This is a genomic window from Loktanella atrilutea (genome assembly GCF_900128995.1).
Taxonomy (GTDB): domain Bacteria; phylum Pseudomonadota; class Alphaproteobacteria; order Rhodobacterales; family Rhodobacteraceae; genus Loktanella; species Loktanella atrilutea.
Window position 1 is genome coordinate 1,009,438 of the sequence record NZ_FQUE01000001.1, and the last position, 53,681, is coordinate 1,063,118.

General features: G+C 67.2%; 47 protein-coding genes (1 of these 47 running past the window's edge). 24 read left to right on the forward strand and 23 right to left on the reverse strand.

Annotation, left to right across the window (positions count from 1 at the left end; genetic code table 11):
- The 4 genes in view from BUA54_RS04880 to BUA54_RS04895 are tightly spaced (at most 36 nt apart) and all read right to left on the reverse strand, a layout consistent with a single transcriptional unit that may run on beyond the window.
- Positions 1 to 474: the start of a dimethylsulfoniopropionate demethylase gene (locus tag BUA54_RS04880; protein ID WP_072856025.1), read on the reverse strand. 627 nt of this gene lie to the left of the window's left edge; only the first 474 of its 1,101 coding nucleotides appear in the window; its start codon is at positions 472 to 474; its stop codon lies off the left edge, out of view.
- Between the two features lie 36 nt (positions 475 to 510).
- Complete coding sequence (locus tag BUA54_RS04885; RefSeq protein ID WP_084114084.1) at positions 511 to 1,014, reverse strand: DinB family protein; 504 nt, start codon at positions 1,012 to 1,014, stop codon at positions 511 to 513.
- The gene (locus tag BUA54_RS04890) at positions 1,011 to 1,676 is read right to left on the reverse strand and encodes a DUF1326 domain-containing protein (RefSeq protein ID WP_245810558.1); all 666 of its coding nucleotides are present in this window, start codon (positions 1,674 to 1,676) and stop codon (positions 1,011 to 1,013) included. Before BUA54_RS04890 ends, BUA54_RS04885 begins: the two co-directional genes overlap by 4 nt.
- A gap of 11 nt (positions 1,677 to 1,687) precedes the next feature.
- Positions 1,688 to 2,452, reverse strand: coding sequence for a DUF2182 domain-containing protein (locus BUA54_RS04895; RefSeq protein WP_245810559.1), 765 nt, complete (start codon positions 2,450 to 2,452; stop codon positions 1,688 to 1,690).
- Positions 2,453 to 2,646: 194 nt separating this feature from the next.
- On the opposite strand from BUA54_RS04895, the gene BUA54_RS04900 reads away from it, so the two are divergent.
- Positions 2,647 to 3,690, forward strand: coding sequence for a type 2 periplasmic-binding domain-containing protein (locus BUA54_RS04900; RefSeq protein WP_072856028.1), 1,044 nt, complete (start codon positions 2,647 to 2,649; stop codon positions 3,688 to 3,690).
- A gap of 45 nt (positions 3,691 to 3,735) precedes the next feature.
- Here the strand turns inward: BUA54_RS04900 and BUA54_RS04905 are convergent, their stop codons facing one another.
- Positions 3,736 to 4,425 (reverse strand): fumarylacetoacetate hydrolase family protein, encoded by a 690-nt coding sequence (locus BUA54_RS04905; RefSeq protein ID WP_072856029.1) that lies wholly within the window; start codon positions 4,423 to 4,425, stop codon positions 3,736 to 3,738.
- A 119-nt stretch (positions 4,426 to 4,544) separates the two neighbouring features.
- Between BUA54_RS04905 and BUA54_RS04910 the strand changes: the two genes are divergently transcribed.
- The 8 genes from BUA54_RS04910 to BUA54_RS04945 all read left to right on the forward strand — a co-directional run bounded on the left by BUA54_RS04910 (position 4,545) and on the right by BUA54_RS04945 (position 14,863).
- A complete protein-coding gene (locus BUA54_RS04910; RefSeq protein WP_072856030.1) occupies positions 4,545 to 5,186 on the forward strand; it encodes a paraquat-inducible protein A in 642 nt (213 codons plus the stop codon).
- Entirely contained in the window at positions 5,153 to 5,788 is a 636-nt protein-coding gene (locus BUA54_RS04915; protein WP_072856031.1) for a paraquat-inducible protein A, read from the forward strand. Before BUA54_RS04910 ends, BUA54_RS04915 begins: the two co-directional genes overlap by 34 nt.
- Positions 5,785 to 8,226 (forward strand): PqiB family protein, encoded by a 2,442-nt coding sequence (locus BUA54_RS04920; protein ID WP_072856032.1) that lies wholly within the window; start codon positions 5,785 to 5,787, stop codon positions 8,224 to 8,226. The genes BUA54_RS04915 and BUA54_RS04920 overlap by 4 nt, the downstream gene beginning before the upstream one ends.
- A 1-nt stretch (position 8,227) precedes the next feature.
- Positions 8,228 to 8,791, forward strand: a complete 564-nt coding sequence (locus BUA54_RS04925; protein WP_072856033.1) for a PqiC family protein — start codon at positions 8,228 to 8,230, stop codon at positions 8,789 to 8,791.
- Positions 8,792 to 8,965: 174 nt separating this feature from the next.
- Positions 8,966 to 11,050 (forward strand): hydantoinase/oxoprolinase family protein, encoded by a 2,085-nt coding sequence (locus BUA54_RS04930; RefSeq protein WP_072856034.1) that lies wholly within the window; start codon positions 8,966 to 8,968, stop codon positions 11,048 to 11,050.
- Complete coding sequence (locus tag BUA54_RS04935; RefSeq protein ID WP_072856035.1) at positions 11,047 to 12,741, forward strand: hydantoinase B/oxoprolinase family protein; 1,695 nt, start codon at positions 11,047 to 11,049, stop codon at positions 12,739 to 12,741. Before BUA54_RS04930 ends, BUA54_RS04935 begins: the two co-directional genes overlap by 4 nt.
- Before the next feature lie 179 nt (positions 12,742 to 12,920).
- Complete coding sequence (locus tag BUA54_RS04940; RefSeq protein ID WP_072856036.1) at positions 12,921 to 13,682, forward strand: SDR family NAD(P)-dependent oxidoreductase; 762 nt, start codon at positions 12,921 to 12,923, stop codon at positions 13,680 to 13,682.
- On the forward strand, positions 13,679 to 14,863 hold the full coding sequence (locus BUA54_RS04945) for an acyl-CoA dehydrogenase family protein (RefSeq protein ID WP_072856037.1): 1,185 nt from the start codon (positions 13,679 to 13,681) through the stop codon (positions 14,861 to 14,863). Before BUA54_RS04940 ends, BUA54_RS04945 begins: the two co-directional genes overlap by 4 nt.
- A 59-nt stretch (positions 14,864 to 14,922) precedes the next feature.
- Here BUA54_RS04945 and BUA54_RS04950 read toward each other — a convergent pair whose 3' ends face one another.
- Together BUA54_RS04950 and BUA54_RS04955 are read right to left on the reverse strand one after the other, a co-directional pair.
- Entirely contained in the window at positions 14,923 to 15,978 is a 1,056-nt protein-coding gene (locus tag BUA54_RS04950; protein ID WP_425434950.1) for a Gfo/Idh/MocA family protein, read from the reverse strand.
- 40 nt (positions 15,979 to 16,018) lie between these two features.
- Positions 16,019 to 16,726: a GntR family transcriptional regulator gene (locus tag BUA54_RS04955; RefSeq protein WP_072856039.1), complete on the reverse strand. Its 708-nt coding sequence runs from the start codon at positions 16,724 to 16,726 to the stop codon at positions 16,019 to 16,021.
- Between the two features lie 86 nt (positions 16,727 to 16,812).
- Between BUA54_RS04955 and BUA54_RS04960 the strand changes: the two genes are divergently transcribed.
- The 3 genes from BUA54_RS04960 to BUA54_RS04970 are packed head-to-tail and all read left to right on the forward strand — an operon-like array spanning position 16,813 to position 19,374.
- Positions 16,813 to 17,973: an LLM class flavin-dependent oxidoreductase gene (locus BUA54_RS04960; RefSeq protein ID WP_072856040.1), complete on the forward strand. Its 1,161-nt coding sequence runs from the start codon at positions 16,813 to 16,815 to the stop codon at positions 17,971 to 17,973.
- A complete protein-coding gene (locus BUA54_RS04965) occupies positions 17,970 to 18,866 on the forward strand; it encodes an aldo/keto reductase (protein WP_072856041.1) in 897 nt (298 codons plus the stop codon). Before BUA54_RS04960 ends, BUA54_RS04965 begins: the two co-directional genes overlap by 4 nt.
- A gap of 1 nt (position 18,867) precedes the next feature.
- Positions 18,868 to 19,374 carry a flavin reductase family protein gene (locus BUA54_RS04970; protein ID WP_178352705.1) on the forward strand — a complete coding sequence of 169 codons (507 nt, stop codon included), beginning with the start codon at positions 18,868 to 18,870 and terminating at the stop codon, positions 19,372 to 19,374.
- A gap of 98 nt (positions 19,375 to 19,472) precedes the next feature.
- Here the strand turns inward: BUA54_RS04970 and xylB are convergent, their stop codons facing one another.
- The 4 genes from xylB to BUA54_RS04990 form a co-directional block, all read right to left on the reverse strand.
- Complete coding sequence (gene xylB, locus BUA54_RS04975; protein WP_072856042.1) at positions 19,473 to 20,909, reverse strand: xylulokinase; 1,437 nt, start codon at positions 20,907 to 20,909, stop codon at positions 19,473 to 19,475.
- Positions 20,910 to 21,689, reverse strand: a complete 780-nt coding sequence (locus BUA54_RS04980; protein ID WP_072856043.1) for an ATP-binding cassette domain-containing protein — start codon at positions 21,687 to 21,689, stop codon at positions 20,910 to 20,912.
- 10 nt (positions 21,690 to 21,699) lie between these two features.
- Positions 21,700 to 23,040: a sugar ABC transporter permease gene (locus tag BUA54_RS04985; protein WP_072856044.1), complete on the reverse strand. Its 1,341-nt coding sequence runs from the start codon at positions 23,038 to 23,040 to the stop codon at positions 21,700 to 21,702.
- Between the two features lie 149 nt (positions 23,041 to 23,189).
- The gene (locus BUA54_RS04990; protein ID WP_072856045.1) at positions 23,190 to 24,221 is read right to left on the reverse strand and encodes a substrate-binding domain-containing protein; all 1,032 of its coding nucleotides are present in this window, start codon (positions 24,219 to 24,221) and stop codon (positions 23,190 to 23,192) included.
- Positions 24,222 to 24,455: 234 nt separating this feature from the next.
- On the opposite strand from BUA54_RS04990, the gene BUA54_RS04995 reads away from it, so the two are divergent.
- Positions 24,456 to 25,700, forward strand: a complete 1,245-nt coding sequence (locus tag BUA54_RS04995; protein ID WP_072856046.1) for an ROK family protein — start codon at positions 24,456 to 24,458, stop codon at positions 25,698 to 25,700.
- Positions 25,700 to 27,181: a CRTAC1 family protein gene (locus BUA54_RS05000; RefSeq protein WP_072856047.1), complete on the forward strand. Its 1,482-nt coding sequence runs from the start codon at positions 25,700 to 25,702 to the stop codon at positions 27,179 to 27,181. The genes BUA54_RS04995 and BUA54_RS05000 overlap by 1 nt, the downstream gene beginning before the upstream one ends.
- A 159-nt stretch (positions 27,182 to 27,340) precedes the next feature.
- Here BUA54_RS05000 and BUA54_RS05005 read toward each other — a convergent pair whose 3' ends face one another.
- Positions 27,341 to 28,678, reverse strand: a complete 1,338-nt coding sequence (locus BUA54_RS05005) for a cytochrome-c peroxidase (protein WP_425434946.1) — start codon at positions 28,676 to 28,678, stop codon at positions 27,341 to 27,343.
- Positions 28,679 to 28,931: 253 nt separating this feature from the next.
- Here BUA54_RS05005 and BUA54_RS05010 point away from each other — a divergent pair, with 253 nt between their 5' ends.
- The 5 genes from BUA54_RS05010 (at position 28,932) to BUA54_RS05030 (ending at position 37,039) form a co-directional block, all read left to right on the forward strand.
- Positions 28,932 to 29,675, forward strand: coding sequence for an ImuA family protein (locus BUA54_RS05010; RefSeq protein WP_245810560.1), 744 nt, complete (start codon positions 28,932 to 28,934; stop codon positions 29,673 to 29,675).
- A gap of 44 nt (positions 29,676 to 29,719) precedes the next feature.
- Positions 29,720 to 31,672 (forward strand): Y-family DNA polymerase, encoded by a 1,953-nt coding sequence (locus BUA54_RS05015; protein WP_342742683.1) that lies wholly within the window; start codon positions 29,720 to 29,722, stop codon positions 31,670 to 31,672.
- 306 nt (positions 31,673 to 31,978) lie between these two features.
- The gene (locus BUA54_RS05020) at positions 31,979 to 35,275 is read left to right on the forward strand and encodes an error-prone DNA polymerase (RefSeq protein WP_072856048.1); all 3,297 of its coding nucleotides are present in this window, start codon (positions 31,979 to 31,981) and stop codon (positions 35,273 to 35,275) included.
- Between the two features lie 24 nt (positions 35,276 to 35,299).
- Positions 35,300 to 35,695: a carboxymuconolactone decarboxylase family protein gene (locus BUA54_RS05025; RefSeq protein ID WP_072856049.1), complete on the forward strand. Its 396-nt coding sequence runs from the start codon at positions 35,300 to 35,302 to the stop codon at positions 35,693 to 35,695.
- A 108-nt stretch (positions 35,696 to 35,803) separates the two neighbouring features.
- On the forward strand, positions 35,804 to 37,039 hold the full coding sequence (locus tag BUA54_RS05030; protein WP_072856050.1) for a multidrug effflux MFS transporter: 1,236 nt from the start codon (positions 35,804 to 35,806) through the stop codon (positions 37,037 to 37,039).
- 10 nt (positions 37,040 to 37,049) lie between these two features.
- Here BUA54_RS05030 and BUA54_RS05035 read toward each other — a convergent pair whose 3' ends face one another.
- The 7 genes from BUA54_RS05035 to BUA54_RS05065 all read right to left on the reverse strand — a co-directional run bounded on the left by BUA54_RS05035 (position 37,050) and on the right by BUA54_RS05065 (position 45,010).
- Entirely contained in the window at positions 37,050 to 37,814 is a 765-nt protein-coding gene (locus BUA54_RS05035) for a LamB/YcsF family protein (RefSeq protein ID WP_072856051.1), read from the reverse strand.
- Complete coding sequence (locus BUA54_RS05040; RefSeq protein ID WP_072856052.1) at positions 37,811 to 38,836, reverse strand: 5-oxoprolinase subunit C family protein; 1,026 nt, start codon at positions 38,834 to 38,836, stop codon at positions 37,811 to 37,813. Before BUA54_RS05040 ends, BUA54_RS05035 begins: the two co-directional genes overlap by 4 nt.
- Positions 38,833 to 39,573: a 5-oxoprolinase subunit B family protein gene (locus tag BUA54_RS05045; protein ID WP_072856053.1), complete on the reverse strand. Its 741-nt coding sequence runs from the start codon at positions 39,571 to 39,573 to the stop codon at positions 38,833 to 38,835. The genes BUA54_RS05040 and BUA54_RS05045 overlap by 4 nt, the downstream gene beginning before the upstream one ends.
- Positions 39,574 to 39,701: 128 nt before the next feature.
- Complete coding sequence (gene kynU / locus BUA54_RS05050; protein ID WP_072856054.1) at positions 39,702 to 40,895, reverse strand: kynureninase; 1,194 nt, start codon at positions 40,893 to 40,895, stop codon at positions 39,702 to 39,704.
- Positions 40,896 to 40,931: 36 nt separating this feature from the next.
- Positions 40,932 to 42,017: a cupin domain-containing protein gene (locus tag BUA54_RS05055; protein WP_072856164.1), complete on the reverse strand. Its 1,086-nt coding sequence runs from the start codon at positions 42,015 to 42,017 to the stop codon at positions 40,932 to 40,934.
- A gap of 76 nt (positions 42,018 to 42,093) precedes the next feature.
- On the reverse strand, positions 42,094 to 43,590 hold the full coding sequence (locus BUA54_RS05060) for a fumarate hydratase (RefSeq protein WP_072856055.1): 1,497 nt from the start codon (positions 43,588 to 43,590) through the stop codon (positions 42,094 to 42,096).
- 79 nt (positions 43,591 to 43,669) lie between these two features.
- A complete protein-coding gene (locus BUA54_RS05065; protein WP_072856056.1) occupies positions 43,670 to 45,010 on the reverse strand; it encodes a Y-family DNA polymerase in 1,341 nt (446 codons plus the stop codon).
- A 212-nt stretch (positions 45,011 to 45,222) separates the two neighbouring features.
- Here BUA54_RS05065 and BUA54_RS05070 point away from each other — a divergent pair, with 212 nt between their 5' ends.
- Positions 45,223 to 46,344, forward strand: a complete 1,122-nt coding sequence (locus BUA54_RS05070; protein ID WP_072856057.1) for a TRAP transporter substrate-binding protein — start codon at positions 45,223 to 45,225, stop codon at positions 46,342 to 46,344.
- A 75-nt stretch (positions 46,345 to 46,419) separates the two neighbouring features.
- Here BUA54_RS05070 and BUA54_RS05075 read toward each other — a convergent pair whose 3' ends face one another.
- Together BUA54_RS05075 and BUA54_RS05080 are read right to left on the reverse strand one after the other, a co-directional pair.
- Complete coding sequence (locus BUA54_RS05075; RefSeq protein WP_072856058.1) at positions 46,420 to 48,441, reverse strand: TRAP transporter large permease; 2,022 nt, start codon at positions 48,439 to 48,441, stop codon at positions 46,420 to 46,422.
- Positions 48,438 to 49,025, reverse strand: coding sequence for a TRAP transporter small permease subunit (locus tag BUA54_RS05080; RefSeq protein WP_072856165.1), 588 nt, complete (start codon positions 49,023 to 49,025; stop codon positions 48,438 to 48,440). Before BUA54_RS05080 ends, BUA54_RS05075 begins: the two co-directional genes overlap by 4 nt.
- 231 nt (positions 49,026 to 49,256) lie before the next feature.
- Here BUA54_RS05080 and BUA54_RS05085 point away from each other — a divergent pair, with 231 nt between their 5' ends.
- From BUA54_RS05085 to BUA54_RS21860, 3 genes are all read left to right on the forward strand, one after another.
- Entirely contained in the window at positions 49,257 to 50,450 is a 1,194-nt protein-coding gene (locus BUA54_RS05085) for a PQQ-dependent sugar dehydrogenase (protein ID WP_084114086.1), read from the forward strand.
- A 7-nt stretch (positions 50,451 to 50,457) separates the two neighbouring features.
- Positions 50,458 to 51,012, forward strand: a complete 555-nt coding sequence (locus BUA54_RS05090; RefSeq protein WP_072856059.1) for a c-type cytochrome — start codon at positions 50,458 to 50,460, stop codon at positions 51,010 to 51,012.
- A gap of 461 nt (positions 51,013 to 51,473) precedes the next feature.
- Complete coding sequence (locus BUA54_RS21860) at positions 51,474 to 51,638, forward strand: fibronectin type III-like domain-contianing protein (protein WP_084114090.1); 165 nt, start codon at positions 51,474 to 51,476, stop codon at positions 51,636 to 51,638.
- Positions 51,639 to 51,988: 350 nt separating this feature from the next.
- Here the strand turns inward: BUA54_RS21860 and BUA54_RS05100 are convergent, their stop codons facing one another.
- Both BUA54_RS05100 and BUA54_RS05105 read right to left on the reverse strand, forming a co-directional pair.
- The gene (locus BUA54_RS05100; RefSeq protein WP_245810561.1) at positions 51,989 to 52,630 is read right to left on the reverse strand and encodes an outer membrane protein; all 642 of its coding nucleotides are present in this window, start codon (positions 52,628 to 52,630) and stop codon (positions 51,989 to 51,991) included.
- Between the two features lie 199 nt (positions 52,631 to 52,829).
- Positions 52,830 to 53,270: a prepilin peptidase gene (locus BUA54_RS05105; protein ID WP_072856060.1), complete on the reverse strand. Its 441-nt coding sequence runs from the start codon at positions 53,268 to 53,270 to the stop codon at positions 52,830 to 52,832.
- 214 nt (positions 53,271 to 53,484) lie between these two features.
- Between BUA54_RS05105 and BUA54_RS05110 the strand changes: the two genes are divergently transcribed.
- A partial coding sequence (locus BUA54_RS05110; protein ID WP_143155336.1) for a DUF4331 family protein occupies positions 53,485 to 53,681 on the forward strand: 197 nt, incomplete at its 3' end.

A 53,681-nucleotide genomic window follows, 5' to 3' on the forward strand; every position in this document is an offset into this window, starting at 1 on the left:
CGCCTTCGGCCCCTGCACCGCGAGGGGATGCACATCGGGTTCGTCCACCAGCACGTCGAGGCGGAAGCCATAGACGATCCCCTTGACCCAAAGCAGCAGGTCGCTGTCGGCGATCGAGATCCACCAGCGGTCCTCTGCCAGTTTCAGCGCCACGGGATCGTTCAGCATGCCGCCCGTCTCGTCCACGATGGGCACGTAATAGCATTGCCCCGGCAGCATCCCCCGCAGGTCACGCGGTGTCAGCATCTGCATCAGGCGCCCGGCGTCCGGACCGCGGATCTCGATCTGGCGCTCGCAGGCGACATCCCAGACCTGCACCGCCCGCTTGAGGTGATGATAATCCTCCACCACCGACCGGAACACGGTCGGCAGCAGCATCCGGTTGTAGACGGTATAGCCCTTGACCCCCGCCGCCTCTACGCCGTCGGTAAAGGGTGTGCGCCGCACCCGGCGCGAGGGGGAAATGGTTGCCATGTCGGTCAGCCTGCCTGAGGGGTTGCGGGATGGGTCCTAGTCGCGTGGCATCAGGAACAGCGCCGTCGGCGGCAGCGTCTGTCCCGATTGCGACAGAACCTGACGCACCCGCGCGCGCTGATCGGTCTGCTGGTTGAACATGTGCATCACGCAGGTGGCGCGCGGCACGATGACATCGCTTTCGCTGCTAAGCGAATAGAAGGCGATATCGCCGGTCAGGTCCACGCTGGACAGGGTATCCGCCCACATGCGCAGCGCCCCGTCCGCCCGGAACCGCGCCGCCCACCATGTCGCGGGCGAAGGCGTCTCTGCCGCCGCACGTTCGAAATCCGAATGGGGCGCCTTTACCCGGAACAGCCGCGACAGCCACATCTGGTCAAGCCACAGAAGATGCGTCAGCGTCGTCAGGACGGACCCCTGCGGCAAGCCTGCGTCGCGGCGCAGCGCGTCACCGTCCATCGGTTCAAGAACTTCCCACAAGAGCCTGTTCTGCCACGCATTGTAGCGGCTCATGGTGCGGCAGTAGGCGCGGTCGATCACCCTTTCGTCCCTTTCCAGTCGATCGGGCAGATTTCGGCGGACTTGCCGCCGAAGTCCCAGACCCGGCCGTAGTCGCGGACCTTCGATTTCACCCCCGCGGCGGCGATGATGTCGGGCCCCATCCAGTATTTCGAGTTGCTGATCATCACCGGATGATCCGCGTCCAGCCCCTTCATCATCTCGATCTCGCCCTGGATCTTGCGGCCGATATAGATGCCGCGCTTCGTGCCCTCGCGCACGATCTCGACCTTTTCGCGCTCCGCTCCGATAATTTCGGACACCAGCATCGTGAACAGCCCCGTCGTACCCCCCGCCTGACCCGAGAAGATCTGCAGCAAGCCGTCATAAGCCTTGTCCGTCGCACGCTCGTCGACATAGGCCGCGACCTTCCAGTTGCCCTCTGCCATGCGGCCGGGGATGTCGACCAGCAGGCCGACGTTCAGACCGGACAAGTCCTCGCCCTCGAAATGGCCCGCATCGATGGCGATCGCCATCCACGCGTGGCAATAGCCTTCGGTCGGGGGATAGGCGCCGAGGCTGACCACGCAGGGACAGAACACGGTGCAAGAGCAGTTCAAGAACAGTTCTCCCCTGATTGCCCAGTCCGCCGGGGTCGCGGTGCGGCGCATCGGGTGGGCAGTGGCGGGCGTCGGTGCGGCCATGGCGGGATCCTTCATGCAAATGCCAGCGCGGCGGCGATCAGACCGGCGGCGATCAGCACGGCACCCGCCGGCCTGATCAGACGATGCCCGACGACGGGCAGTTTTTCAAAGACCATGAACAGCGTCGCCAGTCCCATCCACAAGAGCGACATGACGCCGCCGACGAAGCCCAGCGCCATGAACCCCCAGCAGCAGACCACGCAGTAGCCGCCCAGCCGCAGGCCCATGTCGATTCCGCCGGCGAAACCGGTCCGCCAGTGGCCCAGAAAGAAGGTCATCGGCGCGTGGCAGCGCCCGTGGCAGACCGCCTTGGTGCGGCTGAACTGAAACCCGCCGACCGCCAGCAGCAACCCTGCGGTCAGCAGGCCGGACGTCGCGGCCCCGAGGCCGTCGAGCCAGCCCATGGCCATCAACCCCACCTGCGCCAGTGCGATCAAGGCGGCAAAGCCGATCCACGCGACGCCATAGCCCAGCAGGACGCCCCACCAGCCCGCGCGGGTGCCGTCGGCGGCAGTCATCAGACGCTCGTAATCCGCCAGCGTCGGCACCATGGTCGGCAACATCATCGCGGCCATCATGATCGCCCACATCGGAAACAGCGCGCCGAAACGCGTCATCGGCATCATGTTCATGCCCACGGGCCGGCCCAGCACATCGACGCCCGCCATTCGTGCCATGGCGAACATCGTGATCCATGCCAGAAGGATCGCGCCGAAAACCAGCAGCCATGACAAGGTCCGCCCGGCCGGGCGCAGCGCTGCCGTCGTCATTGCCATGCCCCCCTTTCGCCCGTGTCACGCCTTTCATGCTGGCATACAAACCGTGTCCCTGCAAACCCCGTAACCGCCGCCGTTGCCTGCGAAAACGGCATATCGGGCTGGCCTGTGCCAGTGCGGGCAATTCGGTCTTGTTCCCTATGAAACCCCGCCCTAACGTCGTCCGGACGCGATCAAAACGGGAGTTATCGACGATGAACACCAAGACCCTTCTGGCGGGCACCGCCCTCGCCCTGATGGCCACCTCCACCCTGGCGCAGGACAGCGGCCTTCTGGTGCTGGACTACCCGGGGTTCGAGGAACCGGCCTATCACACCGCCTATCTTGAAAAGAACGGGGACGAGCCGACCTTCAGCTTCTTCGGTGACGAGGACGAGGCCTTTCAGAAGATCCGCTCGGGTTTCCGCGCCGACATCGCGCACATCTGCGCGGGCTCGGTCACGAAATGGGCAGAGAGTGGGATCCTCGAGGAATGGGATACGTCTAAGATCGACGCCTACGACGATCTGGACAGCAACCTGACCGGCACCGACGTGGCCGCCACCGACGGCGTGTACTTCATCCCGACCGATTTCGGATCGACCGCCATCGGCTACAACCCGGACGAGGTCCCGGCCGAGGATGTCGCCTCCCTCGAGGTCTTCAAGAACCCGAAGTACACGGGCCGCATGTCCCTGCCCGACAACGTCGACGACGCCTATGCGCTGGCCTACCTCGCGACCGGCGTCACCAATTGGACCGAGGCGACTGACGCACAGTTCGAAGCCGCATCGAACTGGCTGCGGGAGGTGCATCCGAACCTGCGCACCTACTGGACCGATCCGGCGGAGCTGGCGCAGCTGATGGCGTCCGGCGAGATCCTGATCAGCTGGGCCTGGAACGAGACCTTCCCGACCATGGTCGCGGAAAAGCGCCCCTTCGCCTTCCAGCGGACGGCCAAGGAAGGCTCCTCGCTCTGGCTGTGCGGTTACGTGAACCTCAAGGACGGTCAGGGGTCGGAGGACAAGGCCTACGACTATATCAACGCAATGCTGGCGCCCTCGTCCGCGATGCCGCTGCTGGAAAACGGCTTTGGCACCTCGAACAAGGCGGCCCTGACCTCCGAGATCACCGAGGACGAGCTGAAGGCCGCGGGGCTGGAGCCGATCGACGCCCCCGTGCTGGCGCAGCTGCCGATGAGCAACGAACTGCGTGAACGCCAGAACGAGACCTTCGAGCTGATCAAGGCCGGGTTCTGATCCAACGGCGGGCGCCCGTTCCCCGGGCGCCCGCCGACAGCCGTGTCAGGCCACGATCTTCGTCCTGACCGGTTCCAGACCGTCGACGCTGCCGACAAGTTCGTCGCCAACGCCCACGGCCCCCACGCCGGCCGGCGTGCCCGTCATGATCAGGTCGCCGGATCGCAGCCGGTAAAGCGTCGACAGATGCGCGATGATCTCTCTCACATCGTGGACCATGTCGGACAGCGGCGCCGACTGGCGGGTCTCGCCATTCACGTCCAGCCGGATATGCGCGCTGTCCAGCAGCGCGTCCGCGGCGGGCGTGATCGCACCGATGATCGCAGACTGCTCGAAATCCTTTCCGGTGTCCCAAGGCTTGCGCCCGTCCTTGGCCACCGCCTGCAGATCGCGCCGCGTCATGTCGAGGCCGACGGCATAGCCGAAGATCTCGACCTCGCTCGCAGGCGCGTGCGACAGGCCGACGGACGGTCCGATCGCCACCACCAGCTCGATCTCGTGGTGCAGGTCGGACGTGGCCTGCGGATAGGTCATGTCCTGCCCGGACTGCAGGATCGCATGACCGGACTTGGTGAAGTAGAAGGGCGCGGCCCGGTCCACCGTGTTGCCCATCTCTGCGGCATGGGCCTCGTAGTTGCGGCCGACGCAGAAGATGCGGCGCACGGGAAAGCGGTCCTCGGACCCTGCGATCGGCAGATCGGGTTGTGCGGGGGCGGGAAATGAATATGTCGTCATCGGGTCCTCAAGCAGGCGTGGCCAAGATCGCAACTTGCGTCTAGTATCCGTCCGGCAGTCCCCGCAGCAGCTATCCCATCCCGCACAAAGTCAAGACCACACCGCATGACAATCGCACCATGACCATCGACCCGGACGCCCTGCCCCCGCTGGACGACATGATTGCCTGTCCGCACTGCGACACGCTTTACATGGAACAGGACCTGCCGGACGGCGCGCGCGCCTATTGCCGGCGCTGCGGCGTCCTGCTGCTGACGTCGGAACCCGGTGCCATCGTGCGCATGGTCAGCTTCGCCAGCGCCGGTGTCGTGCTGATGATCGCGGCGATCTCGTTTCCGTTCCTCGACCTCGACGTGCAGGGCCAGCACAACGCGACATCCGTCCTGCACGCGATCATGGCCTTCAGTTCCGGCAAGGGCATCCCGCTCGCCATCGCGGTGGCGCTTTTCATCGTGGTGCTTCCGGTGGTCCGCCTGCTGGCGCTGATCCATGCGCTGGGGCCACTGGTCCGCGGGGCCAGGCCGCACCGCAGCGCCCGCGTGGCCTTTGCACTGACCGAACAGCTGCGGCCGTGGGCCATGGCGGAAATCTTCATGGTCGGCGTCAGCGTCGCACTGGTCAAGGTCGCGGGGCTTGCCACGGTGACCGTCGGCCCCGCCTTCTGGGCCTTCGTCGCCCTCGTCGTCATCACCGTCCTCAATGATCAGATCATGAACAGGTATTCGATTTGGAAAGCACTCGACACGGGCTTCCGGGCCTGATCACCGCCCGCGAGGCGGGACTCGTCGCCTGCACCCGCTGCGGTCAGGTGCACGCCGGCGGCGCCGTGCGGTGCAAGCGCTGCCACGGGCCGCTGGAAAGCCGAGACCGGCAGAGCCTGCAAAAGGTCTGGGCCTGGCTGATCGCGGGGATCGTCGCCTTCATTCCGGCCAATATCTATCCGATGCTGATCACCAGCACCCTGCTGGAGCATACCGAAAGCACCATCGTCGGCGGCGCGATCCAGCTGGTAGAGCACCACAACTACGGCATCGCCGCGATCGTCTTCGTCGCCTCGATCATGATTCCGATCGGCAAGTTCATCGCCATCGCCTATCTGGCGATCAGCGTTCATCGTCATCAGATCCTGAAGATGCACCAGCGCCACAGGCTCTACGATGTCGTGGAATTCATTGGCAGATGGTCGATGATCGACGTCTTCGTCGTTGCTATTTTGTCCGCTCTGGTGCAGTTGGGCGGTGTCGCCACGATCAATCCCGGCGTGGCCGCGATGAGTTTTGCCCTGTCGGTGGTTTTCACGATGCTGTCGGCGCTGGCCTTCGACCCCCGTTTGATCTGGGATGCTGACAGGACCGCTTCATGAGTGACGAGAATTCCCAGCGCCCGGCAGATCTCGACGTGCGTCAGGCGAAGCCGAGCATCTGGCGCCGCCTGTCCTTCGTCTGGATCGTGCCGATCCTCGCGCTGATCGTCTCGGTCACTGTGGCATGGCAGTCCTTCGCCAACCGCGGCGTCGAGATCGAGATCAGTTTCAACAACGCGAGCGGCGTCACGGCCGGTGAAACCGCGATCAAGTACCGCGACGTCGACGTGGGACAGGTGGAGCGTGTGGAATTCTCGCCCGACCTGCAGGAGGTGCTGGTCTACGCCCGGGTGGATAAGAACATCGCGCCCTTCCTCGACGCGGACGCCAAGTTCTGGGTCGTCCGGCCAGAGGTCGGCCTGCGCGGTGTCAGCGGCCTCGATACGGTGCTGTCCGGCGTCTACATCGAAGGCGACTGGAACCGCGACCCGCAGGTCGCCCAGACCGCCTTCGTCGGCCTTGAAACCGCGCCGATCACGCTCGCCGACCAGGACGGCAGCGCCATCGTGCTGCGCACCAACGACGGCAGCGCCCTGTCCGCCGGCGCGCCCATCCTGCATCAGGGGATCGAGGTCGGCGTGCTGGGCTCGCCGGAACTGCAGGACGACGGCCTGACCGTGCTTGTCGATGCCTTCATCAATGCGCCCTACGACAAGCTTATCACCACCAACACCCGGTTCTGGGACACCGCCGGCTTCAGCGTCTCGCTCGGCGCCGCCGGTGTGTCGCTGAACGTGGGCTCTCTGGCGTCGCTGCTGGAAGGGGGCGTCGCCTTCGACACCGTCGTGTCCGGCGGGGCGCCGATGAAGGACCTGCAGGTCTTCGACCTCTTCAGCGACGAAGAAACCGCCCGCAACAGCCTGTTCAACGACGCCGGCCGGCCCAAGCTGAACGTCGCCGTCCTGTTCGACGGGTCGGTCAGCGGCCTGTCCGTCGGATCGGAAGTCCGGTTCCAGGGCCTGCGTGTCGGTCAGGTGGCCGAACTGGGCGCCGTCGTGATCGACGATCCGGACGAGGCGCGGGTCGAGCTGCGCACCGTGTTGGCCATCGAACCCGGCCGGCTGGGCCTTGGCGAGGATGCGACACCGCAGGACGCGCTCGATCTGCTGGCGGACTTCGTGGGTCAGGGCCTGCGTGCCCGCCTCGTGACCGGCAACATCCTGTCCGGCTCTCTGGTGGTCGAACTGGTCGAGGTCGCCGACGCGCCGGAGGCGATCCTCGATGTCAGCGCCAAGCCCTTTCCGGTCATCCCCACGACGGTCAGCAACATCACCGATGTCGCCGATCAGGCGCAGGGCGTGCTGAACCGCATCAACAACCTTCCGATCGAAGAGATCATGACCTCTGCCATCGACCTGATGGACAGCGCCAACGCGCTGGTCCGGTCCGACGGCGTGATGCAGACGCCGGAACAGGTCGCCGGCCTGCTGGCGGACGCCCGCGGCCTGATCGGCTCGCCCGCCCTTCAGGCGGTCCCGGACCAGATCGCCGCCGTGGTGGAACAGGCCCGGACGATCCTGGGACAGGTCAGCGGCGTCATGACCATGGTCGGCAACGCCGATCTGGTCGGCAGCGTCACCCGCACCGTCGCCAACGTCGAGGATGGCACGCGGAACCTCGGCGAGATCTCGGCCTCGGCCCAGTCGCTGCTGGACAAGGTCAACGCCCTGCAGGTCGAGGCGCTGCTGTCGCAGGCGAGTGCGGCCATCGATTCGCTGCAGGTCCTGGCCGAGAACCCGGACCTTGCACAGGTTCCGGTGTCGCTGACCCAGCTGCTGGACGAAACCCGCGGCCTGATCGCCAACGGCGACGTGCAGGCCCTGCCGGGCGAGTTGCGCAACGTGGCCGACAGCGCCAACCAGATCCTGACCGACCTGACGGCCCAGAACGTCAGCGGCCAGTTGACCAATGCGATCGCCGCCGCGGCCTCCGCTGCGGAAAGCATCGATACCGCCTCGCAGCAACTCCCGGCGATCACCGAGCAGCTGAACACGCTGTCGGCGAACGCGGCGCAGATGGATCTGCAAAGCCTGGCGCAGGCGGCGGAGAATACGCTCGACAGCATCGACGCGCTCGTGGGCACGCCCAGCGCGCAGGCCCTCCCCGCCTCGCTGTCATCGGCGCTGGACGAGGTGCAGCTCTTCCTCAACGACATCCGCGAAGGCGGCGCGGTGGAAAATGTGAACGCGGCGCTGCTGTCGGCGAACAACGCCGCACAGGCGATCGAGGACGCGGCCCGCACCCTGCCAGAGCTGTCGCGGCAGGCGGGCGCGCTGGTGACGAACACCGGGGCGGTGCTGTCGACCTACGGCGACCGGTCGCGGTTCAACGCGGAAACCCTGTCCACACTGCGCGACATCCAAGAGGCCGCGGACGCGGTCAGCAGCCTCGCCAAGGCGATCCAGCGCAATCCCAGTTCACTGATCACAGGGCGTTAACATGACCAGAACCACACTCTCTCTCCTCGCGCTGACCGCCCTCGTCGCCTGCGGCAGCACGATCACCCGGCTCGACGCGCCGCCCGCTGCCTCGACGTTGCAGATCCCCGCCGCCGTGGATTCGGTGATGATCCGCACCGTGTCGCTGCCGACCTATGCGGCGGCCGAGGAAATCGCGCTGGAAACGGCGCCCGGCGTGATCACCTCCGACGGCGACCTCCTTGCCGCCGATGATCCCAGCCGGGCGGTCACGCTGGCGCTCACGCAATCTCTCGACGAGATCCTGAATGCAACGGTGGGCCCCGATCCCTGGCCCTTCGCCGGTCTGCCGGACGTCGCCGTCGACATCCGCATCTCCGAAATGCTGGGCAGCGCCGTGACCGGCCAGTTCCGTCTCGCGGGGCAATACTACATCGGCGGTGACGGCATCGACTATCCAAACAGCTCGCGCACCTTCGCCTATACGGTGCCGATGCCCACGCCGGACATTCCCGGGGCCGTCGTCGCACAGACCGCCGCTGTCACGCAGCTTGCAGAAGGCATCGCCCGCCGGCTCGCACGCTAGACGCCGGGGTCCCACTTCTTCTCGTCGGACATACCTCGGGGGTCGGGGGGCTGGCCCCCCGGCCGATTTTTCTAGAAAAATCGGAGAGTCATCGCACCACGCGGCGCCGCACATTCCGGTTTCCCTCGCCCCCCGCCCTTGCTAGCGTCGCGCAAGATCACGCGGGGCAAGACCATGACAGACAGGCAGATCCGGCTGGGCGCCGACATCGGCGGCACCTTCACGGACGTTGTGCTGGAGGTCGGCAGCGACCGGTTCTCGACCAAGGTGCTGACCACCTATGCCGCACCGGAAGAGGCCATCGTCACCGGCCTGCATCAGGTCTGCGCCAAGGCGGGCGTCGCGCCAGACCGCATCGACCAGATCATCCACGGCACCACGCTGGCCACCAACGCGCTGATCGAACGGCGCGGCGCGCGCACGGCGCTGATCACCACGGACGGCTTTCGCGACGTGATCGAGATGCGCTCCGAATCCCGGTTCGAGCAATATGACCTGAATCTGACCCTGCCCCTGCCCCTGTTGGCCCGCAACCATCGCCATACGCTGGTGGAGCGCATGGACGCCGACGGCGGCGTGCTGATCCCGCTCGACCGGGCCGACATCGTGGCGTTGTGTGACACGCTGCGCCAGCACGACTACCAGTCGATTGCCGTGGGGCTGCTGCATTCCTACGCCAACCCGGCCCATGAGCGCCTGATCCGCGAGGTGCTGGCCGCGGAACTGCCCGGTGTCATGGTCTCGCTCTCCTCTAACGTCAGCCCTCAGATGCGTGAATACGAGCGGTTCAACACGACCGTCGCCAACGCCTACATCCAGCCCCTCATCGCCAGCTACCTGCACCGTCTGGCCGACAGGCTGGCCGCAGAGGGGGCGGATTGTCCGGTGTTCCTGATGCACTCCGGCGGCGGGATCATGGATATCGCCACCGCTGCCGATTTTCCGGTGCGGCTGGTCGAATCCGGTCCCGCCGGCGGCGCCGTCTTCGCCGCCGATATCGCGGCGCGTCACGGTCTGGACCGTGTGCTGTCTTTTGATATGGGCGGCACCACGGCCAAGATCTGCCTGATCCGCGACCAGACCCCCAAGACCGCCCGCGTGTTCGAGGTCGCCCGCTCCTACCGCTTCAAGAAGGGCTCCGGCATGCCGATCTCGATCCCCGTGATCGACATGGTCGAGATCGGCGCGGGCGGCGGGTCGCTCGCGCATGTCGACGCCCTGAACCAGATCCGCGTCGGCCCGGAAAGTGCAGGGTCCGAACCTGGCCCCGCCTGCTACGGTCGCGGCGGCACCCGCCCCGCCGTCACCGATGCGGACCTGACGCTGGGCAAGCTCGACCCTGCCACCTTCGCGGGCGGCAGCATCCCCCTCGATTCGCAGGCCTCCGCCACCGCGCTGATGACGCATCTGGGTGATGCACTGGGCATGGATGCGCTCGAGTCCGCCTGGGGACTGGCAGAGGTCGTGGATGAGACCATGGCCAACGCCGCCCGCGTCCACGCGGTCGAAAACGGCGAGGATCTGTCCGACTACACCATGATCGCCTTCGGCGGGGCCGCCCCCCTGCACGCCGCGCGCCTGTGCGAGAAGCTGGGCATCCGCCGCTGCCTGATCCCGCCCGGTGCCGGTGTCGGGTCCGCCATCGGTTTCCTGCGCGCGCCCTTCAGTTTCGAGGCGAACCGCAGCGTGTTCATGCCGCTTGACGCCTTCGACGCCTGCACAGTGCGGGCGCTCTTCGCCGAGATGCAGGAGGAGGCGACGGCCTTCGTGCGGTCCTGCGATGCGACAGCGCCGATCACCTGCGACTACAAGGTCTTCATGCGCTACAAAGGCCAAGGCTGGGAAATCCCCGTGCCGCTTAGCCGCGAGATGGCCGAAGCCGCCGACAGGGACGCGATCCTTGCGCGGTTCGAGGCCGACTATGCCGCCCTCTTCGGCCGCACCGTGCAGGGCATGACGGCGGAAATCACCGTCTGGTCGGTAAACGCCCAGACCCCCACCGCACCCGCCAGCCCGGCCGCCCCCGTCACCGCACAACCCGCCCCCGCCCCCACCGGCACCCGCGCGCTTTTCGATGCAGCCTTGGGCCAGTCCGCCGAGGCCGCAGTTTACGCCCGCGCCACACTGACGCCGGGCACCCACCTGCCCGGCCCCGCCGCGATCACCGAGGACGAGACCACGATCATCGTTCCCGCCAGCCGCCATGCCACCGCCCTGTCGGACGGCTGCATCGCGCTCGACTCGAAGGATCCGTCATGACCCTCTCCCAGGTGCAATATCAGGTGATGTGGACACGCCTGATCTCGGTGGTGGAGGAGCAGGCGCAGGCCCTCGTTCGCACCGCCTTCTCGACCTCCGTCCGCGAAGCCGGCGATCTGTCAGCGGGAGTCTACGACGCCGAGGGCGCCATGCTGGCGCAGGCGGTCACCGGCACACCGGGCCACGTCAACGCCATGGCCGACGCGGTGCCGCATTTCATCCGCGAGATCGGGCGCGAGACGATGCGCGAGGGCGACGTCTACCTGACCAACGACCCCTGGATGGGCACCGGCCACCTGCACGACATCACGGTGGTCACGCCGACGTTCCACAAGGGCGCGCTGGTCGGCTTCTTCGCCTGCACTGCCCATGTCGTGGATATCGGCGGCCGCGGCTTCGGCGCCGACGGCAATTCCATCTACGAGGAAGGGCTGCAGCTGCCGATCATGCGCTTTGCCGACGCAGGCCGCGTCGACCAGACCCTGATCCGGCTGATCCGCGCCAACGTCCGCGAACCCGACCAGCTGATCGGCGACCTCTTCGCCCTGTCCACCTGCAACGAGATCGGCCAGCGCCGTCTGGTCGAGATGCTGACCGAATTCGCCCTGCCGGATCTGACGGAGGTGGCAGGCTTCATCCTCGGCCATTCCCGCGACGCCACGCTGGCGCGCATCGCGGCGCTGCCGCAGGCAACCGCCACCGGTCACATGCGGATCGACGGCTACGCCGCACCGGTCGACCTGCAGGTCACCGTCAGCTTCAACGGAGATCATCTGCTCTGCGACTGGACCGGCACCTCGGGCCTCGATCCCAAGGGGATCAACGTGCCCTTGGTCTATACCAAGGCCTACGCCTGCTACGCCCTGAAATGCGCCATCGCCCCCGATATCCCCAACAACGCCGCCAGCCTCGCGCCGTTCAGCATCACCGCCCCTGCGGACACGATCGTCAACGCCGTCCATCCCGCGCCCGTGGCCCTGCGCCATGTCATCGGCCATCTGGTGCCCGACACGATCTTCGCGGCCCTCGATCAGCTTCTGCCCGGCGTCGTCCCGGCGGAAGGCGCGGGCTGCCTGTGCAATTTCCAGCTGTCCCTGCGCCCCGGCGCCGCCGCCCCCGCGGGCGCGCGCCGGTCAGAGGTGCTGACCTTCAACTCCGGCGGCGCAGGCGCCCGGCCGGCCCTCGACGGATTGTCAGCCACCGCCTTCCCCTCGGGCGTCATGACGATGCCGGTCGAGGCGACGGAGCATGCGGGCCCGATCATCGTCTGGCGCAAGGAGCTGCGGCCCGACTCCGGCGGTGCCGGCCAGTTTCGCGGCGGGCTGGGTCAGGTGATGGAGGTCGGCGCCCGACCCGGCTACCGCGCCGATTTTTCCGCAATGTTCGACCGCGTCGATCATCCGCCCCGCGGACGCCATGGCGGGGCGGACGGGGCGCCCACCACGGTGGCACTGGACGACGGCACCCGCCTGCACGGCAAGGGCCGCCAGCCGGTCCCGGAGGGCGCCCGCGTCATGCTCGCCTTTCCCGGCGGCGCCGGCTATGGCGACCCCGCCGCACGCGACCCCGCCGCCGTCGCCCGCGATCTGGCACTGGGCTACATCACCGCCGACGCCGCGCGAAGGTCCTATGGACTGACACAACCCGCCATCGACGCCATCCTGCACGACGCCGCCACGCCAAAGGGCTGAGGCCCCCCTTCTTCTCGTCGAAAAATACCTCGGGGGGCGCAGCCGCAGGCGGCGGGGGGCTGGCCCCCTGACTTCGGTCCAACCAACGATCCGCCCGCAGGGAGGTCTGGACCTTGCCCGCATCCCGGTGCCAAGGTGCCGCCAAGGGCCCCGCCGGGGCCGCCAAGGGGAGAGACGACATGGACATCGCAGGACAATCCGCCATCGTGACGGGCGGCGCCTCGGGGCTGGGGGCCGCGACCGCGCGCGCGCTTGCCGCAGGCGGCGCAAGGGTCGCGATCTTCGACATGAACGCCGCGCGCGGCAAGGCCGTGGCGGAGGAGATCGGCGGCAACTTCCACGCGGTGAACGTGACCGATCCCGACAGCGTGGCACAGGCGCTGAAGGATGCAGAGGGTCTTCACGGCGCCGCCCGCATTGTCGTGAACTGCGCCGGCATCGGGCCGCCCGCCAAGGTGGTCAGCCGCGACGGCGACCCGCTGCCGCTGGCGGACTTCATGCATGTCATCAACGTGAACCTTGCCGGCAGCTTCAACGTCCTCAGCCAGGCGGCGGCAGCGATGCAGCGCCTCGACCCGGTGGGAGAAGAGCGCGGGATCATCATCAACACCGCCTCCGTCGCCGCCTACGACGGCCAGATCGGGCAGGCAGCCTATGCGGCTTCCAAGGGCGGGATCGTCGCGATGACCCTGCCGGTGGCGCGCGAGATGGCGCGCTTCGGCATCCGGGTGATGACGATTGCTCCGGGCCTCTTCCTGACGCCCCTTCTGGAAAGCCTCCCGCAAGAGGCGCAGGACAGCCTCGGGCGTCAGGTTCCCTTCCCTTCGCGCCTTGGCCATCCGGAGGAATACGCGAAACTGGCGCTGGCGATCGTGGACAACCCGATGCTGAACGGCGAGGTCATCCGCCTCGACGGCGCGATCCGCATGGCCCCGAAATGAGCGCCCTGCTGGAACGCCGCGGGATCAGCGACCGCGCGCTCGACCTGGCGGACCGGGTGGAGGCCTTCGTGCGTGACGTCGTGGCCCCCTTCGAGAAGGACCCGCGCAAGGACGCCCACGGCCCTTCCGAAGAATTGGTCGCGGACCTGCGCGCCAGGGCCCGCGCCGCCGACCTGATGACGCCGCACATTCTGAAGGACGGCGATCACCTGACCCAGCGCGAGACGGCCGCCGTGCTGATCCGCTCCGGCCTGTCGCCGCTCGGTCCGCTGGCCCTGAACACCGCCGCCCCGGACGAAGGCAACATGTTCCTGCTCGGCAAGGTCGCGAGCGACGGCCTGAAGGCCCGGTTCCTGGCGCCTTTGCTGACCGGAGAGGCCCGGTCGGCCTTCTTCATGACCGAACCGGACGGCGGCGCGGGGTCGGATCCCGCGATGATGAAGACGTCCTGCGTGCCGGACGGCAACCACTGGGTCATCAATGGGGCCAAGACCTACATCACCGGGGCCGAAGGCGCGAAGGTCGGCATCGTCATGGCGAAGTCCGAGACCGGGGCCTGCATGTTCCTCGTCGACCTGCCGCACCCGGCGATCCGCACGGTCCGCATCCTCGACACCATCGACAACTCCATGCCCGGCGGCCACGCCCAGATCGCGATCGAGGACCTGCGCCTGCCTGCCGACCAGATGCTGGGCGAACCGGGCGAAGGCTTCCGCTACGCGCAGGTGCGCCTCGCCCCTGCCCGCCTGTCGCACTGCATGCGCTGGCTGGGGGCCTGCGTGCGCGCGCAGGAAATCGCGGTGGACTACGCCAACCGCCGCCATGCCTTCGGCAAGCCACTGATCGCACACGAGGGCGTCGGCTTCATGCTGGCGCAGAACCGGATCGACCTGAAGCAGGCAGAGCTGATGACCTACTGGTGCGCCGACGTGCTGGACAGCGGGGCCTATGGCACGACCGAATCCTCGATGACAAAGGTCGCCGTGTCCGAGGCGCTGATGCGGGTCGCGGACAACTGCGTGCAGGTCATGGGGGGTCAGGGCGTCACCGCGGACACGATCGTCGAGAAGGTGTTCCGCGAGATCCGGGCGTTCCGGATCTACGACGGCCCGACCGAAGTGCACAAATGGTCGCTGGCCAACAAGATCGCGCGGGACTGGGCGAAGGGCCAGCCCAGTTAAGCCGATTTTTCTAGAAAAATCGGAGTCTCCAAATTTTCGTCGAAAATTTGGTCGGCGCCTCAGGCCAGCGTTACCGCCTGACCGGTCAGCACCGATTGTTGTGCGGCCAGACCGATCTGCACGGCGCGCGTGCCGTCCGCCACCGTGACCTCGACCCTTCCGCCGTTGCGCAGCACGCCGGCGAAACGCTGGTGCTGATAGAAGGTCGATCCGTTGTGGTCGCCCGCCTCCAGCAGCTGCGGATCGACCGGGACCTCGACCGTATAGGGCCCCTTGGGGCTGCGCGGGCTGACCGTCAGCAACGGAGTCGGCGCGGGACCGAGGGTCGCCGGCCAGAACCGGCCCGGACCCGGCACCTGCGCCTCGATCTTGCCCGCAGGTCCGATCGCGCTGATCTCCTCCTGATAGCGCGCGCCTTCGGCGAACATGCAAAGTTCCAGCATCGCCCGCGCGCCGGAGGCGAAATCGACGATCACGTAGGCATTGTCCCAGATGTCGGGGACCCGGCCGTCGTAACGCTCGGCCTTGTGATTCACGTCCTGCGCCGCACTGGCCATGACGCGCACCGCCTCGGACTGCAGGATCAGGCGCATAAGGTCGAAGAAATGGCAGCATTTTTCGACCAGTGTCCCGCCGGAGCGGGCGTTGAACCGGTTCCAGTCGCCGATCTTGGGCAGGAACGGAAAGCGGTGCTCGCGGATCGTCAGCATCCGGATGCCTCCCGTCGCCGCCGCGGCCTGCGCCAGCAAGGCGGCCACGGGCGGCATGTAGCGGTATTCCATCGCCACCCAGACCGGATGCGGATAGTCGTCGAAGAGCGCGGCGACCTCGGAGGCTTCGGCATCGGTCGTGAACAGCGGCTTTTCGCACAGGATCGGCAAGGGTCGCTGCGCCACGATCCGGCGCAATTGCGGGACGTGGCAGTCGTTCGGGCTGACGATCACCAACGCGTCCAGCAAGGGTTCCGCCAGCAGATCGTCGAGCGAGGCTGCAACCCGCGCGCCACCCGCGAGCGTCGCCGCCGACTGCGCGAGGTCGGCCACCGGGTCGAAGACCACGGCGACGCGGGCATCGGGCAGCAGGGTGATGTTGCGGATGTGTTCCCGGGCCATCATGCCGCACCCGATTACCCCGTATTGCAATGTCTTCACGTCCTCAGCCCCTGCCCATGCGCGACACGTAGCGCGCCTTCGTGTAATCGAACCACGTCCTTGAAAACTCGACCCGCGCGCCGGCGGCGTCGCGTCCAAGGCGCGAGATGTGACCCGCCGGCACGCCGGGCGCCAGACCGAAGTCTGCCGGCACCCAGACCGGCACCGGTGCGACGCCCAGACGGTCCTCGACCGTCGCGATGGTCAGGCCCAGCCGGTCACGGTAATGCTGATAGAGCGATTCCGACAGATCCTGCGCCGACAGCGTCTCGGCCCGGTCGCCGTCAAGCCAGATCTCCTCGACCGCGACGGCGGTGTCGTCCAGCCGGCGCAGGCGGCGGATCCGCCACCCGGTCGCCGCGGGGCCGAAATCCGGCGCATCCGCAGGCTTGTTCCGCCGCACCACGTCAAGCACCCGCGCCGTCGGCAGACCGCCGCCGCGGCGCAGTTCCAGCCGGAAGAACCCATAGACCGAAGTGACGCCCGCGCGGTGCCGCACGTAGTTGCCGGACCCCTGCACCCGGTGCAGCAATCCCTTGTCCGCCAGCACCGCCAGCGCCTTGCGTAATGTGCCGACCGACAGTTCCAGATCGCGTGCCATCTCGCGCTCTCCCGGCAGGCGTGCACCGTCTGCCAGATGACCGGCGGCGATTTCCCGGATCAGCCGTTCGCTGACCTGAATGTATTTCGGCAGGGCGGTGGGTGCGGGCACGGTGCGGTCCAGATTGATACACTATTGTTACACCCGGCCCCGCGTGCTACGCAAGTGCCGACGAACAGGCCCGCGGGAGGGGCGCCATGACCGATACCATCGTACCCGTCACCAGCGCCGATCTGGACGCGGCAGAGGTCTCGTGGTTCTCTGCGCTGTGCTCCGACGACTACCGGTTCCTCGGCGTCCCCGACGGCGAACTGCGGTCAAGCTGGGACCACTGCCGCGACATCGGGCTCGAGGCGGAGCGTCAGGGCTTTCGCAACATCCTCGCCCCCTCCTCCTACCAAGTGGGGCAGGACACGCTGTCCTACGTCGCCGCGATGGCCCCGCTGACCAAGGCGATCAACTTCCTCGCCGCGATCCGCTGCGGCGAGATGCAGCCGATCATGCTGGCCCGCACGGTGGCGACGCTCGACCACATGCTTCAGGGGCGGCTGACCCTGAACGTCATTTCCTCCGACTTCCCCGGAGAGAAGGCCGACAGCGCCTTCCGCTACCGCCGCAGCCACGAGGTGGTCGAGATCCTGCGCCAGGCCTGGACCCGGGACGAGATCAACTTCGCCGGCGAAGTCTATGATTTCAAGGGCGTTTCCACCGACCCCGCCAAGCCTTACCAGACCGGCGGGCCGCTGCTCTACTTCGGCGGCTACTCTCCCGATGCGCTGGAACTCTGCGGCGCGCAATGCGACGTCTACCTGATGTGGCCCGAAACGCAGGACGTCCTCGCCCAGCGGATGCAGGACGTCCACGCCCGGGCCGAGGCCCACGGCCGCACTCTCGACTACGGCCTGCGCGTCCACATGATCGTGCGCGACACGGAAGCGGAAGCGAAAGAGTATGCCGAGCACATCGCGTCAAAACTCGATGACGAATACGGCAAGCTGATCCGCGACCGGGCGCATGACAGCATCAGCCTCGGCGTTGCCCATCAGGCCCGCGCGCGGGAACTGGCGGACCAGTTCGGCTATACCGAGCCGGGCCTTTGGACCGGGATTGGCCGCGCCCGGTCTGGCTGCGGTGCAGCACTCGTGGGGTCGACTGACCAGATCATGTCGAAGATCGAGACCTATCAGAAGATGGGCATCCGGTCCTTCATCTTCTCGGGCTATCCGCATCTCGACGAATGCCGCCACTTCGGCGAAAAGGTCATGCCGCACCTGAAGACCTGTTCACTGCCGCAGGCCTATGGCCGCGTGCCGACGACCACCCCGCAGACGCCCCTTGGCGCAGGACCCCGCCGATGAACCGCATCACGATCGCCGACGACCTTTCCTTCAGCCGCATCGTCTATGGCATGTGGCGGCTGGGCGACGACGAAGACACCTCGCCCGCCCGCGTGCAGGCCAAGATCGAGGCCTGCCTCGATCAGGGCATCACAACCATGGATCAGGCCGACATCTACGGCGGCTATCGGGCGGAAGAGATCATGGGCGCCGCCCTGAAGCAGGCTCCCGCCCTGCGCGACCGGATCGAGGTCGTGACCAAATGCGACATCGTCATCGACGCCGGCCGCCATGCGGGCGCGCCGGTCAAATACTACGACACCTCCCGCGCGCATATCGAGGCCTCCGTCGACGCCTCGCTCCGCCTGATGGGGCTCGACAAAATCGACATGCTGCTGATTCACCGTCCTGATCCCTTGATGGACCATCACGAGACGGGGCGCACCCTCGACGACCTCGTGGCCTCTGGCAAGGTTCGCGCCGTTGGCGTCTCGAACTTCCGGCCTTGGGACTGGGCGCTGCTGCAATCGGCGATGGACACGACACTCGCCACCAACCAGATCGAACTGTCGCTCGCCGCGCTCGATCCCTTCACGAACGGCGATCTGGCGCATCTGCAGCAGCACGGCATCCCGGTCATGGCATGGTCGCCGCTGGGCGGCGGGCGGCTGATGGACAGTGCCGGTGGCCCTCTTCTGCACGACCTGATGACACAGATGGCCGAAGACCAAGGCGTCGACAATGCCGCCATTGCGGTCGCCTGGCTGCTGGCGCATCCTGCGCACATCCTGCCCGTCATGGGCACCAATACCCTGAGCCGGATCGCAACGCTGTCCGACGCCCTGAAAGTCGACATGAGCCGTCAGGCGTGGTATCAGCTCTATACCGCGGCCCGCGGACACGAGGTTCCCTGAGATGGACGCAGGCACGATCCAGTCGTTCGACCCTTCCGCCGACGCCGACAGCTTTCGCGGCGCGCTCGGCAGCTTCGTCACCGGCGTCACGGTCGTTACCACGGATGGCCCCGACGGGCCGGTGGCCATGGTCGCCAACAGCTTCGCCAGCGTGTCGCTCGACCCGCCGCTGGTCCTGTGGTCGCCCGCCAAGGCCAGCAAGCGGTTCGAACATTTCGCGGGCTCCCGCCGCTTCGCGGTCCACGTCCTGTCCGCCGATCAGCGCGACGTCTGCGCCGCGATCATCGGGTCGAAGACCGCAATCACGAAGGTGCCGATGCACCTGTCCCACTGCGGCATGCCGCTGATCGAGGGCGCCTTGGCGACCTTCGAATGCAATCTCGAAGCCACGCATGACGCGGGCGACCACGTCATCGTCGTCGGCCGGGTGACCAAGGCGCATCACACGGGCGGCGATCCGCTGGTGTTCCACGCCGGCCGTTACGGGCGGTTCGCCGACGCGGACTAGGACCGCGCCACCCTTCGTCTGGTTGATAATACCTCGGGGAGGCGCGAAGCGCCGGGGGCAGAGCCCCCTCCACCGGCGCCACCCGAACCGGACCCCGGTCAGGCGAGCGACATGACCGCCGGATAGGCGGCACGATACCGCTGGTGCGCGTCCTTGAAGGCGTCCTGCAGGGCGGCCACGGGCTCCACCGTGCCGGCGATGGGGGGCGTGTTGCAAACCTCCACCCCTGCCCCGGTCGCCGCCATCAGGCCCAGACGTGCCGCGCCGAATGCGCCACCGAAATCGCCGGCGACGGGCAGATCGACGGGCAGACCCAGCGATGTGGCGATGGCCTGCACCCAGTAGTCGGACCGCGAGCCGCCGCCGACGCCGATCAGGCGGTCGATGCGCGTCCCGGTGCCGGTCAGCGCGTCGAAGCTGTCGCGGAAGGCATGCGTCACCCCTTCCAGCACCGCACGGGTCATCGCGGCGCGGTCCATCGCGTGGTCGAGGTGCAGGAACTGCGCCCGCACGCGGGCATCGTTGTGCGGCGTCCGCTCTCCGCCCAGATAAGGCAGGAACAGCGCCCGGCCCGGCGCCTGCAGCGCGCCAAGACCGCCGGTCAGCGCGGCAGAGCTTTCGCCCGCGACACCGGCCCACCAGTTCAGTGCATCGGCGGCGGCAAGGATCACGCCCATCTGGTGCCATGTGTCCGGCAGCGCGTGACAGAAGGTATGCACGGCAGAGGCCGCGTCGGGCTGGTAGGCGTCCGAGGCGGCGAAAAGCACGCCGGAGGTGCCAAGCGACACGAAGGCCTGCCCCGGCTTCACGATGCCCACGCCCACGGCGCTGGCGGCGTTATCGCCACCGCCACCGGCCACGACGACATCGCCCATGCCCCAGCGCGACGTCAGCGCCTGACGGACCTTGCCGGACACGGCAGAGCCTTCGACCAGCCGCGGCATGGCGTCCCGGTCGAGCCCGGTCGCCGCCAGCAGGTCGTCGGACCAGTCACGGTTGGCCACGTCCAGCCAGGCGGTGCCGGCGGCGTCCGACATCTCGGAGACGTGTTCTCCGGTCAGCCAGAGGCGGAGGTAATCCTTCGGCAGCAGCACCTTCGCGACCTGTGCGAAGGTCTCGGGCTCGTGGTTACGGACCCAAGCCAGTTTCGGCGCGGTGAAGCCCGGAAAGACGATGTTGCCGGTCAGGCGACGGAAGTCGGGATTGTCATCGAGAACGGCGGCCTCTGACGCGGACCGCGTGTCGTTCCACAGGATGCAGGGCCGCAGCACCTGATCCGCGCTGTCCAGCAGGGTTGCGCCGTGCATGTGCCCCGACAGTCCGATGCCGCGGACGGCACCCATGTCGACCTGCCCGGCAAGGCTGTCGAGCACCGCCTCTGTCGCCGTGATCCATGATGCGGGGTCCTGTTCGGACCAGCCGTCATGGGGCCGCTGGACCGTCAGCGGGGCCGTCGCCTCTGCCAGCACGGTCTGGGTGTCGTCGATGACGATGCCCTTCACCCCGGAGGTGCCGAGGTCGAGTCCGATATACATCTAAGCTGCCTTTTGGCCGGGTTTCTTGCCGAGGATGATCATGCCGAGGATGTCGTCGTCCGTCACGTCCTCGACCTTCTCGGTGCCGACCAGTTGGCCGTTCTTCATCACCGATACGCGGTCGCACAGCTCCATCACGTCGGCGATGTCGTGAGAGATCAGGAAGATGCCAAGACCCTGCCGCTTCAGCTCCTGCACCAGCTCTGCGACCATCTGGGTTTCCTGCGGGCCGAGCGCGGCGGTCGGTTCGTCCATGATCAGGATCTTGGCGTCAAAATAGACCGCGCGGGCGATCGCGACGGACTGGCGCTGACCGCCGGACAGGGCGCTGACCGGTTCCGCGAATTTTTTGAAGTTGGGGTTCAGGCGATGCATGATCTTGCGGCATTCCGCTTCCATCTGAGCGTCGTCGACCATCCCCATCTTCGTCGTCAGTTCCCGCCCCAGAAACAGGTTCGACGCCGCATCCAGATTGTCCGCCAACGCCAGCGTCTGATAGATCGTCTCGATGTTGTAGGTCCGCGCGTCGCGGGGATTGGCGATCGTGGCCTTCTCCCCGTTGACGAAGATCTCTCCGCTGTCGGCGTGATAGGCACCAGACAGGATCTTGATCAGCGTCGACTTGCCGGCACCGTTGTGGCCCAAAAGGCCAACGACTTCACCGGGATAAAGGTCGATGCTCACGTCATCTACGGCCTGGATCCCGCCGAAGGAAATCGACATGTTGCGCATCTCGACAAGCGGGGTGCCGGTGCGGTCGATGTATGGTTTCTCGCTCATGATCGGGCCCTTACTTCGATTTGCGGCGGTAGAGGATGTCGAGGAAGACGGCCAGCACCAGCACAGAGCCGACGACGACCTGCTGCATCCCGGCGTCGAAGCCGATCAGCACCATGCCCGACTGCAGCGATTGCATGACCAGCGCGCCGAGGATCGCGCCGAAAATCGTGCCGACGCCCCCGGCCAGCGATGTGCCCCCGATGACGGCGGCGGCGATGACGTAAAGCTCGTCCAGCGTGCCCAGCGCGTTGGTGGCAGAGTTCAGGCGGGCCGAGGCGACAACCGCCGACAGACCGGCGAGGCCCCCCATGATCGCGAAGATCTTGACCGTCATCCACTTGGTGTCGATGCCCGCCAGCGCCGCGGCCTCTGGGTTGCCGCCGATGGCGAAGACGTAGCGACCGAAGCGGGTGCGGTTCATCACGAAGTTCATCGTGACGGCCACGACCATCAGGATCAGCACCGGGATCGCGAAACCGTGGCTGATGAACAGCTCCGACGGCTCTGCGGTCAGGTTGTTCGCGGCGATGTACTGCCGCACGATGCCCCGGGGCCAGGGATAGCTGTTGACCAGCAGCACGGCACCGATGGCCGCGGCGCAGCCGAGGATCGCAAGAAAGGCATCGGCCCAATAGGGGCGCTTGGCGAACTTGAATTTCGTGCGCTGGCGGCGGCCGTTCACGATCATGAAGATCACGCCGGCACAGATGATCGCGCCCACGATCCACGATCCGATGAAACCGACGGACCCGTAGGGCCCGCCGCCCAGCAGCGAAAAGGTGCTGTCCACGGGCGAGATCGTCTCTCCGCGGGCGACGAGGAAGGCGCAGCCGCGCCAGACCAGCAGGCCGCCCAGGGTGACGATGAAGGCCGGGATGCCGCCATAGGCGATCAGGAAACCCTGAAACCCGCCGATCAGCACGCCGCATAGGATGCCGAAGATCACCGTGATGACCCAGATCAGCGGATGGCCAAGGCCAAGGTACTGCGGCAGGATGTTGACCTGCATCATCCCCATCAGGATCGCGGTGAAGCCGAGGATCGACCCGACGCTCAGGTCGATGTGGCGGGTGATGATGACCAGCACCATTCCCGTCGCCATGATCCCGATCGATGCCGTCTGAACGCTGAGGTTCCACAGGTTGCGCGGTGTCAGAAAGAAGCCCTGGCCGTTCACCAGCACGCCGTACATGTGAAAGCCGCCCCAGATCAGGATCAGCGCGGCGACCATGCCGATGAGGCGGGTATCAAGCTCCGTCGCGGTCAGGAACCGCGACCAAGCGCCCTTGTTCATGGCGCGGCTGGGCGGCGGGTTCGACGGGGCCGCGGGGGCATTCGTGGTGTCGGTCATGGCAGGTCCTGCGCGACTGGGGCGAAGAGGAGGGCGGCGGTCACGAGGCTCGACGCTCTCGGATCATCCGCCATAAGAACGTACTGCAAACAGCTGCGTACAATAGGAAAAACCGGCGCAGGCTATCCCGCGCCGGTCTGTGTCATGCCTTACTTGCAGGCCGCGACGCTGTCCATCGCACCTTCGCAGGCCTGCTCCTTGGAGATATGGCCGGCGTCGATGACGAGGTTCAGGTTATCGACGGTGATCGGCGTGGGCTGCAGGAAGATCGCATCCATCTCCACACCCTTCTCGCCGCCGGCCCATTTCTGCGCCTCGGGGATCGCGTCCATCGCGGTGCCGTCGGCCAGTGCTACGGCGATTTCCGCCGCGCGCTTGCCCAGATCGCGGGAGTTCTTCCACACCGACACGGTCTGCGTGCCGCGCGCCACGCGGTTCAGCGCGGCGAGGTCGCCGTCCTGACCGCCCACCGGCACGTCAAGGCCCTGCGCGGACAGCGCCGCGATCGCACCGCCGGCCAGACCGTCGTTCTCGGCCAGGACCGCATCGATCTCGTTGTTGTTCGAGGTCAGGATCTGCTCCATGTTCTTCTGGCCGTTCTCGGGCTTCCAGCCGTCAGAGAACGCCTCGCCCGCGATCTTCACGTCGCCCGCGTCGATCATCGGCTGCAGCACTTCCATCATGCCGTCCAGCAGGAACTGCGCGTTGGGGTCACCGGGGTCGCCCTTGATGATGGCGATGTTGCCGCCATCGGGGTCCGCATCCATGACGGTCTGCGCGATGATCGTGCCGACGCCCTTGTTGTCGAAGGTCAGATAGAAGGCGCGGTCGTCCTCGATCAGGCGGTCGTAGCCGACCACCGGGATGCCTTCGGCTGCAGCCTGGTCGAGCGCCGGGGTGATCGCGTCCTTGTCCATCGCAAGGATGATCAGCGCGTCGGCGCCCTGGGCGATCAGCGCTTCGATGTCGGTTAGCTGCTTGGCGGCAGAGGCCTGCGCGTCAGAGGAAATGTAAGTCGCGCCAGCGGCTTCCAGGGCTTCCTTGATCGCGGCTTCGTCCGTCTTCCAGCGCTCTTCCTGAAAGTTCGACCAGCTGACGCCAACGGTCAGACCGTCCTGCGCGTAGGCGGCAGAACTGAAACCGACCGTCGCGATGACGGCGGCGAGGATGTGCTTGTTCATGGTGTCCTCCCAGACAGAATGTCCCGCGTGGCGGGGATTCGGAGCCTCCTGGCCCTGTGACGCTCAAAATGCCGATATTAATTCAGTTGTCAAAATAATTTACGGGCCGCCGTGGAATAATCTTGCCAAAACAGGGCGGCAGAGGCGTAATGCGCCACGATGACGTTGCCGGGAGGGCGAACGGGACCGCGAGTCGCGTTCGCAGGTGCAGCATTATCTTTGGGGGATGAAGTTATGTATGACGCAGGGTCGGCCGCAGCGGCGGGCGTGCGGGGCTGCGGCCCGCTGCAGCCGTCCCAGTCCGACCGGACGGGGGGGCTGCGCCAGCAGGTCTTCGTCCATGTCCGCGCCACGGGGCAAAGCAGCCGGGCCGACATCGCCCGCGGTCTGGGCATCAGCGCCGGCAGTGTCTCGGCCCTGACGTCGGACCTGATCCAAAGCGGCTTTCTGGAAGAGGTCGAGGACACGCCGCGCGAGGCCGGCCGCGGCCGCCCGCCTGTCGCCCTGCGCGTCGTGCGCGGCACCCGCTGCGTGATCGGCATCAAGCTGGCCGACGCGCGTCATTCCGCCGTGCTGGTCGACCTGTCCGGCCAGACCGTTGCCGACGTGACCCTGCCCACCGCGGGCGCGCGCAAGCCGGTCGCTGCGCTGGTCGAGGAGGTCGGCACCCTCGTCGATCGCCTGCTGACAGAGGCCGGACAGGACATCGCCTGCGTTGCGGGGCTGGGTCTGGGCATTTCGGGCATCGTCGAACACGACACCGGACAGGTCCCCTGGTCCCCGCTGATCGCCGGGCGCGACACGGCCCTAGCGGCGCTGCTGGCGGACCGGCTGGGCGTTCCGGTCCGGATCGACAACGATGCCAATGTGCTGACGCTGGCAGAGCTCTGGTTCGGCAGCGGGCGGGCCCGGTCGGATTTCGCGGTGGTCACGGTGGAGCATGGCGTCGGCATGGGCCTCGTGCTCGACAACCGCCTGTTTCGCGGCAGCCGCGGCATGGGGATGGAGCTTGGCCATACCAAGGTGGCGCTCGATGGCGCGCTCTGCCGCTGCGGCCAGCGCGGTTGTCTGGAGGCCTATCTCGCCGACTACGCCCTCGCGCGCGAGGCCGCGACCGCCCTCGACCGGCCGGCCCGCGACGCGGGCAATGCCGCCGTGATCGATGCCCTCTTCGCCGAAGCCAAGGCAGGCAATGCCGCCGCCGCAACCATATTTCGCCGCGCCGGCCGCTATCTCGCCTTGGGGCTTGCGAACGTTGTGCAGCTCTTCGATCCTGCCCTCATCATCCTTGCCGGGGAACGCATGCGCTACGACTACCTCTATTCCGACGCCGTCCTGCGCGAGATGCAGGCCCTGACGCTGGCCGAAGGCCGCACCACCTGCGAGATCGCGACCCATGTCTGGGGCGATCTCGTCTGGGCACAGGGTGCGGCGGCGCTGGCGCTGGCCGATGCGACCGACGCGGTGCTGGGGGCATGATGCGCCTTGCCCTGCTTCTGGCGCTGACGACGGGCCCGGCCGCGGCACAGGTCAGCTTTACCGACCGGTCCGCAGCGCTGGGCGATCATCAGTATGCCGGCGGGTGGGAGCATTTCGTCGGCGGCGGTGTCGCCGTCATGGATTGCAACGATGACGCACGGCCAGACATTTTCGCCGCCGGTGGCACGACGCCCGCCGCCCTTTGGATCAACCGTGGCGACTTCCGCTTCGACCCGGCCCCCCTGCCCGACCTGAGTGAGACGACGGGGGCCTACCCCATCGACATCGACGGCGACGGGCTGCTGGATCTCTACGTCATGCGCGTCGGTCCCGACGTGGCATTGCAGGGCGGGCCCGACTGCAGCTTCACCGATGCAACGGCGGACTGGGGCATCCCGCAAACGGACCAGTGGACCACCGCCTTCACCGCCTGGTGGGAGCCTGACAGCGACCGCCCGGTCATGGCAGTGGGCCACTACGTCGACCGCAGCAACCCAGACGGCCCCTTCTTTGCATGCGACACCAACACGATACTGCGGCCCGCCGCCACTGGCTATGCGGCAGAAATCCTGGAACCGGGCTTCTGCCCCCTGTCGATGCTCGCAGCGACCGACGCCCGTGGCCGCATGACCCTGCGCCTGTCCAACGACCGGCAATACTACGTCCGCGGCGGGTACGAGCAGATGTGGGACATCGCCGACCGCCGCTTCCTCACCGAGGCCGACGGCTGGGGCAAGGTTTCGCTCTGGGGCATGGGCATCGCCAGTGCCGACGTCACGGGGGACGGGCGTGACGACGTGATGCTGACATCGATGGGCGACCAGCTGCTGCAGCTGGCGCAGCCCGACGGTACCTACGCCCCCGCCCCCTACGGCATCGGCACCTATGCGCAGCGGCCCTATCAGGGCGACGACGGCCGCCCCTCGACCGGCTGGCATTCGGAATTCGGCGACGTCGACAACGACGGCCGTCTCGATCTGTTCATCGCCAAGGGTAACGTCGACCAGATGCCGACCAACGCCATGGCCGACCCCAACAACCTGCTGATGCAACGCACTGACGGCACGTTTCAGGAGGTCGCCCCCGCCGCCGGTCTGGCCGATCCGCACCGGGCACGGGGTGCGGCGCTGGCGGATTTCGACGGCGACGGCCGCCTCGACCTCGTGGTGGTGAACCGCCGCGCGCCCATGCTGCTCTACCGCAACGAAACGCCCGCCACCGGCCACTGGCTCGGCTTGTCGCTGACACAACCCGACGGCAACACGCAGGCGGTCGGCGCCCGCGTCACCGTCACCACGCCCGATCTGACCCAGACCCGAGAGGTGCGCATCGGCGGCGGCCATGCCGGCGGTCAGGCCCTGCCGTTGCACATCGGCCTCGGGCCTGCCACCGCCGCGGATGTCACCGTCACTTGGCCTGACGGCACGACCACCACGCAGACCCTGCAGGCTGACACAGTGACACGGCTTTCAAACGACTAAGTGCGACCCCCTCGCTTTTTTCCAAATACTCCCGCCGGAGGCGCCTTGCCGCCTGCGGCAAGGCTGTGCGAATTTTCGCCGAAAATTCGGCGCCCCCCGCAGGCCGACGTCAGGTCGCAGCAGGCCATCTTTCGAATTTTCGCCGAAAATTCGGGGCTGTCAGGGCACGGGCAACCCGCTGGGAACCGCTGTCGGCACGCCCATCCGCCCCTTGATCGCGGTGGGATCGGTCAGGCTATCGAGAAAGGCCACAAGCGCCGTCACATCCTCGTCCGACAGGGCAACCGGCGGCGTCGTCACCGCGGCGGCGATCGCCGCCACCTCGGCCGGGTCCGACATGATCGCGTCGTCGCGGACATCGAGGCGGGGCAGCACGGCCTGCGCGATGTCATAGCGCGACAGGGCCGCGACCGGATCGGCATGATCCGCCACGAAGCCCGCCAGCGTCGCGTGACTGCCCGCATGGCCGTAGGGGCCCGTCAAGGCCACGTTGCGCAAGGATGGCGTGCGGAAGGCAAACAGGTCCTCCGGTTGCCCCGTGACCTCGAACCGCCCCTCGTCACGGTTGGAGGCTTCGAACCGCGCGCCCTTGCCCGGTCCGATCTGCGGCGCGCCCATCGCATGATAGCCCTGATCGGTCAGCAACGGGCCGCTGTGGCAAGTGCCGCAGCCGGCGCGGCCGTAAAACAGGTCCATCCCCGTCGCCGCGGGCTCCGGCAGTGTCGCCTCGCCCCGCAGCACCGCATCGAAGGGCGCGGTGTCGGACCGCCATTCCAGTTCCATGAAGGCGGCGATGGCATTCGAGATGTCGGTGAACCCGATGTCGTCCGGTCCGGTCAGGTGCGGATAGACCGTCTGGAACATCCGCGCATAGACGGGAATGGCCGCCACGCGGCGCGCGATCAGGTCCCATGCCCCGCCGGGTCCGGTCAGCAACCCCTGCCGCACGGCGCGCGCGACATCGCTTTCGGCGTAATGGCCCGCCATCTCGTCGGGACTGAGAACCGGGAACATGGTCTGCGCCGACAGCAGGGAGGCGAAGCCGGTCACCATCTCGTCCTCCAGCGGGGTGCGGATGCCGCCGGGGCGGTTCGGATCGACGCTGATCCGGCCGTCGTCGAAGAGGACCGTCAGGTCGCGCAGGCCGAGGTTGAACAGCGCGGGCGCGTTGCGCGGCACCCGCTCCTCCGGCAGGTTGGCGGGATCGGCGATCCGGTCCGGCCCGAGCCCCCGCCCGCCGTCGCCCAGCCCCAGCGACAGGCCGTCGCCGGTGCCGAATTTTGGGTGATGACAGGTGGCGCAGGCCACGTCTCGCCCGCCCGACAGGATGGGATCATAGAACAGAAGCTGGCCCAGCTTTGCCGCGTCCGGGTCCACCGGCAGGAAATCCGCGTTGGTAAGGGGCTCTGGCAGGACATGCCGCTGGACCGTGGTCTCTGCCGCGGCCTGCGTGCCGGCCAGGATCCCCAGAACCCCGATGATCCGTTTCAGTGTCACGCCGGTCTCCTCCTCCCGTCGATGCCGTGCAGGTCTGCCGACCTGCCGTGTTCCGCGCAGAATGGCCGAAGCGGGGAGGCGTCGCAATGTCGTTCCATGACCGGCCTTCATACCGGTGAAGGACCATGCAACCATCCCTGCGGTCCGGGGGCTGCGGGCGCCCTTTCAGAGTTGTGAAGGCATGTTGAAGGTTTGACGAAAGCACCGTCGCGGTATAGAACAAATCAGGAACAAATGGAATCGGACACGCCCCGTGAACACGCCACTCAGCACCGCCGGAACCCTGTTTTACGACCATGCCGCCTCGCGCCGGACCGGGCGGGACGCGGATCTTGCCCCGCTCTGCGTGGCGGAACCGACCCTTTCGGAATATTTCACGGACAATGCTGCCGACGGCGCCGTGACGGCCTTCGCCTGCACCCAGCTGAAGCAGATCGCGGCCTCGGGCAAGCCGATCCTGTGGGTGCAGGACCGCGTGACGCAGCGCGAATCGGGCAAGCCCTTTCCTGCCGGCCTGCCCGCCGGGCTGCGACTGATCCTCGTGACCGTGAACCGGGCCGTCGACCTGTTATGGAGCATGGAGGAAGGCCTGCATTGCGATGCCCTCGGCGCGGTTCTGGGCGAACTCTGGGGCGATCCCCCCGCCCTCGACTTCACCGCGACCAAGCGTCTGGCCCTGCGGGCAGAGGCGCGGGCGATTCCCGCCCTGCTGATCCGGCGCGGGGGCCATCCGAACCTCAGCGCGGCGCGGCAGCGGTGGCGCATCACGTCCCTGCCCGCCCGTCTGGACCCCGATGACAACCGCGCGCCGGGCACACCGCTCTGGCAGGCGGACCTGTTCCGGGCCCGCGGGCGCCCGCCGGGACAATGGGTTGCGGGTCCGGGCAAGACCGGTGTCCTGCTGTCGCACGCTGTCCATATGAACGATGCCGGGGGTGGTGGCCTCTCCGATGGAACCCGCCACACCCCCGGCCCGACGATCCGTGCCGCCGGCTGACCGTCGCATAGGCGGCCGCCCCTTCCCTTCGAAGTCTGCTTACAATGACCCAAGACCGTTCCGCCCGGATTCTGCCCTTTCCCCTGTCCCGCGCGCGCCGCGCCGGCGGGGTGCAGGATCATGCGCCCCGTGTGGCACAGGCGGGCCTGCACCCCGTGGGACCGACCCGCCTGTCCGCGGCGCTCGATATCCTGCAACTGGCCGAAGTCGCGACCGGACCCCGGAACGCGGGCCTTTCAGGGTCCGGTCACTTGCACCGCGCCCGGCCGGGCGACGCGGGGCCGTCATGCCCCGGGGGACAAGGACCGATGCAGCCAACATCGGTCATGCCCGCGTTGCAGATGCCTGTCCCGGCGCTGCGCGCCGGTCGCCCCGCGCCGCCCCGCCAGCCTGCGGCGCGACGCGCCTCCTGCGACGGTCCGGACCGGGACACCGGGTCCGGACCGGGACCGGATCGCAGGGCCCTCTCGCGCCGCATCGTCAGCCTGCAGCTGACGGATTTCGCCATGGCCCGCTGGCTGCGCTGGGGCCATGCGCGCCACGACGCGCCCCCCGACAACCTGCCCGTGATCCTCGCCAGCGAAGGGCCGCATGGCCCCGTGGTGACCGCCGTGAACCGGGCCGCTGCACTGGCGGGGCTGCAAACCGGCGCACGGGTGGTCGACATGCGTGCCCTGTGTCCGACCGTGCGCGTGGTGCGTGCCGACCCCGACGGCGACCGCGCGGCACTGGACAAGCTGATGCTCTGGGCCCGGCGCTGGTGCCCCTGGACCGCCGTGGACGGGGCCGACGGGATCGTGATGGACACGACCGGATCGGACCACCTCTGGGGGGGCGAGGATGCTCTCCTGCGAGAGATCGAGGGGACGCTGGGCGCGCTGGGGTTCTCCAGCCGCCTCGCGATGGCGCCGACCCACGGCGCGGCCTGGGCGCTGGCCCGGTTCGGCCCGGTGCGCAGCATCGCGACACCCGACACGCTGGCGCAGATGACGGCCCCCCTGCCCGCGCGGGCCCTGCGGCTGGAGTCGGATACCGTCCTGCTGCTGCAAAGGCTGGGCCTGAAATCCGTGGGCGACATCGCCGCCGTGCCCCGCCTCAGCCTGACCCGGCGCTTTGCCCGGGCAGCGCTTGTGCAGAACCCGCTGGCCCGGCTGGACCAACTGCAGGGCCGTCTGGCCGAACCGGTCAGTGCCGGTCAGGAACCGCACCGCTTTGCGGTACAGGTGCGCCTGCCGGAGCCTGTTCAGGATCCCACCCCCTATCTGCCCGATCTCTGCGCCACCCTCTGCGCGGCGATGGCAGAGGCCGGCTGCGGCGCCCGGCGGCTGACCGTCACGATCTACCGCACGGACGCCGAGGTCAGCACAATCACCGCCGCCACCGCCCGCGCCAGTCGCGACCCCGCCCACATGCGCCGCCTGTTCGACGATCGCCTCGACCGGATCGATCCCGGATACGGGTTCGAGCTGATCACGCTTTCTGCGGATCTGACCGAGGATGTCACGGCGACCCAGACCGACCTGGAAGGCCGGGCCGACGATGGCGCGGCCCTGGCGCAGGTGGTGGACCGGCTGTCGGCGCGATTGGGGCCGCAGGCGGTGCGCACGCCGGCCCTGCACGAAAGCCACATCCCCGAACGCAGCCTGGCCTGGGCGCTGGCCCTGTCGCAGGCGCCCCGCGGCGCCGGATCGCCGGTCTTCACCGACCGCCCCCTGCGCCTGTTCGACTCGCCGGAAGAGATCAACGTCCTCTATGCCGTCCCCGAAGGTCCGCCGGTCCAGTTCCGCTGGCGCCGGGTGCCGCATCGCATCGTCCGTTTCGTCGGACCGGAACGCATCGCGCCGGAATGGTGGAACGACCGGCCCGGCACCCGCCTGCGCGACTACTACCGGATCGAGGATGACAGCTGCCGCAGGCTGTGGATCTACCGCGACGGCATCTACGGCGACGACCGGCCGGAGCCGCCGCGCTGGTTCGTGCACGGCCTGTTCGGCTGATGTGCCCGTTGGCCCCTGTCGCTGGGGGGGCCAGCCCCCCCGGGCCAAAGGCCCTCCCCCCCGAGGTATTTTCGACGAGAAGAAGCAAGGGTTTCTTAACTACCTTCGTGCATATTGATTTGGCGGTACAGGCGGAGGCGCCGATGACCGCACGAGGAGAAGGCGTTCCGTGGACCCGCAAGGTCGCGGAACGCTGGACCCACCTCGGGCAATTTGGGCTTCTTCTCGTCCCAAATACCTCGGGGGGGCCGCCTCTGGCGGCGGGGGCAGAGCCCCCATGCGACCCCGATGCGGGGGATGCCCCCGATGCCTGAGAACGATCACGTCCATCCCCGGCACACCCTGCCGGAGGATGGGGTCTATGCGAAGAACCCCAAGGCGACTTACGTCGAACTCGGCCTCTTCACCTGTTTTTCGTTCCTGCGGGGGGCTTCTGACGCCGCCGACCTGGCGGGCGAGGCTTGGGCGCTGGGGTATGACGCCATCGGGGTCGCCGACCTGAACACGCTGGCCGGCGTCGTGCGCATCCATGCGGAAGCGCGCAAGACCGGCATGCGCCCGGTGATCGGGGCCCGGATCGCGCTGGTGGGGGGAGAGACCTTTCTGGCCTATCCGCGCAACCGGGCGGGTTATGGCAATCTGAGCGCGCTGATCTCGAAGGGGCGCATGCACGATCCCGACGGGGCCTGGCAGGCCAAGGGCGTCTGTGACCTGACGCTGGCGGATCTGGCCGCACAGAGCGACGGGGTGCAGCTGATTGCCGTACCCCCGCGTGATTTGCGCGGTTTCTCCCGGACCCTGCCGCGGCTGGTGCGGGCCCTGCCGACGTTGCGCCATCTGGCCGCCAGCTACCTCTACCGTGGCGACGACCGGGCGCGGATCACGCGGCTGGACCGGATGGCCGGGCAGAACGGGCTGCGCCTGCTGGCGACCAACGATGTCCTCTACCACGTCCCGGCCCGACGGCCCCTGCAGGACGTGATGACCTGCATCCGGGAAAAGACGACCCTCGCCCGCGCGGGCTATCTGCTGGAGGCGAATGCCGAGCGACATCTGAAGTCCCCGGCCGAGATGCAGCGGCTCTTTGCCGAATGGCCGCATGCGATCGCGGCGACCCGGGCGGTGGCCGATGCCTGCCTCTTCGACCTGCGGGAGCTGTCCTACGAATACCCATCGGAGGTGATCCCGAAGGACAGCACGCCGCAGGCGCATCTGGAAAAACTGACCTGGGAGGGGGCGGCCACCCGCTATCCCGAAGGGATAGCGCCGGAGACGCGGGCGACCCTGGGTCGCGAACTGGCGATGATCGCCAAGCTCGACATCGCGCAGTATTTCCTGACGATCCACGATATCGTCCTCTTCGCCCGGTCGCGCGGCATCCTGTGCCAGGGCCGCGGCTCGGCGGCCAATTCCGCCGTCTGCTACGTCCTTGGCATCACCGCCGTCGACCCCGCCCAGCACGCCCTGCTGTTCGAACGCTTCATCAGCGAGGAACGGAAAGAGCCGCCCGACATCGACGTCGATTTCGAACACGAGCGGCGCGAGGAGGTGATCCAGCACATCTACAAGAAGTACGGCCGCGACCGGGCGGGGTTGTGTGCCACCGTCATCCACTATCGCCCGCGGTCGGCGATCCGCGAGGTCGGCAAGGTCATGGGCCTGTCGGAGGATGTGACGGCGGCGCTGGCCAAGACCGTCTGGGGCAGCTGGGGCACCGACATCGGCGAGAGCCACGCGAAGGAGGCCGGCGTCGACCTGTCCGACCCCCTGTTGCGCAAGACCCTGATCGTGGCCCGCCAATTGATCGGCATGCCGCGGCATCTGGGCCAGCACGTCGGCGGCTTCATCCTGACTGAACGGGCGCTGACCCGCACCGTGCCGATCGGCAACGGGGCGATGCCGGACCGGACCTTCATCGAGTGGGACAAGGACGACATCGACACGCTGGGCATCCTGAAGGTCGACATCCTTGCGCTGGGGATGCTGACCTGTATCCGCAAGTGTTTCGACCTGATACGGGCACATTACGGCCACGACTGGACGCTGGCATCCGTCCCGCAGGAGGATCCGCGCGTCTACAACATGCTGTGCAAGGGCGACAGCATCGGCGTCTTCCAGGTCGAATCCCGGGCCCAGATCAACATGCTGCCGCGGCTGCGGCCGCGCACCTTCTACGATCTGGTGATCGAGGTCGCCATCGTCCGCCCCGGCCCGATCCAGGGCGACATGGTGCATCCCTACCTGCGCCGCCGGTCGGGGGAGGAGCCGGTCAGCTACCCCAGCCCCGGCGAACCCCACGACCCGGAGGAGTTGAAGAAGATCCTCGGTCGGACGCTGGGTGTGCCGATCTTTCAGGAACAGGCGATGAAGATCGCCATCGACGCGGCGCAGTTTTCCGGTGCCGAGGCGAACGAGCTGCGCAAGGCGATGGCGACCTTCCGGTCGCGCGGCACGATCGAGCTGTTGCAGGAAAAGATGGTCGGCCGGATGGTCAAGCGCGGCTATGACGCGGATTTCGCCAGCAGATGCTTCAACCAGATCAAGGGGTTCGGCGACTACGGCTTTCCTGAAAGCCATGCGGCGAGCTTTGCGCAACTGGTCTATGTGTCAAGCTGGCTGAAGTGCCATTACCCGGCGGCCTTCTGTGCCGCCCTGCTGAATTCCCAGCCCATGGGATTCTATGCCCCCGCGCAGCTGGTCCGGGACGCGCAGAACCATGACGTGACGGTGCAGCCGGTAGACGTGAACTTTTCGGACTGGGACACCACGCTGGAACCCTACCGCAACGGCTTTGCCGTGCGGCTGGGGATGCGGCAGATCGGGGGGCTGCGTGCCGATGCCGCCGCGCGGATCATGGACGCCCGAGATGCACCCTACGACGACCTCGTGGCGCTCAAGACCCGCGCCCGCCTGACCGCCCCCGTCGTGCGCCGTCTGGCCGAGGCGGATGCCGTGCGGTCCATGTGGATCGACCGCCGTCAGGCCCTGTGGGAGGCGAAGGCCCTGCGCGACGCCCCTGACCTGCCGCTGTTTCGCGACCAGTCCGACGAGGGGGCAGAGGTGCCGGTGCCCCTGCCCGTCATGCCGGTCTGCGAGCAGGTGGTGGCCGACTACCAGACCCTACGCCTATCGCTGAAGGCGCATCCGATGTCCTTTTTGCGCCGCAGCCTGACGCGGCAGGGCTATGCCAGCACCGCCGACCTGAATGGCTACAGCAAGGGGCGCAAGATCAGGCTGGCGGGGCTGGTGCTGATCCGGCAGCGCCCCGGCAGCGCCAAGGGCGTCTGCTTCATCACGGTAGAGGACGAGTTCGGGGTCGCGAACCTCGTCGTCTGGCCCAAGGTGATGGAGCAGTTCCGCAAGGTCGTCATGCAGTCTCGCCTGCTGGTCGTCGAAGGCTACGTGCAGCGCGACATCGAGATCATCCACATCGTGGCGCAAAGCCTGACCGACCGGTCTGACGCCCTGCTGCGGCTGGCCCCCGACGCCATGCGCCAGACGATGGGACGCGGCGACGAGGTCACGCATCCCCAGGCCCCCAACGGCGGCCGCCAGCATCCGCGCGACGTGCGGATCATTCCCAAGAGCCGCGACTTCCACTAGCGTCGCTTCAAACGGGAGGACACCATGACCGGCACATTCGACGAAGACCTGTTCCTGAAGGGGCTGGAGAAGCGCAAGGCAACGCTGGGGGCGGACTATGTTACCGCCAACCTCGCCGCTGCCGACGATTTCACCCGGCCCTTTCAAGAGGCGATGACCGCGTGGTGCTGGGGCTTCGGCTGGGGCGACGAGGTGATCGACGCCAAGACCCGCAGCATGATGAACCTGTCGATGATCGGCGCGCTGGGCAAGATGCACGAATGGGAGCTGCACTGCAAAGGCGCGCTGGCCAACGGCGTCACCCGCGACGAGCTGCGCGCGATCATCCACGTCATCGGGATCTATTGCGGCGTGCCGCAGGCGCTGGAATGTTTCCGCGCCGCCCGCAGGGTGCTGGACGCGCAGGACGCTGCCGGCTGACCGTTGCAGCCATGCCTTCTGCGCATGGCGGCCATGACGCCAGAAGGGTTGCCGCATGGGACCGGTGGGATAATTAGCAAGGCAACTAGTTTGATCCGGAAAAAACCAATGAGCTTCGTCCTGACCGCGGACGACAGGCGCGATCCTGCCGTCCTGCCGTATTTTGAATTCGTCGCGATGATCGCCCTGCTGATGGCACTGAACGCCGCGGCGATCGACGTCTATATCCCGGCGTTGCAGGATATCGGTTCTGCCCTTGGTGTCACGGACGAGAACAAGCGCCAATTCGTCATCACGGCCTATGTCATCGGTTTCGGTGGCGCGCAGATCTTCTATGGCCCGCTGTCGGACCGCTTCGGCCGGCGCCCCGTCCTGTTCGCGGGGCTTGGCATCTATCTGCTGGGGGCGGTCGCCGCCGTCTTCGTTCCCACGTTCGAGGCGCTGTTGCTGACCCGACTGGTGCAGGGCATCGGGGCCGCCGCGACCCGCGTGATCGCGACATCGGTGGTGCGCGACCGCTTTGCGGGCGCGCGCATGGCCAGCGTCATGTCGCTGGTGATGATGGTCTTCATGGTCATGCCGGTCTTTGCCCCCAACATCGGATCCGCCGTGCTCTATTTCGGCGACTGGCGGGAACTGTCGGGCTTCATGGTGCTGTTCGGCCTTGTCGCGCTGGTCTGGTCATGGGCGCGCCTGCCAGAGACGCTGAACCCCGCCGACCGCCGCGAGCTGCGGATCAGGCCTGTGTTCGAAGCGTTCCGCCTCGTGCTGACCAACCGCATTGCCGCCTGCTACACGCTGGCGATGGCGGCCTTCTTCGGCGCGCTCTTCGCCTTCATCGGTCAGGCAGAGCAGATCTATACCGGCATCTACAACGTCGGACCGCACTTCACGATCTACTTCTCGCTGGTCGCGGTCTTCATGGCCGCCTCGTCCTTCGCCAACTCGCGGCTCGTCGCGCGCCTTGGGGTCAAGCGACTGTCGCACGGCGCGCTGATCGGCTTCACGACCATCGCAGCCATCCATCTGGCGCTGGCGATCGTTTTCGGCGGGGCGACGCCGTTCCCGGTGTTCCTGACGCTCTTCATCGTGATGATGTGCTTCTTCGGTTTCGTGCCGACGAACTTCAACGCCATGGCGATGGAACCTCTTGGCCGTGTCGCCGGTGTCGGCTCTTCGGTGCTGGGGGCGGCGCAGACGCTGGGGGGCGGCCTGCTGGGCGGTGCCGTCGGATACCTTTACAACGGAACGCTGATCCCGCTGCTATCCGGTTTCGTCGGTCTGGCGCTGGTGTCGGTGATCTGCGTGCTGGTGGCCGAACGCGGGCGCCTGTTCGGCGCCTGACCCGACCGGCCTAGGCCGTCGGCGCCGCGATCCGGATGCCGGCGTCGGCCAGCGCCGCGGCCAGCTGTCCCGCGATCGCCAGCGCCTCTGCCCCGTCGCCATGGACGCAGATCGTGTCGATGCGCGTCGGCAGGCGCTTGCCCCCCGTCGTGGTGATCGCCCCGTCGCGCAGCATGGCCACGATTCGCGCGGCGGCGACGGCGGGGTCGTGGATCATCGCATCGGGCCGGTTGCGGTCGGTCAGGGTGCCGTCGTCCGCATAGGTGCGGTCGGCAAAGACCTCTGCCGCCCATGCGGCCCCCAGATCGGTCGCCGCCTGCGCCAGCGCGGTTTCCGGCATCACGACCAGCCGCAGGTCGGGCTGCACCGCCAGCGCCGCGCGGTAGCAGGTCGTCGCCATCTCCAGATCCTCGCAGGCCATGTTCGACAGGGCCCCGTGCAGCTTGAAGTGCGCCAGCCGCGCACCGCGCGCCTGCGCCAGCGCCATCGCGGCCCCCAGCTGGTACTGGATCATATGCGTCAGTTCCGCACCTGACAGGGTGATCCGGCGGCGGCCGAACCCCTGCAGATCGGCAAAGCCCGGATGCGCACCAAGGGCCACGCCAGCGGCAAGGGCCAGGTCCATTGTCCGCGCCATGGTCGATGGATCGCCCGCGTGAAAGCCGCAGGCGATGTTGGCGGAACTCACGATCTTCAGCAGCGCCGCGTCGTTGCCCATCGGCCAGGGGCCGAAGCTTTCGCCCATGTCGGCATTCAGGTCGATGGTCTTGGTCATGGCGCAGGCTCCAGATCGTCGCCGGCGGTGACGCCGCCGATCAGTTGATAGGACAGAAGGTCGGACATGCCGGCGGGATCGCGCAGCAACGGAAAGGTCCGCGCGCGCAGGGTCGCCATGATCTGCGCGTCGGTCCGGTGCAATGCATCCGCGGTGTCCAGCGTCAGCCAGTCGAAACCTATCGCCGCCTCCACCGGAGCCTGCACGGCGCGCGCCATGTCCGCCTCGATCACCGTACCGATCCGGGGATAGCCGCCAATGGTCTGACATTCCGCCATCATGACGAAGGGCGTGCCGTCCCCGGTGATCTGCACGTCGCCGGCGCGCACGAAGTCGGACACCGGACCGCTCGGGCTCTTGGCCGCGAATGGCGCGCCGTCATGCAGCAGCGGCGCGCCGGTGCGGCTGGCCCGCGGGCTGCGGGTAAATGCGGTGGTCGCCAGCCGCGCGCGGGTGTCATCGTCGAACATCGCGGTCTGCGGCCCGGGCATCAGCCGCAGCGTGCCGCCGGTCAGGTGATCGTCGGGTGGCAGACCGCGATGGGCCCTGTCCGGCTGCGGGTCGTCCCCGAGCGTCAGCGTCGCACCATCCTGCAGCCGCTCCCCAAGGCCGACCGACAGATGCGCCGCGACACTCTTCAGCGCGGCAGGCCCCGTGATCCCGCCCGCCGGCGTCAGATAGCCGTAGGTGCCCGCCGATGCCCCGCCGATCGTCAGTGTCTGGCCGGGCATCAGCAAATGCGTCGCGTTCCAGCGCAGGGGGCTGTCATCGATGCGCGCGCTCATCACCGCGCCGGTCAGGGCAAAGCGCAGGGGCGCATCGCAGCGGAACTGCCCGCCCAGCCCCGCCATCTCGACCGCGGCGCCGGGCTGCGCCAGCCCCAGCAGCGCAGCCCCGGCCATCAGCGCCTGCCGGTCCATCGCCCCGCCGGGCGACAACCCGACGCCGATGCGCCCCGGTCGGCCCAAATCCTGCACGGTCATCAGGGGACCTGCCTTCACGATCGTCAGCACGGCGCTCATGCCGGATCCGCGCAGGTCGCACCGCCAAGGCCGTCGGGGGCGTCGCGCAGGGCCGCGATCTCCGACGCGTCGGTCCGGGCAAAGCGGATGCGGTCCCCGGCGCGCAGGGCGAAGGGCTCCGCCCGATCTGCCCGAAACGGGGCGAAGGCGCATGATCCGATCCAGCGCCAGCCTGTGGGACTGGGATTGGCAAAGAGCACCAGTTGCCGCAGCGCCACGACGAGGGCCCCCGCCGGCACCTGCGGGGTCAGGTCGCGCTGCCGGGGCATGTCCCACGCCTCCGGCAGGAACCCCAGATAGGGCTGGCCGGGGGCGAAACCGATGGCAAGCACGCCGACCTCGACAGAAGTCAGGGCCTCCACCGCAGCGGCTTCGGACAGGCCCGCCAGATCGGCGGTCTCTGCCAATTGCGGGCCAGAATCGCCGCCAAAGCTCGCCGGGATCGTCCAGAGGCGCGTCGGCACCGCCGCATCGCGGGTGTCGTTCTCGCTCGAAAGGCCCTGCAGTCGGGCAGTCAGGTTCGATCGGGACACGGCGTCGGGCCTGAACCGGACCAGCACCGACGCCAGCGATGTCGCGACCTCTGTCACGCCCGACACGTCGGCCCGGCGCACCCTATCGCCAAAGGCCTGCGCCCGCTGAGGCGCCGCCCGAAAGCCGTCGCCGAAGCGCACGAGGATGCCGTCCTGTCCCAAGGGCAGGATCTGCGCCATCGCTTGCGTTTCGTCACGGGTCATCGCCACCTCTGCCCGGGTCGCCGGGCGTGTCTCTGCATTGCACCGGCAAATTGCCGGCAAGACGGCATCCTAAAGGATCGGACCGGACAGGCAATCCATCGGCTGGGCCGCCGCCCGCCCCTGTCGCCTCAGGTCACCGCGCCGCGTACCTGATACTTCGGATCGCGCCATGCCTCGGTCGCCAGAATATCCGCCAGAATGTCGACGGCGCCCGTGATGTCGCCATCGTCGAGGTAAAGCGGCGTGAAGCCGAAGCGCATGATGTCGGGGGCGCGAAAGTCGCCGATCACACCGCGGTCGATCAGCGCCTGCATCGCGGCGTAGCCCTCTGCGAAGCGGAACGAGACGTGTGAGCCGCGCGCCTCCGGATCGCGAGGACTGGCGAGAGTGAGCTGCGGGCAGCGCGCCTCGACCTCTGCAATGAACTGCTCCATCAAAGCGACGGAGGCGGCGCGAACATCGGCGAGCGAAACGCCGTCCCAGACCGACAGGGCCTGTTCCAGCGCCGACATCTGGATCACCGGCGGCGTGCCGACCCGCATCCGGGCGATGCCGCCCGCCGGCTGGTAGTCCATGTCGAAGGCGAAGGGCGCATTGTGACCCATCCAGCCCTGCAGCGCGGGCTGGGCCGTATCCGCCAGATCCGGGCGGACGTAGATGAAGGCCGGCGCGCCGGGGCCGCCGTTCAGGTATTTGTAGGTGCAGCCGACAGCAAAGGCGCAGCCCGACCCGGCGAGGTCGATCTCGAAGGCGCCGGCACTGTGGGCGAGGTCCCAGATCATCACGGCACCCGCGTCATGCGCCGCCCCCGTCAGCGCCGTCATGTCGTGCCGCCGCCCGGTGCGATAGTCGACCTGCGTCAGCAGGACGGCGGCGACCTCTTCGTCGATGGCCTCCGCCACCGCCTCCGGTTCCACCACGCGCAGGCTGTGGCCCTGCCCGATCAGGTCCAGCAACCCCTGCGCCATGTAAAGGTCGGTCGGAAAATTGCCGCTGTCGGACAGCACCACCCGGCGGTCAGGGTTCATCCGCAGTGCCGCGGCGAGCGCCTGATAGACCTTGATCGACAGCGTGTCGCCCGCCATCACCGACCCCGCCGGGGCCCCGATCAGCCCCGCGATCTTATCGCCGACGCGGCCCGGCTGGGCGAACCAGCCGGCGTCGTTCCAGCCCTTGATCAGCATCTGCCCCCACTGGTCCGCGACCATGCCGGCGACATGGCCCGGCACCGCGGCGGGCAGCGACCCCAAAGAGTTGCCGTCGAGGTAGATCACGCCCTCGGGCAGATCGAAAAGGTGCTTGCGCGTGACGCTTTGGGTCATGGGGTCGCCTTTGGAATTGCGGGAAAGTGGCGCGTCCTACACCGGGTCGGTGGCGAAGGCGCCCGGCAGGGCGACCTCCAGCAGTTCGACGTCGTCGGTGGGATCGGCGTAGCGGGTCGCATGGCCCGGCGGAATGACGAAGGCATCGCCCGGCGCAAGGCGGCAGGGGTCGCGCCCCTCGCCTTCCAGAGTGAGGCCGCCCTCCATCACGAAGGTAAAGAGGATGCCGGCGTCATGGGTCGCCCAGCCGGTTTCTCCCTGCCCGCGCCGCACGACGCTGACGCCGGCCACGTCGCCGGTATTGGCCGCGATGCCGGTGTCGCGGACGATGAAGCCGGGCAGACGGTACGGCGTCCACGTCGCCTCCTCCGCCCGGTGGTGGACGAAGCGCTGGCCGCCGAACATCCGGTCGGGATTGGCGGGACCGTTGGGCAGGGTCATCTCGTGGTCGATCGTGGTGACATGCTCTGCCGGCACGCCGACCTCGATCACCTCGATGTTGTCAGAGGCGTAGAGGACGCGGTGCCGGATCTGCGGCGGCTGGATCACGCAGTTGCCCGCGTGCAGGCGGAACGGCTCGCCCTGATCCTCGTAGACCAGATCGACCCAGCCGCGGTAGCAGAAGATCAGCTGGAACCCGACGGTGTGGTAATGCACCATGTCGGGCACCGGGCCGCCGTCGGGAATGCGGATGTGGCTGGCGATGATCGACCCGCCCAGCCGGTCGGGGATCAGATCGCGGTACTGCATGCCCGCACGGCCCACGATCCAGGGCGCCTGATCCGCAAGGCGGCGGACGACGAAGGAATGGACCGGCGCCGGCGTGACCAGCGGCGGGTGCAGGTCAGCGATCTCGATCCGCGTGCCGTTCGGCGCGGTCAGGACGCGCGCGCCATCGGCAAAGCCGTCGGGGTCGTCCATGCACAGTCGCAGGGTGCCCGCGGGTTCCGGCGCCCCCTTCTCGATCCGCAGGCGCAGGCCGTGCCCGGAGAAGACCGCGACCGCCGGGTCGTCGGCGGGAAAGATCATGTCCAGCCGCATCTTCAGGGTCTTGGTAAAGAACGGAATATCGTCGCGCAGTTCCTGCGTCGGCAACCGGATCTCGCCTTGAATATCGCCCATGCCGCTGCCCCCGCCGTGTTTCGGCGCGAAGGTAGTCCGCGCCGCGGGGATGCACAAGAAGCCCTTGTCTGTCGCGTCAGGCGCTCCGCCGCCAAGCCTTCGGGCCGCTTTCGTGGATCGAGTTGCCACGGGTGTCGACGGCCAGCGTCACCGGCATGTCCTCCACCCGCAGGCGATAGATCGCCTCCATCCCGAGGTCCTGATAGGCGACCGGTTCCGCCTCGCGGATCGCCTTGGACACCAGATAGGCGGCACCGCCGACGGCGATCATGTAGACGGCGCCGTGAGCCGCGATCGCCTTCAGCGCCTCCGGCCCGCGCTCGGCCTTGCCGATCATCACCTTCAGGCCGGTCTCCGACAGGATGCGGTCGGTGAACCTGTCCATCCGGGTCGAGGTCGTGGGACCGGCCGGGCCGATCACCTCGTCCCCCACCGGATCGACGGGGCCGACGTAGTAGATCGCGCGCCCCCTCAGGTCGACCGGCAGCGCCTCTCCCCGGTCGAGCGTGTCGACCATGCGTTTGTGCGCCGCGTCGCGCCCGGTGTAGAGCGTGCCCGACACCAGCAACGTATCGCCCGGCGTCAGAGAGGCGAGTGTCGCATCATCCAGCGCATCGAGATCGATCCGGCGCGCGTCAGAGGCCGCCGCATCCAGCGTCACCTGCGGCCAGAGCGAGAGGTCCGGCGGATCGAAGGTCGCAGGGCCCTGCCCGTCCAAAGTGAAATGCACATGCCGGGTCGCGGCGCAGTTCGGGATCAGCGCCACCGGCAGTGATGCGGCGTGGGTCGGGAAGTGCCTGATCTTCACGTCCAGCACCGTCGTCAGCCCGCCCAAGCCTTGCGCACCGATGCCCAGCGCATTGACGCGCTCGTAGATCTCCAGCCGCAGCTCCTCGACCCGGTCCTGCGGGCCGCGGTCGATCAGGTCGAAGATGTCGACGGGATCGTTCAGCGCCATCTTGGCCATGCTCATCGCCTTGTCGACGCTGCCACCGACGCCGATCCCCAGCATCCCCGGCGGGCACCAGCCGGCGCCCAGCGTCTCGACCGTGTTCACCACCCAGTCGGCAACGGAAGCCGAGGGATTCAGCACCGCGAACTTCGTCTTGTTCTCGGACCCGCCGCCCTTGGCGCTGACGGTGACGTCGATCCGGTCGCCGGCCACCATCTCGACATGCAGCATGGCGGGCGTGTTGTCGCCGGTGTTGCCGCGCATCCCGAATGGGTCGCGCACGACAGAGGCGCGGAGCGGGTTCGTGTCCAGCGTGTAGGCGCGGCGCACCGCGTCGTCGACGATGTCCTGCAGCGGGCGGCGCCAGTCGGTCACCGCCTGCACGCCGACCCTGACGAAGACATTGGCCACCCCGGTATCCTGACAGATCGGCCGCCGTCCGAGGGCGCACATCCGCGAATTGGTCAGAATCTGGCCGATCGCGTTGCGGGCACCGGGGCTTTCCTCGCGGCGATACGCCTCTCCCATCGCGGTGATGAAGTCGGTCGGATGATAGCAGGCCACGTACTGCAGCGCGTCCGCGATGCTGTCGGTCAGGTGGGCCTCTGTGACGGGGGGCATGGGAACCTCGATCGGGGAAATGGCATCAGCGTCGTGCCCGCAGGTTAGGCGCCGGGCGTGCCCTTGTCACCGGTTGCGGTCAGAATGTCACGAAATGCGTGTCGGCGTCGGCAACCGCCGGACCGCTGAAATCCGCGGCATCGGGGATGCGGCCAAAGGCGATCTTGGCTCCGACATAGCCGCCGGGCACCTCTGCCATAGGACCCAGCGACAGCGCCTGCGGGCCCATCCGCGCGCGCAGGCCATCCATCAAGTCGCTGACCTTTTCCCACTTGGCCCGTCGCGCTGTGTCGCGGGCGCCACCGGACTGACCCGGCGTGGCCCCGAACAGGTCCGTCGTCATCTCGGCCTCTGCGATCAGGCCGTGCAGCATCACGCTGACCGACCGCGGCCGGAACGGCAGATCGCGCGCAGCGGCGGTCAGACCCTGTTCCAGCGCAGTCAGGAAACTGTGGTCATCGCGCGCGGGCGCAAAGGATCCGTCCCACGTCCATTGCGCGTCACGCTCCGCCCCGGGGTCGCGCGCCCGCAGGGCCAGCGTCAGCCGCGTCACCCGCACGCCCGCCCGCCGCACCCGGCGTCCGGCGCTTTCGGTCAGCAGCCGCGCGCAGACCCTCACCTTCTCGGGATTGCGCCAATCGCGCGGCAGGATGCGGCTGTGGCCGAAGGCGCTCTTGCGGGTGGCGGGCCGTTCGCTGTGATAGCCGTGCAGCCCGTTCCAGAACCGTTCGCCCTCGACACTGCGCCAGATTGCCCGGGCCTGCTTGGGCGCCAGCGCCCAGAGCGTGGTGAAATCATGCACGCCCGCGGCCATCAGCCGCGCACGCATGCCAGAAGAGATACCGGGCAGATCGCCGAGGTCCACGTCCGCCAGCGCCTGCGGCAGATCGGCGGCGCGGATCAGGGCGAAGCCGTCGGGCTTGTGCCGCTCCGCCGCGATCTTGGCCAGAAGCTCCGTCGGGGCCATCCCGATCGAGCAGGTCAGCCCCGCGCTGAAGGCGGCCGCCAGCGCCGCCTTGATCCGCTGCCCCAGCACCTCGCCCTGCGCCCCCTCTGACGGCAGCAGGTGGCAGACGACCTCGTCGATGGACCGGACCTGCGCCACGGGGACGACGGTGCCGATGACACCGAGAATGCGGTTGTGCAGGCGCACGTAGACATCGTGCCGCGCCACGACGAAGATCATGTCGGGGATGATCGCGCGGGCCTTCACGACCGAGGTGCCGGACCTGACGCCCAATGCCTTTGCCTCGCGGCTGACCGCGATGCAACCCGTGTGCAACGCGTCCAGCGGCACCACGCCAACGGGGCGCCCGCGCAGGGCGGGATTGAAATGCTGCTCGGCGGAGGCAAAGAAACTGTCGAAGTCGAGGTAGAGCCGTTCGATGCCGCGCGCCGGGCCGCGCGCATGCTGCGTCATGGAACGCTCCGGACCGGGACGGGTCATCATAGACCATGCACCGTGGCGGACAAGCGGGGGCGGCTATCCTTGATTCGCGGAATGATACAGCACGATCAACCCCTTCGGTTGCGGTTATCCCCGACCTCAGGTCAGAAAAGTGCGCCACCGGTCTGGAAGCTTCCCCCGCTGTCGGTCATCCTGCCCGCATCGAGCCATGAATGGAGGACCCAATGGACCGACGCAAATTCCTCAGGACGGCCTCGGCCGCCAGTGCCGGTAGCCTTGCACTGGCCGCCCCGGCCATCGCGCAGACGACCGACAAGATCCAGTGGCGCTGCACCTCGTCTTTCCCGCAGTCGCTGGACACGATCTATGGCGGCGCGACGGACCTCGCCACCTACGTCCGAGAGGCCACCGACGGCGCCTTCGACATCCAGGTCTTCGCGGCAGGAGAGATCGTGCCGGGCCTGCAGGCCGCAGACGCCGTGCAGAACGGCACGGTCGAGATGTGCCACACCGCCAGCTACTATTACGTCGGCAAATCGCCGACATGGGCGCTGGGCGGCGTCATTCCCTTCGGCCTCGACCAGCGCGGCATGAATGCGTGGCTGTATTACGGCGACGGCATGAACCTGCTGAATACCTTTTACAACAAGCAGGGGCTGCAGTATCTGCCCGCCGGCAACACCGGCACACAGATGGGCGGCTGGTTCCGGAACGAGATCAATTCGCTGGCCGACATGAACGGGCTGAAGATGCGGATCGCCGGTCTGGCCGGGCGCATCATGGAACGGATCGGCGTCGTGCCGCAGCAGATCGCCGGCGGCGACATCTATCCCTCGCTGGAACGCGGCACCATCGACGCGGCCGAATGGATCGGCCCCTACGACGACGAGAAGCTGGGCTTCTATCAGGTCGCCCCCTACTACTACTACCCCGGCTGGTGGGAAGGGAACCTGACCCTCTGCTCCTTCATCAACAAGGACGCCTGGGACGGTCTGCCGCCCGCCTATCAAAGCCTGCTGCAGACCGCTGCGCGGGCGGCCAATGTCGAGATGATGGCCGAATACGACTACAAGAACCCGACGGCGCTGCGGTCGCTGGCCGGCAAGGGCGCACAGTTGCGCGCCTTCCCGCAGGACGTGCTGGATGCCAGCTACGAGGCAGGCATGGCGCTTTATGACGAGCTGGCGTCGGACCCGGAGTGGAAGACGATTTACGACAGCATGATGGCCTTCGAGGTCGACCACTTCCTGTGGACGCAGGTCGCCGAGAGCACCTACAAGAACTTCATGATGGACAAGCAGCGCAACAACCTGCTGCCGGGCCAGAAGACCGGCGGCGGCAACTGACGCAGCGGGGCCGCCCTGCCTGACAAGTCGGAAGAAGCCCGGACCCTCACGGATCCGGGCTTTTTCCTTGTCGGTTCAGTTGCCGAAGTTGAAGCCGCCGTTGCCAGCCGGCGCGGGCGCTGCCCCGTCGTCGGTGGCCGGATCGGCGGGCGCGGAATCGGCGGGCGCGGGATCGGTGGGGGTGGCGTCCGCAGGCGGCGTTGCCGCGCCGTTCCCGAAGTTGAACCCACCACCCTCCGCCGCCGGCGCGGACGGCGGCGCCGAGTTCGCATCTCCGCCGAAGTTGAAGCCCCCGGTGCCCGCCGCGGGCGCGGTCGGCGCTGCCTGACCGCCGCCACCGCCGAAGTTGAAGCCGCCATCGCCTGCGGGCGGGCTGGCCGGGGCGGTCGCATCACCGCCAGCGGGGCCGAAGTTGAAGCCGCCGCCGCCACCGGTCGCCGGACCCTCCGCCGCGGGCGGCGCGCCGAAATTCAGGCCGGACCCGCCCGCACCGTCGGACACCGGCACCACCGCCCGCTGGCGGCTGTCGTCGTAGTGGGTGACGAGACCGGGTACGAGGATCACCAGCATGATGATCCCGAACTGCAGCCCGATATAGGGCAGCACGCCGCGGTAGATTTCCGACGTGCGAACCTTTGGCAGCGTCCGCCCCGTGCTGTCGTCTACCCGGTCCCGGGTGGGCGTGACCGATCGCAGGTAGAACAGCGCAAAGCCGAAGGGCGGCGTCAGAAAGGACGTCTGCAGGTTCAGCGACAGGATCACCCCGAACCAGATCAGGTCGATCCCCAGCTTGTCCGCCACCGGCGCCAGCAGCGGCACGAGGATGAAGGCGATCTCGAAGAAGTCGAGGAAGCAGCCGAGGATGAAGATAACGATCGTCACCACGATCAGGAAACCGATCTGGCCGCCCGGCAGCCCCAGCAGCAGTTCCTCGATCCAGACCTGCCCGTTGACGCCGTAGAAGGTCAGGCCGAAGACCCGCGCGCCCAGCAGGATCAGCAGCACGAAGGACGACAGCTTGGCCGTCGATTCCACCGCCGAGGTGAAGGCGCGCAGCGTCAACCGCCGCCTGCCCAACGCCAGCAGGACGGCCCCCACCGCCCCCATCGCGCCGCCCTCGGTCGGTGTCGCGATGCCAAGAAAGATCGTGCCGAGCACGAGGAAGATCAGGGCGAGCGGCGGGATCAGGACGATGACCACCGCCTCCGACAGGCGCGACAGGATGCCAAGGCGCAGGTGCTTGTTCGCCAGCGCGATGACGTAGCAGACCCCGACGGCGACGGCGCTGGAAAACACCACGCGAGAGCCGGAGACCATGTCGGCGAAGAAGATCCGCGCGCACAGCAGGTAGAGGGCGACCGCCAGCACTAACATCACCAGAAGCGACGCGATGCCGTTGCCTAGCCGCCGCTCCTCTGGCGGCAGGGCGGGCACGGCGGCGGGGCGCAGGATCGCCAGCGCGCCGATGTAAAGGCAATAGACCCCGATCACGATCAGCGCGGGCCAGACCGCGCCAAGATACATGTCGCCCACGGACACGCCCAGCTGGTCGGCCATCACGATCAGCACCAGCGACGGCGGCACGATCTGCGCCAGCGTGCCGGCGGCGGCGATGGTGCCCAGCGCCACCGACTGGTCGTAGCGATACCGCTGCATCACCGGCAAAGAGATGAGGCCCATCGCGATCACCGAGGCCGCGACCACCCCCGTCGTGGCCCCCAGCAGCGCCCCCACGAGGACAACCGCAAAGGCCACGCCGCCGCGCAGCGGCCCGAAGAGCTGCCCCACGGTGTCGAGCAGATCCTCTGCCATGCCGGACCGTTCGAGGATCAGCCCCATGAAGGTGAAGAACGGGATCGCCAGCAAGGTGTCGTTCGACATGATGCCGAAGACCCGTTCGGGCATCGCGCGAAGAAGCGGCCAGAACAGGTTGATGTCGCTGGAATATTCAGACAGACCGACGCCGACGACGAAAAAGAACAGCCCGCCCGCCGCCAAGGTCAGCGCCACCGGATAGCCCAGCAGCAGAAGGCCCATCACGCTGATGAACATGATCGGCGCCAGATTGTGCGCGATAAGCTCCACAAGGGCGATCATGCGCCGGCCCCCCGGCCCTCGGTGGCGATGCCCGCCTCCTCGACCACGGGGTTGTCCGGCGGGGTGTCCGGCGGCAGCGGGATCGCGCCGGACAGCTTGCCGCAGCACTTGATGATCTCGGACACCGCCTGCACCAGCAAAAGGACGAATCCCGCGAGGATGAAGAACTTTGCCGGCCAGCGGATCAGGCCACCGGCGTCGCCGGACTGTTCGCCCGACAGGAACGAAGTGACGAAGAACGGCCAGGACAGATAGACCATCACCACGGCGAAGGGGACGAGGAAGAGGATGTGACACACGAGGTCGACCACGACGCGACTGCGTGGCGACAGCATGCTGGAAACGACGTCGACCCGGACGTGCTCGTCGTCGCGCAGGGTCCAGGCGGCGCACAGCATGAAGACCGCGCCGAACAGGTACCACTGTGCCTCCAGCCAGGCGTTGGATGACATGTTGAGGGTCTTGCGCAATATCGCGTTGCCGGCGCTGACCACGATGGCCGCGACCACCAGCCACGCGAGGCACCGGCCGATCAGGCCGTTGACCCGGTCGATGACCGCGGCGATTTTCAGAAGGACCGTCATGGCGCGGCCCGTGCGATGCAGATCGCGATCATCGAAAACCCTGTCCCTTGTGCGCAATTGCGGTATTTATGGCGGTCCTGAATCGGGTGTAAACCCAATTCGGCCCGCCGCATCGCCGCAGCGATCTGCCGATCGCCGCCGTTTCAGGTGCCCCTGCGGCAATCCGCGACACGCCAGAGTTGCCAGACGTCCCGTCTTGCTCTTTAGTGAAGCCCTAGGGAGGACATCTGTATGACACGTGCGACAACCGCGATTGCGACGATACTGACCTTGGCCGCTGCCCCGGGCTTTGCGCAGGACGCGCCCGAAAAGGGCAGCCCCCTCGAAGGCCGGCCGGAAACCGAGGCCGCGCAGAAGCTGGCGCCGGAAAGCCCGCCGGCCCTACCGACCGAAGAGGCCGATTTGCCGCTCGACATGCTGAAGGCCCCCGACGGGTTCACCGTCGAGGTCTATGCAAGCGGCATCAACAACGCCCGAACGCTGCGCGTCGCCGAGGACGGGACCGTCTTCGTCGGCAACTGGCAGGGCAACGACATCTACGTGATCCCCGCCGGCGGCGGCGAGCCACGCAAGATCTACGAAGGCCTCGACTGGCCCAACGGTCTCGCCCTGCATGATGGCGACCTCTACATCGCAGAGCACACGAAGATCTCGGTGGCCGAGGACATCATGGACAACCTCGACAACCCGCCGGAGCTCAAGGAGATCTACAGCGAACTGGGCGAGCCGCGCCCGCATGGTTGGCGGTTCCTTGCCGTCGGACCCGACGAAAAGCTCTACGTCTCGAACTCCTCGCCCTGCAACATCTGCGCCCGAGAGGACGGCTTCGGCGAGATCCGCCGGATGGAACTGGACGGAACGGGCGCGGAACCGATTCTGACGGGCATGCGCAACACCGTCGGTTTCGACTTCCACCCCGAGACCGCCAACCTGTGGTTCACCGATAACCAGCGCGACTGGCTGTCAGAGGACATCCCGCAGGACGAGCTGAACGTGCTGACCGAAGAGGGACAGGACTTCGGCTTTCCCTATTGCCACAACGGGCTCTACACCGATCCGGAGTTCGGTTGGGGCCGCCAATGCAGCGAGTTCGCGGACCCCGTCGCATTGCTGGGGCCGCACACGGCACCCCTCGGCATGCGCTTCTATACCGCGGAGTCCTTCCCTGAAGATTACCGCGGGCAGATCTTCATCGCCAAGCACGGGCCGTGGAACCGGACAGAGAAGGCCGGAGCCGAAGTCGCCGTCGCCTACCTCGACGGCGAGACGGGTATCGCGCGGACCGAGCCTTTCCTGACCGGCTTCATTCAGGACAACAGGTATGTCGGCCGTCCGGTCGACGTGGACTGGCTGCCCGATGGCTCGATGCTGGTATCGGACGACTGGAACGGCGCCGTCTACCGCGTCAGCTACGATGGTCAGTAGGCCATGGATGATGATCGGCCTCGCCTGTCTGGCGGGGCCGGTCGCGGCGCAGGGTTTCGATGACACGAAGGACCAGTGCGTCGCGTGTCATGCGGCGGGTGACGCAGCGCCGGAAACCCCGCTTCTGGGCGGGATCGACGAGAAATATGCCCTTCTGCAGCTCGTCGCCTTCCGCGAGGGCGATCGCCCGGGGGACGTGATGCCATCGATCGTCGGCGAATTCTCCAACGACGACCTGCGCGCCGCCGCCGCCTGGGTCGCCTCGCTGGACCCCAGTCCGGTGCCAGAGGACCCGACCGAGGTCGATGCAAAGGCCGCCGAGGCGCTCGCGACCGAGCATCGCTGCAACATCTGCCACAATGCCGACTACCGCGGCGGCGACCAGATCCCGCCGCTGCGCAACCAGCACGCGGCCTACCTCGAGGCGTCGCTCCTCGACTACAAGGCCGAACGCCGCGTCGGGGACCGGGCCGCGATGGTCGAGGTCGCACAGGCCCTGTCCGACGCCAACATCACCCTCCTCGCGACTTTCCTCGCAAACCTGCCTGACGATGGCGACTAGACGGAAAACGGCAAGCGGAACGATGGCGCACCGCGACGCGCGGCAGTCGATCACGAAGCGACCGTAAACAGGAATGCCGGCCCTGCGGGCCGCAGCCACGCATGAGCGCATACTCTCGTGGCGGAGGCTCATTCAGCCAAAAGTTGCTCACTCAAACTTTTAAATTAATAAAGACAGGGTCTTAATCTCTTGGTCTATATTGAAAGTGTAGCGAGTTGTGTAGCAAAAAGAAAAAATTCTTATTGGTTGCGGGAGAGGGAATTGGTTTTTGGCGAACGGTTTGCGAGGTGAAGTGGTGAACTTCCGCCCCGCGCGCGTTCTGCGCGCGGGGCAACGCGGTCACGCATGGCCTTCTCCATCCGCAGGCTTGGGTTCTGCGGCGTCGACCGCGGCAGCGTCTTTTTTCGCCCTGCCACTGATCGACCTGATCCTGGGCACTTTCGGCAACGCCAGTTGGCGCGTTGGCGGCCGGCGAGACAAGGACTGTCACTTTCGATCTGACACCGGATCATTTGCGCTATTGGAGTGCCGCCACACGCGACTGGGTACAGGATGCCACCGAGATCGATGTCTTCGTCGGCGGGTCATCGCGTGCCGAACTGCAAAATTCCCTGATCGTCGCGTAGGCGAAGCCCAAGCAAGCGATCGATCTCGCCGAGAAAGGCCCTCAGCCGATGTTCGCCGCCATCGTGACCGATGACCAGTCCCTACAGACAGGCCTATTCCCAGCTTTAAAGCAGAGTTCAGCCGCTGCCGACATCTCCTGGAGGCCGTGAAAAAACACGATAACGCCTTGCTCGGTCACCATCGTCACCGCCTCGATCTTCAACGGACGGCTGAACGAGCGTCTCGTCCTATCCAGGCTCCATTTTAATGGTCACAATCTCAACTTCGTATCCACGAAACCGGCAGCAGCGCTGGTCAATCCATCGAGGTCTTGAGGCTTGCCGAGCCCGCGGCACCCCTCGTCCGAGAGTCAAAAATTGAACGACGCCCTCAAACCCATCGTCGTTGCGTCAAGCTCGACACCGCTGCCGTTGAAATCGTCGAACCTGTGTTGCAGAATTTCTGCGCCGACGGACAGGGACGGCGTGTAGCGATAGTCGACGCCCAGGCCCGCGAAGGCACCGGTGTCCTCGCCCGCGAAGCTGCTGTTGCTGATCGAGGCCCTCGCGACGCCGGTCGTCGCGTAGGGCATGAACCGCCCCGCGTCATATCCGACACGCAGTTTTGCGCGTGCGATACTGCCAAACTGTAGAAAGGACGACCCTTCCTGAACGTCCGTTGCCTCGTACTGCAGTTCCCCACCCACGACGACACGGCCGAAATCGCGGTTGTAGCCCGCGTGGATTCCGTAGGCCGTCCCGTCGGGCGATCCGGCGAACAGGTCGGCTCCGTTGAAGGTGCCGTCGATCCGCGCGTATCCAAGACTGCCACCGACATACGCACCGGTCCAGTCGGCGGGACTGGCGGTCGGGGCCGGCATGACCATGGTCGGGGCCACGTCTATCGTCGGCTCGGCCATGCTACCGGCGACGGCGGATGTGCCGGAGGTCATACCGCACAGTATCGCCAGTGCAAGACGTGCGGACGAAAGCGGATAAAGAGCCTGAGCCATGGTGAAGTCCTTCCAATAAAACCGAGCACACGTGTAAAAAAGTGGTCATCCAGGCCCTGCGTGCAAACAAAGCTGAACAGTACCTTAGTGTCGCGGGGAAGTCGTTCAAACGAATTGTAACAGGCCGCATCACTTTGCGGCGAAGCGTGACAGTTTCATCGTCCGGCTTGCGATGGTGACCGGCCATTCCCAGCAGGTTTCATTGAATCGTCAACAGCCAGACGCCGAAGAACGATGCCGCGAGCCACGGTCCGAACGGGATGCGCTGCCCTGACGTGGGCCCGGCCATGACTGCGTGACCGAGGCCGCCCAGTGCGGCCAGCAACACCACCACGGGCAAGGCATGCAGCCCGACCCACGCCCCTGCGGCGGCCAATAGCTTGGCATCGCCAAGACCCAAACCCTCCATGTGTCGCAGGCGGAAATGAATCCAGCCGATCAGGGCAAAGACGAGATATCCCGCGGCCGCCGCGACGAACATGTCCCACGGCCAGGCACCGGAGCGGACAAGATTGACGAGCCACCCCGAAAGGATCAGCGGCAGGGTCAGGTCATCGGGCAGGCGAAACGTCCGGATGTCGATCACCGACAACACGAGCAGCGTGACACCCAGACCGGCGGTCGCGAGAATTTCAAACATGTGAGCCTGTGAGTGCTGCCGTCAGCATCTGGTTTAAGAAGTTTGCGAAAAAAGATCGCAAGGCGAAACTATAGCAGTCCCGTGCCGTGACTAAGTTGCAGGATGTTGTGGCGCGGCACTGGTCGCGTTTCAACGCACGTTGGGGTGGCAAGCCGCCATGCCAAAGGTAACGAATGATAATTTTAATGGGAGGGTACAACCAATGATTTTGAGAATGAACAAGACGCTGTGCGGCACGACCGCATTGGCGCTGTGCATCACGGCGACCCTTGCCGGTGCATCGTCGCACCGCGAGGCGCCCGCAATCACGGAAACACCGAAGATCGACGGCACCGATTTTTACATGTTCCGCAGCTACGAACCCGGCCGCGACGGGTTCGTCACGATGATCGCGAACTACCAGCCGATCCA

Excerpts from the sequence above, each read along its gene's own strand:
- BUA54_RS04890 (WP_245810558.1), bottom strand. The coding sequence starts at position 1,676 with ATGGCCGCACCGACGCCCGCCACTGCCCACCCGATGCGCCGCACCGCG.
- BUA54_RS04895 (WP_245810559.1), bottom strand. The coding sequence starts at position 2,452 with ATGGCAATGACGACGGCAGCGCTGCGCCCGGCCGGGCGGACCTTGTCA.
- BUA54_RS04900 (WP_072856028.1), top strand. The coding sequence starts at position 2,647 with ATGAACACCAAGACCCTTCTGGCGGGCACCGCCCTCGCCCTGATGGCC.
- BUA54_RS04905 (WP_072856029.1), bottom strand. The coding sequence starts at position 4,425 with ATGACGACATATTCATTTCCCGCCCCCGCACAACCCGATCTGCCGATC.
- BUA54_RS04910 (WP_072856030.1), top strand. The coding sequence starts at position 4,545 with ATGACCATCGACCCGGACGCCCTGCCCCCGCTGGACGACATGATTGCC.
- BUA54_RS04920 (WP_072856032.1), top strand. The coding sequence starts at position 5,785 with ATGAGTGACGAGAATTCCCAGCGCCCGGCAGATCTCGACGTGCGTCAG.
- BUA54_RS04925 (WP_072856033.1), top strand. The coding sequence starts at position 8,228 with ATGACCAGAACCACACTCTCTCTCCTCGCGCTGACCGCCCTCGTCGCC.
- BUA54_RS04930 (WP_072856034.1), top strand. The coding sequence starts at position 8,966 with ATGACAGACAGGCAGATCCGGCTGGGCGCCGACATCGGCGGCACCTTC.
- BUA54_RS04935 (WP_072856035.1), top strand. The coding sequence starts at position 11,047 with ATGACCCTCTCCCAGGTGCAATATCAGGTGATGTGGACACGCCTGATC.
- BUA54_RS04940 (WP_072856036.1), top strand. The coding sequence starts at position 12,921 with ATGGACATCGCAGGACAATCCGCCATCGTGACGGGCGGCGCCTCGGGG.
- BUA54_RS04945 (WP_072856037.1), top strand. The coding sequence starts at position 13,679 with ATGAGCGCCCTGCTGGAACGCCGCGGGATCAGCGACCGCGCGCTCGAC.
- BUA54_RS04950 (WP_425434950.1), bottom strand. The coding sequence starts at position 15,978 with ATGATGGCCCGGGAACACATCCGCAACATCACCCTGCTGCCCGATGCC.
- BUA54_RS04960 (WP_072856040.1), top strand. The coding sequence starts at position 16,813 with ATGACCGATACCATCGTACCCGTCACCAGCGCCGATCTGGACGCGGCA.
- BUA54_RS04965 (WP_072856041.1), top strand. The coding sequence starts at position 17,970 with ATGAACCGCATCACGATCGCCGACGACCTTTCCTTCAGCCGCATCGTC.
- BUA54_RS04970 (WP_178352705.1), top strand. The coding sequence starts at position 18,868 with ATGGACGCAGGCACGATCCAGTCGTTCGACCCTTCCGCCGACGCCGAC.
- xylB (WP_072856042.1), bottom strand. The coding sequence starts at position 20,909 with ATGTATATCGGACTCGACCTCGGCACCTCCGGGGTGAAGGGCATCGTC.
- BUA54_RS04980 (WP_072856043.1), bottom strand. The coding sequence starts at position 21,689 with ATGAGCGAGAAACCATACATCGACCGCACCGGCACCCCGCTTGTCGAG.
- BUA54_RS04985 (WP_072856044.1), bottom strand. The coding sequence starts at position 23,040 with ATGACCGACACCACGAATGCCCCCGCGGCCCCGTCGAACCCGCCGCCC.
- BUA54_RS04990 (WP_072856045.1), bottom strand. The coding sequence starts at position 24,221 with ATGAACAAGCACATCCTCGCCGCCGTCATCGCGACGGTCGGTTTCAGT.
- BUA54_RS04995 (WP_072856046.1), top strand. The coding sequence starts at position 24,456 with ATGTATGACGCAGGGTCGGCCGCAGCGGCGGGCGTGCGGGGCTGCGGC.
- BUA54_RS05000 (WP_072856047.1), top strand. The coding sequence starts at position 25,700 with ATGCGCCTTGCCCTGCTTCTGGCGCTGACGACGGGCCCGGCCGCGGCA.
- BUA54_RS05015 (WP_342742683.1), top strand. The coding sequence starts at position 29,720 with ATGACCCAAGACCGTTCCGCCCGGATTCTGCCCTTTCCCCTGTCCCGC.
- BUA54_RS05020 (WP_072856048.1), top strand. The coding sequence starts at position 31,979 with ATGCCTGAGAACGATCACGTCCATCCCCGGCACACCCTGCCGGAGGAT.
- BUA54_RS05025 (WP_072856049.1), top strand. The coding sequence starts at position 35,300 with ATGACCGGCACATTCGACGAAGACCTGTTCCTGAAGGGGCTGGAGAAG.
- BUA54_RS05030 (WP_072856050.1), top strand. The coding sequence starts at position 35,804 with ATGAGCTTCGTCCTGACCGCGGACGACAGGCGCGATCCTGCCGTCCTG.
- BUA54_RS05035 (WP_072856051.1), bottom strand. The coding sequence starts at position 37,814 with ATGACCAAGACCATCGACCTGAATGCCGACATGGGCGAAAGCTTCGGC.
- BUA54_RS05040 (WP_072856052.1), bottom strand. The coding sequence starts at position 38,836 with ATGAGCGCCGTGCTGACGATCGTGAAGGCAGGTCCCCTGATGACCGTG.
- BUA54_RS05045 (WP_072856053.1), bottom strand. The coding sequence starts at position 39,573 with ATGACCCGTGACGAAACGCAAGCGATGGCGCAGATCCTGCCCTTGGGA.
- kynU (WP_072856054.1), bottom strand. The coding sequence starts at position 40,895 with ATGACCCAAAGCGTCACGCGCAAGCACCTTTTCGATCTGCCCGAGGGC.
- BUA54_RS05055 (WP_072856164.1), bottom strand. The coding sequence starts at position 42,017 with ATGGGCGATATTCAAGGCGAGATCCGGTTGCCGACGCAGGAACTGCGC.
- BUA54_RS05060 (WP_072856055.1), bottom strand. The coding sequence starts at position 43,590 with ATGCCCCCCGTCACAGAGGCCCACCTGACCGACAGCATCGCGGACGCG.
- BUA54_RS05065 (WP_072856056.1), bottom strand. The coding sequence starts at position 45,010 with ATGACGCAGCATGCGCGCGGCCCGGCGCGCGGCATCGAACGGCTCTAC.
- BUA54_RS05070 (WP_072856057.1), top strand. The coding sequence starts at position 45,223 with ATGGACCGACGCAAATTCCTCAGGACGGCCTCGGCCGCCAGTGCCGGT.
- BUA54_RS05075 (WP_072856058.1), bottom strand. The coding sequence starts at position 48,441 with ATGATCGCCCTTGTGGAGCTTATCGCGCACAATCTGGCGCCGATCATG.
- BUA54_RS05080 (WP_072856165.1), bottom strand. The coding sequence starts at position 49,025 with ATGACGGTCCTTCTGAAAATCGCCGCGGTCATCGACCGGGTCAACGGC.
- BUA54_RS05085 (WP_084114086.1), top strand. The coding sequence starts at position 49,257 with ATGACACGTGCGACAACCGCGATTGCGACGATACTGACCTTGGCCGCT.
- BUA54_RS05090 (WP_072856059.1), top strand. The coding sequence starts at position 50,458 with ATGATGATCGGCCTCGCCTGTCTGGCGGGGCCGGTCGCGGCGCAGGGT.
- BUA54_RS05100 (WP_245810561.1), bottom strand. The coding sequence starts at position 52,630 with ATGGCTCAGGCTCTTTATCCGCTTTCGTCCGCACGTCTTGCACTGGCG.
- BUA54_RS05105 (WP_072856060.1), bottom strand. The coding sequence starts at position 53,270 with ATGTTTGAAATTCTCGCGACCGCCGGTCTGGGTGTCACGCTGCTCGTG.